Raw genomic sequence first — 57,312 nt, 5'->3', positions numbered from 1 at the left:
GCAACAACACCCCGTGCCCCGGCAAGAGACGCGCTAAGCGATTTTAATCGCTCTGCTTTTATGTGCTCAGGACGCGCTGGCATGCCGGTTGCAAAACTCTCGGCCAAGAAGCCGCCCTTGCAACAGCTAACCTTTGAAGGACATCAGATGAGTCTCGCCACGACCCAGAGCATCGCAGAAATCAGGGCTCGCAACAAAGAGCTGATCGAAGAGGTGCTGAAGGTCTATCCGGAGAAAACCGCGAAACGGCGTGCCAAGCACCTCAACGTTCACCAAGCCGGCAAGTCAGACTGCGGAGTGAAGTCCAACATCAAATCCATACCTGGCGTGATGACGATCAGAGGCTGCGCCTATGCAGGGTCAAAGGGGGTAGTCTGGGGACCGATCAAGGACATGGTCCACATCAGCCATGGCCCGGTCGGCTGCGGACAGTATTCGTGGGGCTCGCGACGCAACTATTACGTTGGCACGACGGGCATCGATAGCTTCGTGACCCTGCAGTTCACCTCCGACTTCCAAGAAAAGGATATCGTTTTCGGTGGCGACAAAAAGCTGGTCAAAATTCTTGACGAAATCCAGGAGCTGTTTCCACTCAACAACGGCATCACGATCCAATCGGAATGCCCGATCGGACTAATCGGTGACGACATCGAGGCCGTGTCAAGAGCGAAATCCAAGGAATACGGCGGCAAGACCATCGTGCCGGTCCGTTGTGAGGGCTTTCGCGGCGTGTCGCAGTCACTAGGCCATCACATTGCCAACGACGCGGTGCGCGATTGGATTTTCGACCGGCTCGAGTCCGACGGCAAACCAAAGTTTGAGCCGACGCCGTACGATGTTGCGATCATCGGAGACTACAATATCGGCGGCGACGCCTGGTCATCACGTATTCTGCTAGAGGAGATGGGCCTGCGGGTGATCGCGCAGTGGTCCGGTGACGGTTCACTGGCCGAGCTCGAGGCAACGCCGAGGGCAAAGCTCAACATTCTGCATTGCTACCGTTCCATGAACTACATCTCACGCCACATGGAAGAGAAGTTCGGTATCCCGTGGTGCGAGTACAACTTCTTCGGACCTTCAAAGATCGCAGAATCGCTTCGCAAGATTGCGGGCTATTTCGACGACAAGATTAAGGAAGGCGCCGAGCGGGTGATTGAAAAGTACCAGGCGCTGGTGAACGCCGTTATCGCAAAATATCGCCCGCGCCTGGAGGGCAAGACGGTGATGCTATACGTCGGCGGGCTCCGTCCGCGTCATGTGATTGGCGCATACGAAGACCTCGGGATGGAAGTCATCGGCACCGGATACGAGTTCGGTCATAACGACGACTATCAGCGCACAGCTCAGCACTACGTAAAGGACAGCACGCTCATCTACGATGACGTCAATGGCTATGAGTTCGAGCGCTTCGTCGAAAAGCTCCAGCCTGACCTTGTCGGCTCGGGCATCAAGGAAAAATATGTTTTCCAAAAGATGGGTGTGCCGTTCCGGCAGATGCACTCCTGGGACTATTCGGGCCCATATCACGGCTATGACGGCTTTGCGATCTTTGCGCGCGACATGGACATGGCTGTCAACTCGCCGGTCTGGAAGAAAACGAAGGCCCCCTGGAAGGAAGCTTCGAGGGCCAAGCTCCTCGCTGCAGAATAAAGCAACTCATCTCGCTCTCTGGGAAAGCCGGGGCGATACCAATCTCGATAGTGAAGGATTTCAACAATGGCGCAGAGTGCCGAACACGTGCTCGATCATCTCGAACTGTTCCGCGGTCCAGAATACCAGCAGATGCTGGCCAAGAAGAAGATATTCGAGAATTCTCGCGATCCCGCCGAGGTCGAACGTATCAAGGAATGGACGAAAACGGCCGAATATCGCGAAAAGAACTTTGCGCGGGAGGCGCTGGCGGTAAACCCGGCCAAGGCCTGCCAGCCGCTTGGCGCCGTGTTCGCCTCTGTTGGCTTTGAAGGCACGCTGCCCTTCGTCCACGGCTCGCAAGGCTGCGTGGCCTATTACCGCAGCCATCTGTCACGGCACTTCAAGGAGCCTAGCTCCTGCGTCTCTTCGTCGATGACGGAAGACGCTGCCGTATTCGGCGGCCTGAACAACATGATCGACGGGCTCGCGAACAGCTACAACATGTACAAACCCAAGATGATTGCGGTCTCTACGACCTGCATGGCCGAGGTGATCGGCGATGACCTCAACGCCTTCATCAAGACGTCAAAAGAAAAAGGTTCTGTTCCGGCGGACTTCGACGTGCCGTTCGCCCACACGCCGGCGTTCGTCGGCAGCCACGTCACCGGTTATGACAATGCGCTCAAGGGCATTCTGGAGCATTTTTGGGACGGCAAGGCCGGAACAGCGCCGAAGCTGGAGCGCAAGCCGAACGGGGCGATCAACATCATTGGTGGGTTCGATGGCTATACCGTCGGAAACCTCCGCGAGATCAAGCGCATCTTGGCGTTGATGGGCATTCACCACACAATCCTCGCCGATAATTCTGAAGTCTTCGATACTCCGACAGACGGCGAATTCCGGATGTATGACGGTGGCACGACGCTGGAAGATGCGGCCAACGCGGTTCACGCCAAGGCGACAATCTCCATGCAGCAGTGGTGCACCGAAAAAACGCTGCCATTCGTGGCTGAGCATGGCCAGGACGTTGTATCCTTCAACTACCCGGTGGGCTTATCCGCAACGGATGACGTTATCATGGCGCTGTCACGCATCAGCGGCAAGGAGATCCCCGAGCAACTCGCGCGAGAACGTGGCCGCCTGGTCGACGCCATCGCTGACTCCAGCGCGCATATCCATGGCAAGAAGTTCGCGATCTATGGCGATCCGGATCTTTGCTATGGGTTGGCTGCGTTTCTGCTCGAACTGGGCGCCGAACCGACCCATGTGCTGTCCACCAACGGCAACAAGGCGTGGCTCGAAAAAATGCAGGCGCTGCTCGCAAGCTCGCCATTTGGGCAGGGCTGCCAAGCATACCCGGGCCGAGACCTCTGGCACATGCGCTCACTCCTGTTCACCGAGCCGGTCGATTTTCTGATTGGCAACACCTATGGCAAGTACCTGGAGCGTGATACTGGAACGCCACTGATCCGCATCGGCTTTCCGGTTTTTGATCGGCATCACCATCACCGCTCCCCCCTATGGGGCTATCAGGGCGGCCTGAATGTGCTGGTGAAGATCCTGGACAAGATCTTCGACGAGATCGACAAGAAGACCAACGTTGTCGGCAAAACTGACTACAGCTTCGACATCATTCGTTGATGAGCGACTGTGCGCGCGCCATCGCCCTAGCTCCGATGGCACAAGCACACGACGGTTGACCTTGTAACTAGTGCGCGCTGAGAGGAAAAAAGGATGAGTTCACTAGCGGCCACGGTCCAGAATATTTTCGACGAGCCGGGCTGCGCCGAGAATGGCAGTAAGTCGGAGGCTGAACGCAAGAAGGGCTGCACCAAACAGCTCCAGCCGGGTAGCGCTGCCGGCGGCTGTGCTTTCGATGGCGCCAAGATTGCGCTGCAGCCGTTCACCGACGTCGCTCACTTGGTGCATGGTCCGATCGCGTGCGAAGGTAATTCCTGGGACAATCGCGGCGCGGCGTCGTCCGGCTCGAATCTGTGGCGCACGGCATTTACAACCGATTTGAGCGAAACCGATATTGTATTCGGAGGCGAGAAGCGGCTCTGCAAAGCGATCAAGGAGATCATCGACAAGTGCGACCCGCCCGCCATCTTCGTCTATCAAACCTGCATCCCGGCGATGATCGGCGACGACATCAACGCAGTCTGTAAGGCAGCATCTGAAAGGTTCGCAAAGCCGGTGATCCCGATCAACTCCCCGGGCTTCGTCGGCTCGAAGAACCTCGGTAACAAGCTTGCTGGCGAGGCCTTGCTCGACTATGTGATCGGGACGCAAGAACCGGACTACACCACGCCGTACGATATCAACCTGATCGGGGAATACAACCTTTCGGGAGAGCTCTGGCAGGTGAAGCCATTGCTAGACGAGCTTGGAGTACGGATTCTCTCCTGCATCTCCGGCGATGGCAAATATCGCGAAGTCGCTTCATCTCATCGCGCGCGGGCGGCGATGTTGGTATGCTCAAAGTCCATGATCAATGTCGCACGCAAGATGGAGCAACGCTACAGGATCCCGTTCTTCGAGGGGTCGTTCTACGGTATTCAAGACTCGAGCGAATCGCTGCGCCAGCTTGCCCGCCTATTGGTTGAACGCGGCGCGCCGACAGATCTGCTCGGGCGCACCGAAGCGGTGATCGCGCGCGAGGAAGCTTGGGCCTGGGCTGCAATCGAGCCGTACAAGCCACGATTCGAAGGCAAGAAGGCCTTGTTGATTACCGGCGGCGTCAAGTCATGGTCGGTCGTTGCGGCACTCCAGGAAGCCGGGCTTGAGGTAGTCGGAACCAGTGTGAAGAAATCAACCAGGAAAGACAAAGAGCGCATCAAGGAGCTCATGGGGCAGGATGCCCACATGATCGAGGACATGACGCCGCGCGAAATGTACAAGATGCTGAAGGACGCAAACGCGGACATCATGCTATCGGGCGGCAAGTCGCAGTTCGTCGCGCTGAAAGCGGCGATGCCCTGGCTCGATATCAACCAGGAGCGTTGCCACGCCTATATGGGCTATGTCGGAATGGTCAAGCTGGTGGAGGAGATCGATAAGTCGCTCTCCAGTCCGATGTGGGAGCAGCTACGTCGACCGGCACCATGGGAGGCATTGGCCAAGGCGATGGAGCAGATGCAATCGCCGTTGGCCGCGATCGCCCGCGATCCGGCGCTCGCCGAAACCGCGCGCCGCGCGAGGAAGATCTGCGTGTGTAACAAGGTCGATCTGGGCACGATCGAGGATGCAATCTACGCGCACGGCCTCAGGAGCGTCGCAGCGGTCAGAGAGCATACCAATGCGGTCGGTGGCTGCTGCCAAAGACGCATCGAAGGTATCTTGGTGTCCGAGCCATCTGCCATTCGACAGGCCGCAGAATAGGGAGGCGTCATGGCCATCGTCACGGCGCCGACAAAAGCCTGCGCTGTCAACCCGCTGAAGATGAGTCAGCCGATCGGCGGCGCATTCGCCTTCATGGGGCTGCGCGGGGCGATGCCGCTCCTGCACGGTTCCCAGGGGTGCACATCCTTCGGGCTCACGCTCTTTGTCCGGCATTTCAAAGAGGCAGTACCGCTGCAGACCACCGCGATGAGTGAGGTCGCGACCGTACTCGGCGGCTATGAGAATCTCGAGCAGGCGATACTGAACATCTACAACCGTGCCAAGCCAAAGATCATCGGAATCTGCTCGACCGGTGTCACTGAGACCAACGGCGACGATGTGGATGCCTACCTCAAGCTAATCCGGAGCAAGCATCCGCAACTCGCAAAGTTGCCACTGGTGTATGTCTCGACGCCTGATTTCAAGGGCGCGTTCCAGGACGGCTGGGAGAGAGCTGTGGCGCGCATTGTGGAGGTGCTGGTGGAAGGGCCCAACACCAATGGCCTGCGGGATCAATCGAAGGTGAATGTTCTGCCGGGATGTCACCTCACGCCCGGCGACCTTGATGAACTCCGTGTCATACTGGAGGATTTCGGGTTGTGCCCATCCTTCCTCCCTGACCTGGCGGGATCGCTCGATGGGCATATCCCCGATGAGTTTACGCCAACGACCATCGGCGGCATCGGCGTCGACGAAATTGCGAGCATGGGCCGCGCCGGATGGACGATTGCAATCGGCGCGCAGATGCAGCGAGCGGCAGAGGTCATGCAGGTCAAGACCGGCGTTCCTTTTCGTGTCTTCGAGCGGCTGTGTGGTCTCTGTCCGAACGACGAATTTATGATGTTCTTGAGCGAGATCAGCGGCCGCCCCATACCATTGAAATATCGGCGCCAGCGCGGTCAGCTCGCCGATGCAATGCTGGACGCGCACTTCCATATTGGCGGTCGCAAACTTGCAATCGGCGCTGAGCCAGACCTCCTGTTTGATCTGTCCGGCATGCTGCACGACATGGGCGCGCAGGTGACCGCGGCCGTGACGACCACTCAGTCGGGGGTGATCGAGCGGATCAAGACCAAGGAGGTACTCATTGGCGATCTGGAGGATCTGGAAGGGCTTGCTGAAACAAGGCATTGCGACCTGCTGATCACGCATTCGCATGGCAGGCAAGCGGCGGCTCGGCTGAAAGTCCCGTTCTATCGTACCGGTTTTCCGATGTTCGATCGACTTGGCGCGGGCCACCAACTATCCGTGGGCTATCGTGGTACCCGCAATCTGATCTTCGATATCGCCAATCTCGTGATTGCGCACCGCGAGGAGAACGATCGGCCTACGCCCGATAGATGGCGGACTGCGCCCGGATCGCCACGATGCTCGGGGTATCGCAGCTCCACCGGCGCAGCTGAGAGGTCGACTGCATGAAGGTCGCGTTTGCCACTCAAGACCTGAGACGCGTCGATGCCCATTTTGGTTGGGCAAAGAATATCGCAATCTACGATGTCACGCCTGGCGGGCACGTGTTTCTCAAAGCGATTGAGTTTGAGGACGATCTTAAGGAAGACGGCAACGACGACAAGTTGGCGCCGAAGATCGAGGCGATCAAGGATTGCGCAATCCTTTACGTCGCCGCCATTGGCGGTGCCGGGGCTGCGCGAGTGGTGGCCAACAAGATCCATCCTATCAAGGTGAATAAGCCAGAAAGCATTCTGGTGTTGCTCGAAAAACTCGAGCGCGTACTGAAGGGCACGCCACCTCCCTGGCTGCGCAAGGCCATGGCAAAGGACCGACGGCGTACGTTCGAGTTCGACGAATGAGGTGATATGACCACAAAAATAGAGCAGCAGGGCAGTGCCGTGGACGCGCCGTTCCTCATGGAGTTGATCAAGATTTGGCGCGCTCAGGATACCAACGGAGCCTGGGAGGCGAAGAGCGATCTCGACCTGCTCGAACCCTATATTCTGGACAAGGAGAAGCGGCGCGCATTGCCGATTATCGGTGATCCTGATCCCGATACACTGTGGCGGCTTGAGCTATTCTTCGATGCGGTCGCGCTCTCGATCGAGAGGGTGACCGGCGTGATGATCCAGCCGATTCTGAAGCTGCATCGTGAAGGCTTCGGCCGCGTGGTGCTGATCGGAGGCCGGCTGATCGCCGTAAACAAGCAGCTGCGCGATGTGCATCGCTTCGGCTTCGATAATTTCGTAAAGCTCGCGCAGGAGGGCGACAAATATGTCAGCGACGGAATCGACCTGATTCGGAAATTTCCGGACGTGGCGAACTATTGAGGACACTCATGGGCGATCGTGAAACACTGAAGACAGAACTAAAGAAGCTGTCTGCCAAGGCGATACAAGCCAAGATGGATCTGCACGACCTTTCGGAAGAATTGCCAGTCAACTGGACCTCGATCATGGTGGTGGCGCAGAAGGCGCACAATGCCTATGCCGAACTTGAGCGCAAGACCCTTGATTTGAAAGCGCTGGAAGATACTTAAAAGGGGGCCCGACCCATGTCATTTGCAACGCGCGATGGACGCGACTGGACGCCAGAATATCTGATCTCGATCAATAGCAAGAAGTGCATCGGCTGTGGCCGCTGTTTCAAGGTGTGCGGTCGAGATGTCATGACCTTGAAAGGAATGAACGAGGAGGGGGAACTTGTCGACCTCGACAATGACGAGGACGATGAAATCGAAAAGAAGATCATGGTTCTGAACGATTCGGGCGCTTGCATCGGCTGCGGTGCATGTGCCAGGGTTTGTCCGGCCAACTGCCAGACCCACATTTCAGCCGCAGCGGAAGCTGCGTGAGCGAAGGCGGCGCTCTCTCTCTCTCTCTCTCTCTCTCTCTCTCTCTCTCTCTCGCAGCAGCAGGCGAGATATAGGAAGACTCGTTGGTGATCGGGTAAACCCGCAACGGAGACTCGGGCGGCGGGCTCGAATGGCCCCGATCTTTCACTGAACAGCAAGACGGAACGATCTGCTTAGTCCCGAGGCAAGCCATACCGACTGAGTGGCGCCCCGCTCGCTAATCGCTCTCCTATCGCAGGGTCCACGTTATCGCGAAAGCGCCCTGGCCTTTACGCTGGGCGGGTGATCAAACTGCCTTCGTGGTCTTCATAGATTGCGAATTGCTGGTTTCCGAAGTAGGGACGTTCCTGCGGAGCCAATGGTGCCCATCTTATCCTGTGGCGTGCCCGGTTGCGGGATGGGCAGGAGCGTAAATCGGCCGCGGTGCGCCGGGCGTGGACATTGTCTGCCCGATCATTGCCGATCGCGTTGAAGTGCATGTGATGGCGGCACCTGTGTCCTCCGCAATTCTCCACTGGGGACCGGATGGCGCTGCCGGAATTGGATGGACGGTGCAATTGCGTATGCGAGTTTGCGGACGCCTCGAGCACGCGGCAAAAGCACCGAGCGGAAGTTCTGCTCCACAAGCGCTGGCCAAGCTAATGAATCGGGAGAAGGCGGAGATAGCCTCCGCCTTGCGGAAACAGTTGCAGGCATGGAGCCAGGTGAGTCGTCATCCGAAACAACGGCGCCATGCTCTCTGGTTTCCGTGGCAGCGGGTCGACAGGCCTACGAAGTATCTTTCGAAAGCTGAAGGCAGTGATATCGATACTGAGGGATGCTTCGAGACGGATTCCTCGGACGATAACCCCTCATTTTACTTGGAGCGCGCTCATATGGGGCTGAGCGTGGAGCACAGTGGCTGCAATAGCAGCACCGGGCCTGAAATGACGGACATTTCGCCGTTCCACGCGCGGGCGCAACGGTCTTAGCCTAAAGGAGGCACACGCTCGCCGCGTGCGCCCCTCACTGGCTGGAAGCGAGCGTTCAACCTTTCTGCGAAGGCACTTGCGATGCCGCGGTGGGATACCCCATCCGAGGGCATCGTAACCGGGCCTTCCACAGCGTGGCGATCAACGAGCAGCAACGACCAGCCACCGCGTTTACCTGAGAAAAGTTGGAGCGCGAAAGCTGCAGCTGCGCAGCTAGCATGGAAAGGTCAACAAGGCTCAATGCTCGTGCGAATTGGTCTGAATTATGCGCCCGGGCCAATGAGGTGTGCGGCAATGGCGAAGCTTGCGTTGGATTGTCAGAAACGCGAGCCGTTCCGGCACTTGTACGGTTCTTGCAGGATTGTTTGCACAGCGACAGTGAAGAACGTCTTGCAATAAACGAGCGATGAATGCAGCCAGATGCCATCTATGCGATTTGCGGCTTTAACCACATTCCGAGCCGCCAGGCTATGGGATTTCATCTTATGGTCGTCGATGACGACGGCACTCACCGGCCGTGGTCCATCATTGTGGTGCGCTGGGGCAAAAAGGTGCTTGGCTATGTCAATAAATGCCCGCACAACAGGGTCAATTTGGACTGGGAGCGGAACGAATTCCTCGATCCATTCGGTATCCGGCTGATGTGCGGCAAGCACGGTTCGACCTTCGAACTCGGCACCGGGCGGTGCGTCGAAGGTCCATGTCAAGGTAGAGCGCTCACACCGATCGCGTTGGCAGTTCTGGATGGTGATATCTGTGTCCTCGGCGTGCGTCTTGTCGAAGACGATGCATCGCCCAACAACTGAAGACCGCGCTCAGACCGGCCGGTTCTCGTTGCGGTTTTTCACGGGCTCTATCCTCTTTAGCCCGTCGTCGTACGAGATCTCCTCATAGGACAGATCGAGATCCCTTGCGGCATCGAGGAGGCAATCAAGCTTGCCGCCCGGATCGAGCTTCTTGATGTCGTCCTTGTTGAGCCCGACCAGATCCATCATCTCCTTCCAAACGGTGGATTCATCGCACGGTAGGACGAGGAAATTGATATCACCGAGCTTGATTTGGTATTTCGCTAGCAAATCTATGTTGTTGCAGAACATGAAGTAGCTGCCGTTTGGGCTTAAGGCACCGTCAAGGACGGTCGCGACGTCAGCAAGATACGCGAAGGAGTGCAGGTAGCCGGCCAGCACCGGAATAGTCCGTTCTCCGTCCTGCGCGATTGTCAACACCTGCTCGATCGAATAGTCCGGCGGCCGTTTCTCGTCCGCGACTTGAGTCTGGAATTTTAGTGCGACGTCGCCGCGAAAGCCGAACCGGCCTGGCTTGGTCGTCCCGCCTTTGAGTACGGCATTGAGCAGGCGGCCCTCCTTCTCAAGTCTGCCGAGTGCGGTGTTCTCGATTACAGTCATTAATGTCGTCCTCGATCTAAGCTCTTCACCGACGCCTTGGCCGGTGCCGGATGCGATGCAAATTGCTTGCCGTCGCATGTGTAGCGGCCTTCGGCGTAGCTTAGAAAGAAAACGCGTCAGTGGGCTGCGATCGCCGAAAGTAACCTCGTCAGGAACCCGACACCGGTTCCAAAGCCAACAGGCGCGATCCGAAAAAGTGAGCAGCATCAAGCGTCTGCACGCTGGCACGTGACTTGCCCTTGGCAGCTAAATCCAAGCTGATGAGGATAAGCCGTGATCAATCTGACGGATAGCGCAGTGAATGCAATCAAGAGCGCGATTTCATCGTCGACCCACCCGACCGGCGGTCTGCGCGTTATGATCGAACCAGGCGGCTGCAATGGATTCAAATACAAGATGGATCTGGCCGAGGAACCGAAGCCTGACGACACCGTGATCGAACGCGACGGGCTGAAGGTGTTCGTCGATAACAAGAGCCGCGAGCATCTGGTCGGCACGACCATCGATTTCGTGATGGCACTGGAGAGCTCTGGCTTTACCTTTCATAACCCGAACGCCACCGCGAACTGCTCCTGCGGAAAATCGTTCAGCTGATGAAAAAATCGTTCAGCTGATGAGGAGGAGACATCGAAGCATGCAGGCCGAAGAACAACTGAGGCAATTATCGTGCACTGCGACAGACCGAGCGCGTCGTATTCGCGGCGCTCTCGAAGAGATCCGACCCAATCTGCCACGCGACGGTGGCGACTGTCAGAGGATCGGCATCGATGGCAGGATTATGGTCAGGCTAACCGGTGCCTGTATGTTCTCTAAGCTTTCGAGCGTGACGCTGGAAGGCATTCAGGCGCGGCTGGTCGATAAACTAATCCCCGTTGCTGCTGCAGCCGAGGCAGTGGATTGAGCGAAAATCGAGTGCCGATTTACCTCGATAACAATGCAACGACGCGGACCGATCCATCCGTCGTGCAAGCCATGTTGCCGTTCTTCACCGAGCAATTCGGCAATGCCTCGTCCACGCACGCCTTTGGCAGCGAGGTCGCAGTCGCTCTGAGGCAGGCCCGGCGTAGCTTGCGGGGCCTGCTAGGGAACGCATGCGATCATGAAATCGTTTTCACCTCGGGAGGGACCGAGGCCAATAATGCCGCGGTCCTCTCTGCGCTTGCGACGCAGGAGGACCGCGACGAGATCGTCACGACCTCGGTAGAGCACTCCGCCGTTCTTGCGCTAACCGAGCAATTGGCGACCAAAGGAGTCAAGACGCACATCGTACCCGTAGATTCCCGCGGCCGGCTCGACATCGAGGCGTTTCGCTGCGCGCTCGGGCCACGCACAGCGATTGCTTCGGTTATGTGGGCCAACAACGAGACCGGAACGATGTTTCCTGTGGAGTTTCTGGCCGGGTTGACCCGTGAGGCGGGCGCGCTGTTTCACACCGATGCGGTCCAGGCCATCGGTAAGGTGCGCGTCAACCTAAAGGACAGTGCGATCGACATGCTGTCGCTATCCGCCCACAAACTGCACGGTCCCAAGGGGATCGGCGCGCTATATTTGTGCAAAGGGACAAAATTCCGGCCGCTGATCTGCGGCGGATCACAAGAACGAGGGCGCCGCGGCGGGACTGAGAATATTCCCGGCATCGTCGGCCTGGGAAAGGCTGCCGAGCTTGCGGCGGAGCGGCTCGAACCGGAGCGCCTTCGCATTGGCGCGTTGCGCGACCGCCTCGAGCAGGGAATTTTGCACAATGGCGAGTGCGTTTCGCTCGGCGATATCAGCAATCGGTTAGCGAACACGGCCAACATTGCCTTCGACCATCTCGAAGGCGAAGCCATCGCCCACCATCTCAATCGGGCGGGCATCGCCGTGTCGCTCGGATCAGCCTGCAACTCCGGCTCAATGCAGCCATCGCATGTTCTGCGTGCCATGCAGGTGCCGGCGTGGCGGATGCGCGGCGCGGTACGCTTTTCTCTGTCGCGTGAAACCTCCCTCGCGGAGGTCGATGAGGTCGTGTGCGCAGTTTCCGACATCGTGGCTCGCCTGCGCGCCACCTCCTGCGTCACAGTCGGGGAGTTGACCTCGTGAAAATCATGATCCGCCGGTCTCCGGACGCGGGCCTGTCGATCTACGTGCCAAAAAAGGATCTCGAAGAGCCAATCGTGGAATCCGAGTACGAGACGCTATGGGGCGGCTGGATCAAAGTAGCCAATGGCTGGGTGCTCGATTTGCCCGAGATGGCGAGCGACACACGGTTACCGATCACAATCAACGCTAAAAAACGAGGCGAGAAAGGGGACGATCCGTGAAGGCGCCCCCGCAGATCGACTTTGTCCATGCGGCCGATGCAAAGGCCACTCTCGTGGACATCGCTGCCGGCCTGAGGGCCGCCAGCATTATTCCCTATCTCGGTCCTCGCCTCGCCGAACTGTGCAGATCCGATGTGCCGACCACACCAGAGGCATTGGCCGGCTTCTTCGCCAGCAAGGTTCCGCTGCCGCGGCGGGCTAGGGGCAATGCGTGGGCGTCGGCGCAGCATATCGAGATCAGCAAACATCGGTCCGCCGTGACCGCATTGATGACACAGGCTTTCGCTCGGCCAGTCGAGCCGACGCGGTTGCACCATCATCTTGCGTCCCTGTCGCTGCCCGTCATAGTAGACGCGTGGTATGATGACGCCATGCGCGCGGCGCTGGGTAAGCGCGATGGATGGGGCGAAGTGCAGGGTATCACCCGCGCAGGTATTGGCGAGAATCGCTGGTATCGCTTTTACGATCCGGTTGGCCAAGAGGTCGACAGTGTCGTGGCCGGCAGCTGGGCGACGGTGCTGTACAAGCCGCATGGCAGCGTGCAGCCGGCCAACAATTTCCTTGTCTCCGACGCTGATTATGTCGAGGCGTTGACCGAAATCGACATTCAGACGCCAATTCCGGACATCATCAAGGAAAGGCGAACCGGACAGACCTTTCTCTTCATCGGCTGTCGCTTCAACGACCAGCTGTTGCGTAGCTATGCGCGGCAGATCATCAAGCGCTCGGCCGACACCCACTATGCGATCGTTGATCCGGACGCGCTCTCTCGCAATGAGCTCCGCTTTCTACTCGAGCAAGGCCTGACGCCGCTTGCGATTGGGCTCCCTCGCGCGGTTGAGATACTGCTGACCCATTAGTGGCCTTCTGAAGCCCGCATCCCCCAGCTCGTATCGGCATAGCGAGAAAATCCGTTCAGATGGAGTCGGGTTCCGGCGAGCTTGGCGCGAGAATGAATGCGCAAGTCATGGAGCTCTGCGTGAGAATGACGACGTACCTGTCGCATCGTCAACACGCGCATCATTACTGTTCTTACATGCGCCAGCGCCGATCGTTTCCGCTAACTCGTTGGCGTATGGCTGCAATTTCATCGTCTCCGCCATGGCATGCAAGTTGCTACTCAGCTGCTTGAGGCTCGCTCACGGATGGTCCTGGGAGGCCGATGATGCCTGCAGGGAAAATGAAAATGAACGCGGTCGTCGGACGCGGAAAATATGTCAAAGCTGCAGTGGATAACGGCAAGATGATGCAGCCCGCCGCCGAGCATAAGGGCTGCTGCGCTTCGGCCACGACCGGGCAGGCGAGCTGCGGCTCGCGGGCCGGCCAAGCCGATCTGCCGACCGAAATCTGGGAAAAGGTCAAGAACCATCCCTGTTACAGCGAAGAAGCGCATCATCATTACGCCCGCATGCATGTCGCGGTCGCGCCAGCCTGCAACATCCAGTGCAATTACTGCAACCGAAAATACGACTGCGCCAATGAATCGCGTCCGGGTGTGGTGAGCGAGAAGCTTACCCCTGAGCAGGCGGCAAGAAAAGTGCTCGCGGTCGCGACCACCATTCCGCAGATGACGGTGCTTGGCATCGCTGGTCCCGGCGATCCCTTGGCCAATCCAGCAAAGACGTTCAAAACGTTCGAGCTGGTCGCCAAGGTGGCTCCCGACATCAAGCTATGTCTGTCAACCAATGGACTGGCTCTGCCGGACTATATTGATACCATCGCCAGGTCCAAAATTGAGCACGTCACCATCACCATCAACATGGTCGATCCCGAAATCGGCGCCAAGATCTATCCGTGGATCTTCTTCAACCACAAGCGCTACACCGGCATCGACGCGGCAAGGATACTCACCGATCGCCAGCTGCAAGGCCTCGAGATGCTTAGCGAACGAGGTATCCTGTGCAAGGTCAACTCGGTGATGATCCCAAACATCAACGACGACCACCTGGTCGAGGTCAACAAGGCGGTGAAGTCGCGCGGTGCCTTCCTTCATAATATCATGCCGCTGATCTCCGCGCCCGAGCACGGCACAGTATTTGGCCTCAACGGTCAGCGCGGACCGACGGCGCAGGAATTGAAGACGCTGCAAGATGCTTGTGAAGGGGAGATAAACATGATGCGGCATTGCCGCCAGTGCCGCGCCGATGCGGTCGGTCTACTCGGGGAGGATCGCAGCGCAGAGTTCACCACCGATCAGGTCATGAAAATGGACGTCCAATATGACTTAGAGATGCGCAAGGCTTATCAGGACAGGGTAGAGGATGAGCGTGCCGCCAAAGTCGCGGCCGGCCAAAGGGAGCTTGCGGAATTGGCCGGAGAGATGAGCGCGATCACTCTTCTGGTGGCCGTCGCAACCAAGGGCTCGGGGTTGATCAACGAACACTTTGGGCATGCAAAGGAATTTCAGGTGTACGAACTTTCTACAACCGGCGCCAAATTCGTCGGCCACCGGCGCGTGGACGTTTACTGCCAGGGCGGTTATGGCGAGGAGGACAGGCTTTCCGCCATTATGCGTGGCATCCATGACTGCCATGCGGTCTTCGTGGCCAAGATCGGCGGCTGCCCGAAAAGCAATCTGATCAAGGCGGGGATCGAGCCGGTCGATCGATTCGCCCATGAGTTCATTGATAAGTCGGCGATCGCCTGGTTCAGATCCTATCTGGACCAGGTGAAACGCGGGGAGATTCAGCACGCGCCGCGCGGCGACGCCGCGATCCGGCAAGGAGCTCTGATCTCTGCGGCGTAAGGGGGAATATGTGCCATTCAAGATCATCGCCTCGCAGTGTACGAGCTGCTCAGCCTGCGAACCCTTATGCCCGAACGTTGCCATCTCGGCGAAGGGGGGGACTTTGTGATTGAAGCGGCGAAATGCACCGAATGTGTTGGCTATTTCGACGAGCCGCAATGTGTCGCCGCCTGTCCGGTCGACAATACCTGCGTGGTTGATACGTCCTTACCTCGCTACCAAGCGCCAGCCTAAAGCGTGAGCCCCCATGAACGGCATGCCAAGAGCTGGTGCTGAAAACGTCGCACGCTTCGTGCTGCGCGTTGGGGGCGTCGCAGGCGCCGACGTTCGGTCCCCTTCACGGACGACGACTGCTCTGGATTGCCTTGCGATAGTGCTGTTGCTGGTCGGCCGCACGGCCCTGGAGCATTTCATTCTGCGCGGCGGTCTAAAGGCGCTTCTCGATGGCGAGAGCGGCCTCCCAGGCAGCGCTGCGATCGTCGATATGACTGACGATGCCGCGCGAGCACGAAGTGATGCAGGATCTCGCCTGCGGTGGGCCACGCGGCGTCCCTGCATCTCTACGAGGAAGCGATGCATGAGGAGCGGTACATGAACAGCATTGTTCGCGACAGCGACGTCGTCGAGCTCAGCGACCCGCCTGTCTTCAGCTTTGGCCAAAAGCTGCGAGCCAATCGCACCATCCGCAATGATGGCACCTATCGCGGCAAGGAGATTGGCGACGTCTTAGTCAAGAAGGGAGAGGTGGGTTACGTCGTCTCGATCGGCACGTTCCTGCAGCAATTCTACATCTATGGCGTCGAGTTTCTGGAAAGCGGTTACCGCGTTGGCATGAAGCGCAAGGAACTAGAGCCGGTGGACGCCTGCGAGGAGATCGATGATCTGCCATTGCCGGAGGAGTCATGACTGAGCCCGGCTTTCCGAAGTATCGGCGGGGCCAGCGGGTCAAAACCGTAGTCGACCTCGTCAACGACCGCTCATTTCCCAATACGGAGCCCGAGGGAGTCTTGCTCGCCGCCGGAGCGACCGGCGAGATCATCAACGTCGCTATCCATACCGACGCGAACGTGCCGATCTATATTGTCGATTTTGGTGAGCAGCTGCTCATCGGCTGTCTTGAAGAAGAAATCACAGTGCTTTGAAGGGAGGCTTTCGCTATGAATGCCGCGCTGATGAGGAAGGTAAACGCCGGGCTGGTGCCTCACCCCAACGAGCTCGATCGCAAACGGATCGAGCGCGGCTTGAGCTCGCGCAAGCGTTATCTCTACGTCTCGCCGAACGTGACGCAGGTGAGGGGCGGCTACCTCGTCGAGAGCCCCTGTTGCTCGCACAACATCGACAAGGATGGCGCTCTCATCGATGTCGCGCTGATTCTTTATGATCCCGTGAGCGGGATCTGGAAGCTGTTTTGCAAGAATCACGCGCGAGGAATCTGGGAGTTTTACAGCCTTTACCATCGCTTGACTTCTGCAATCGACGACTTGAACGCGGATCCGGAGCGTCTGTTCTGGCAATGACGAACCACCTTCGACGAGTCATAGAGGAGCCACGATGGCGCTCACCGAGGAGGAATTGATCGAAATCGAGCGGCTGCTTGCAGCCGATGGCACCGAGATGGGTCCGTTTGTCGAGCTGCGGCGCCGCTTTCCGCAGCTTGCTTGGGTGCGCTGTGATGCGTCGGATGTAGCGGATCAGCCGTTCCGGCAGTTTCCTCGTTTCGACCTTCATCTCCTCGATGGATCGGATCACTGCGTGCAGATTACGGCCGATCCGATGCGAGCCACCGGCATCGTACTGGCCAAAAGGAATGTTGGGCGGTGAGCACTGAACTAGAAGAGTATCGGCTTGATGGCGCGCACACTGTGGAGAGAAATGAATTTTTCGTTCCACTGTCCGATTCTGATATCACCTTCGCCGAGCTCTCTGCTGTGGAAACGCTGCTGTGTTCGCCGCAAATCTCCAACGGGCAGATCACTGAGGCGCTTGAGCACGCTTTCGCAGCCTATCTTGGCCGCAAATATGCTGTTGCGGTCTCGAGTGGTACCATCGGGCTCCTGCTTGCGCTGAAGGCGCTTGGCATCGGCCCGGGGCAGGAAGTTATCGCCTCGCCCTACTCCTTTCGTGAGACCGCGCATGCAATCAGTCTCGCAGGCGCACGAGCGGTATTTGCCGATATCGACTATTGGTCCGGAGCATTGATCCCAGCGAAGGCCGAAGAGCGCATCACGGCCAACACGCGGGCGATTGTCGCCGGCAATCCCAGCGGTCATCCCGCGCCATGGTCGGAACTGCGCGCGGTCACGCAGCGCCATCAGCTGCTGCTTTTGGAGGATTCCACCGAGGCGATCGGATCGAGCTACAAGGCTGAGCTCGTCGGCCGGTTTGGCGACCTCGCGGTGTTCGACTTTGCCCAGCCGGCGGCCCTAACCTGTGGCGAAGGCGCAGTGGTGGTGACCGATGATATCGACATCGCGGTCGGCTTGCGTCGCCATCGCGTCCATCGTCTGGACGAGCGCTCCTCCGTTGTTGTCGGGAGCACGGCACCTTACCAGGCCGGCATGAGCGATCTCGCGGCTGCCTTGGGCCTGGCGCAGCTGAAGCGTCTCGATGAAATCCTGGAGCGGCGTCGGTTGGTCGAGCAGCTTTACAACGTACATATGCAATCATTTGAGGGCATCAAGCCGCCTTATGTTGGCCTCCATGTGACCGAGGTGAGCTGGTTGCTTTATCTCGTTCATCTGGGGACACGCTCCACGCGATCGGGGCGCGCCGCCATTATCGATGATCTACGCGACGCACAGGTTGAATCCGCCGCCTATAGCCAACCGCTGCATTTGCAACGGCACTACTTTGACTTCGGCTATCGGCGTGGCGATTTCCTGGTTACGGAAAAAATGGCCGATCGCGCTCTGGCGCTTCCGTTTCACACCCATTTCGCGAACAAGCAGATCGAGTTTATCGTCGAGACCATGAAAGATGCGTCGATCAACGTGGGTGCGGGTGCAGCGATCTACTGAGATGATCGTCATCCACGACACGGAAGCACGAGGATTGAATGGCGATGATCGTAGTTTTTGTCATCGGGAGAGATGGGCAAGGGGATCGAGGATACGTCGTTTGTGGCAGCGTTGTCGGGCGCAGCTCGTGATCCACACAAATGCGGGAGCGCGCCGGATGCCGCTCGAGGAATGTACTCGTCTGGGAAGGCCGCAAGAGAAATGCTCCAAGCGAACGCGAAGAAGACCTGCTCGATAGTAGCAAAGGCGCCGCGTCCAAGGCGCGGCTTGAGCCCCACGCGCCAAGGTGCCAGAAACCAAGCCCATCACAGTCGACAGTCTCGGTTTCCGCTCGGAATCGTCAAAGTTACCAAAACAGGGGATCGGTATGAACTCGCAACAAGTCATAATCCACGTCCGTTTCGGTCCGAACGGGAGGGTGATCCAAATCAGCGAGCGTCCGGCGAAGCTCACGCCGAACCAATGGTTTGATGTCCTCAACGCCCGTGCCAGCTCGGCTTATCGGCCGCTCGCTCGTGGCCGTGGGATTTTTCGGCTGAGCCGGACTGCGATCGATGCTTTCAAGCGGGAAACTGCGGGGCCGGGATGAGCGAACGGATAATCCGCAACCTGATGAGCGATCAGATCGAGGTTTTCGCCGTCTGTCCGGCCGATGCCATCGAGCGGAGTGGCGCCATGGGCTTTAGCCTGTCGCAGATCGATGATAGTGGCGAGAGCCGGCCGTTTCCAATTATTGTGGTGCGCACCTTCGGCAACGACTATTTTAGTTACGTCAACCGTTGTCCGCATGAGAGCGTCTGGCTCAACATCGGCTCCGGTGCGTTTTTCTCGGCGGACCGCGCCTTTCTCAGATGCGGCCGCCACGGTGCAAGATTCGAGATCGACACTGGGATGTGCATCGATGGCCCCTGCGATGGACAATCGCTTGAGCCGGTAGCGCTCGCCGTGATCGAAGGTGACGTCTGCCTATGCGGCGTCAAGCTGCTGGAGGACGATCGGTTCGCCGACCCGTTCGGGGGCAGCGACGAAACCATGGATATCACGATCCATCCGGACTAACGAGCCTATCGCTTTGCTGTTGCTCAAGCTGCCTGGGGCGCTTTGCCGTCGGATGAGGCCGTCGTACTCGTGAGCGTTAGCGCGGATGCGTGTCACGGCTTTTGACTTGTGAGACAAAACAGGCAGCCCGCCGGATTGCGGCCTTGCACCCTGCGACCTCCGCCGCACCAAGAAGCTGCTCTTGCGCTAGCTCGCCAAAATCGAGCCGGCTGGCAGGAGATGCTTCCTGCTGCCGGCGGTATGTTCGAGCGGGAAATGCCCCCGGCGGCTGGAAGTTCGCCGAGGGCATCGTCTGGGGGGACCCAGACTGACAGGACCGTTTAGGCAGGAGGAATGACGATCCTGTGTCAGAAGTCTTTGGCGGCCGGCGCAGCTGGCGTTATTGCCTGCGTTGCAACTGCAATGCCAAACCTCAGCTCGTGCGACGTCCTTAGCGAATGGCGCCACCATCGTCAGCTAGGGACCAGTTAGGAGCAGATGCATTAATGAGCACGTGCTCGTTGTTCCGCATTTGCCGCTGCAAGCGCGTCTTGACATGTATCGTCCGAAGCGTGGGCCCAATCTGGGACCGCTGGGTTGCCGGTTTGCCGTTGCTGCCAATCGGGATTGCGGCCGGCTTGGTCTGCAGTCCCAAAAGGTGGCTCGGCGATCATCCCTGCCTCGTTGGGGCCTTCGCGACAGCCGCTGTCTATTGAGGCAAACGATAGATCGGCAGCAGCGGAACGCAGCGTCCAGCTTCAGGGCGAAAAAGATGCTGTGGGCTCGCGCCGGACGGTGCGGCTAGCCGACCACGCCATGGCAGAACGGAGCGCTCGATCCACCGCGCGATCGTCGAGGATCAAGGCTCCTCGATAGGCGGCACGAAGATCATGAAGATCGCTGCTCATTCCAAGATATGATAGCGCAAGAGCTGGGAAAAATAACCAAGAGTCTAGCTCATTCTGCGTACAAGCTGCCGAAGGTTGAAGCGGGAGGTCAAACGCTATGCGAGGTTTGTCGTGTCCGAAACAGAAGCGAACGACATTGTCGCAACCTCGGCAATAATTGTGAGTCGCGCCAGGCAGAGCAAGGGATCATTGCAGAAACGAACGTTACGCGTCTGGTGTGCAACTTGCTTTTGAGAAGTTGGATGGTGAGCAAGTGATGCGTATCGCGATGATGAAGGTTGGAATTGATCAAGGAGGCTGCTTCGGACGCGAAGATATCTATCGCTGATCTTCAGCGACCACAGTAACTATGGCGCCCGCTCATTTCGCCTGCGTTCGCAAGCGCGAGTGGGAATCAGTAGCATTAATCGGTCGATGCGGCATTCAATCATAATAGATTGTGGGGGCGATGTGATCACACCTTGTCTCCTTTCAGATGAAGCCGATTGATCACAGGGTAGGCGCATGAACTCAGAAACCGAATTCGAACTTCCTCAACTTTATAGGCATCATGTCTTTGCTTGCCACACGCAGCGTCCGCCAACTCATCCGCACGGCAGTTGTGGCGCCTCCGGCGCGCAAACCCTGTGGGATCGAATGGGCAAGGCGATCGAAGCGCAAGGCCTCAACGATGTTGGCTTCACGATGGCAGGCTGCCTTGGCTTTTGTAACTGTGGTCCCTTGATGGTCGTCTATCCCGACGGAGTCTGGTATCGCGCGACCACGCCTGAGGACGTTGACGAAATCGTAAACTCCCACCTCAAGCAGGGCAAACGTGTCGACCGCCTTGTGATGGTGCTAAAGCGAAGCTAGAGGCTTCGCTTAGCGGCCATTTGCCCGGGCTAGTAAGCATGGACGGCTTGTCCATCCATGAGCTGGCCGCTCGGAGCTCGGATCGCCTGAGGTTGAGCGGGGGCGTCACGCTCCCGGTCTGCCTTGGCGCGGCGTGCCGCCTTTGTTCTCCGGCCCAATAAGCAAATGGCGCCTTTGCAATGCGCGACGAAAGAAGAATATGATCATATGCTGGGTCGATCTGTTTGTGTACCGTCACTCCATGCCGCGCGATCCGTAGCTCACAGCGAGAGCAATGCTGCGAATGGCTCCCCGCGTCTCGCGAGATGACGCGTCGTTGGCGCGTCATCTCACTCCCCGCTTGCACTGCGGTGAGGTTAGGGGACGCGCTCGATAAGCTCGCCGCGTCCGGGTTGATCAAACGGATTCCGCTTTCTGGTCCCGTTCTAGCGTCAGAATTTGTAAGTGACGCCGCCGCTGAGGAGCCATGGGTCGATATTGGCGCGCCCGGTGACGGCAATCGCATTGTTTACGGTCGCGGAGTACTCCGGCCGCAGCCACAGCTTCTTCACGTCAAAGTTGAGGCCCCAGTGACGATCAAGCATGTAATCGAAGCCGAATTGGACCGCCGCGCCGAATTGGTTGCTGATGCGCAAATCCGTTACGGCAAGACCGCCGAGCGACGTATTGGCTGCCGATTGGTTGAAGAATGCGGTGTAGTTGACGCCCGCGCCGATATAGGGCTTGAGCGGGCCGAAATCGGTGAAGTGATATTGCAGGGTCAGTGTTGGCGGCAACAGCCAGGCTTTGCCGATATCGAGCCCAGTGAGCGCGCCATTGCCGCTGATGTGATGGCTGGTCACGCCGAGAATGAGTTCGGCGGCAACGTTTTTTGTGAAGAAATAGGTGATGTCGAGCTCGGGTATGGCTTGCTCGCTGATCGAAAGCCCAGAACTTGGTGAGGACAGCAGGGGCGCCCCGGCAACGCTGACCGAGCTGCCTGCGGTATCCGGCAAAACGCCGAGCACGCGCAGGCGAATCATCCATGGATTGAAGGGTTCGATCGGAGGCGCTTTGTAGTAGACCGGCGCCGGACCCAGATCCGCGGCCAGTACCGAGATGCTGGCCAACGAGGTCGCGAGCGCGAGGAGCGATGCCGTCGTCAGAACTGTCCTTGTTCTCATCTTATTCTCCATTCCAAATTCCGCGCGAAGAGCCGCGCGAGATCTCTGTCACACAGCGGGAATGGCGAAGGATTTGATACCGATCAAAATGGGAGCGGCCATAGCGCAATTATGCCGCTAAGTTGCATAAGGATCACGGCCGGGAAGCGTGGTGGTCTGTTCTGATCGTTATTCAATTCAAGAATCCGTCTAAGCCGAATCTCTTCAAAAAACTGTCTCTCGGCTTGGTACTCTGAACCAATCCGGGCCACGGAGGTTATGCGTGATAAAGGCGGCAACTGCGGCGGCCTCTCACACACTGCATAGGCGAGAAGTGCGGCATTCGAGCGCAATATGGGCGATGCCGCCTTGCGGAGCAGCTACTCGCTCGGGTCGTCTCAGCGAAGGTCCTGTCGACTACTACCCGTGAAGGAAGCCGGAAGTGGGAAACGTCATTCTTTGCTTCGTCTGATGGTTTGGGGGGGCGCTCCGCCGTTTCCTCACCTCTGCGGACAACGCGTGCGGTTTGCTTCGTGCAAGCATTCCTCGACATCATTTTGCGTCTTGCCACCAAGCAGTGACAGCACGGGCTCATGATCGAGTCCGGCACATCGTGCCCCGTCTACGTCGATCAGCGGTCGTCGTATCAGGAGCGGATCGCCTACCATCAATGCGAGTGCGATTGCCGCGTCGATAGTATCGGGATTGACTTCGCCTGACTTGATACGGGGTGCGGCTCGGTTGAACCAGGATTCGACGGGCATATTGCCGAAGAAGAACGCGCAATTCCTCCGCATCCCATGGCTCCTTCAAGATGTCTTCGGCGATCACGTCGTGACCGGCGGACTTCAGCGCTTGAATCTGACGCGCGTTAGTGGCGCAGCCGGGCTTCTGCTAAAAGATCATTGTCGCCACGACATACCCATGTAGACGCGCTTAGCTGAACGATTCGCGCGGCGCTGCTGCTTCCGGGAGCCCATTCGAATTTATTGCCGATCATCTCCAATGTCAGCGCACCAAGCGCCGTACCGTATGTGCAACACTCGCCGCTGGTCCGCCAGGTTTCGAGCTCGACCGACATATTCACTCTCCTCAAATCGCCCGGCTTGCGAGAAGAGCGGCAAGTTCCGTTCCACACCTGAAGGCATCGGAACAGGTCCCGCCAAATCGGCATTTCGCGTTGATGGTTGTGGTCGTTGTTAGTTTTCTGACAGCCGCGCAGATCCAAAACAGCCAGGATCACTCACCGGCTGGTTGGTTTTTAGAAACGTAATCAGAAGCTTAAGGAGCGCGGTCAGCGTTGGCACGGCGGTTGCTAATAAGCGGCAGCAACACTGAGTGAGGGCTGAGTGCACGCCGACGCGTAAGGCGAGCGATGCGCTCCTTCCCTTGATCCCGTGTGCCCCCGTTTCTGAGAGAGAAACAAGCTCGCGCGCAAGAAGCGCGCAACTTTTGGCAAATCGGTTGATGGAGAGCAAAATGTCTTCACTGAGACAAATCGCGTTCTACGGGAAGGGCGGCATCGGCAAGTCGACCACTTCGCAGAACACGCTGGCGGCGCTGGCCGAGATGGGTCAGAAAATCCTGATTGTAGGGTGCGATCCGAAAGCTGACTCGACCCGCCTGATTCTGCACGCCAAGGCGCAAGACACGATTTTGAGCCTTGCAGCGAACGCCGGCAGCGTGGAGGACCTCGAGCTCGAGGACGTTATGAAGGTCGGCTACAAGGACATTCGCTGCGTGGAGTCCGGTGGTCCTGAGCCGGGTGTCGGCTGCGCCGGACGCGGCGTCATCACCTCGATCAATTTCCTGGAGGAGAACGGCGCCTACGAGAACATCGACTATGTCTCATACGACGTGCTCGGCGACGTCGTTTGCGGTGGCTTTGCGATGCCAATCCGCGAGAACAAGGCGCAGGAAATTTATATCGTGATGTCCGGTGAAATGATGGCGATGTATGCCGCAAACAACATTTCCAAGGGCATCCTGAAATACGCGAACTCTGGCGGCGTGCGGCTGGGCGGTCTGATCTGCAACGAGCGGCAGACCGACAAGGAGCTGGAACTGGCGGAAGCGTTGGCCAAGAAGCTAGGCACTCAGCTGATCTACTTCGTGCCGCGCGACAACGTGGTGCAGCATGCCGAGTTACGCCGCATGACGGTGCTCGAATATGCACCCGAGTCCAAGCAGGCGGATCACTATCGCAATCTTGCGACCAAGGTTCACAATAATGGCGGCAAAGGCATCATCCCGACCCCGATCTCCATGGACGAGCTCGAGGACATGCTGATGGAGCATGGCATTATGAAGCCCGTGGACGAATCCATCATCGGCAAGACCGCCGCCGAACTCGCGGCCTCGTAAAGGTCGCGAGTCGCGGCCTCGTGAAGGCGCGCGACGGATGCCGGTCTCCCTCACCGCCCATCCCGGGAGGCCGGCATTCTGACGATCGACCCTGACCAAAACCAGGTGCGGCGGAGCAAACCTGACCACTGTGGAAACCCGCAAAATTATGTCCGAAGCGCACTTCCTTCCGTTCATCGCTGCTTGTGCCGTTGATTCCAACGGCCTGATGCACAGGGGAATTGCAACCTACCGCCTGCTCACCGGTGTGCCTCCTGCAGATGCCGATATTGCCATTGACAGCAATCTCGATCGCCATGTCCTGGCGTCTATCCTGGCGGCTGCCACAATGGATGGTGGCTCCCTTCCCGAGAAGGCCGGCCTGTCCGGCCTTGAACTGGCGGCCTTGCTGGAGCAGTACTTTCCCTCGCTTGAGATCAAGCTCGTGGAGCAGATCTCGGCTTTCAAGTGCGAAGAGGACGACGAGATCGCAATGCTGCGTGATCTCTTGCTCAAGCAACGCTCGACGGAAGGGGATATCGGCCGCTGGCTGGCTGCGATGATCGCGCGCCGCGCCATTGGGCCAGACCATCTGTGGGAAGCTCTCGGCTTGCGCAATCGTGGCGAACTCTCTCGGCTGCTGAGCCGCCATTTCGCGCCGCTCGCCGCGCGCAATGTCAACAATATGCGCTGGAAGCGCTTCTTCTACCGCACCCTTTGCGAGAATGAAGGCCTCGTGATGTGCACAACACCCGTGTGCAAGCAATGTGGCGACTTCAACCTCTGCTTCGGCGAAGAAAGCGGTGAGAGCCGGATGGCCGAGCGTCGGCGCGATGTTCTGCCGCAGGCGGCTCGGCCGGTCCTTGCCGGCGTCTGGCAATCTGAACTGCCACAAAGGTCCGCGATCGCACCGTCATCCGAGAAAGCCTCGCCGGAATTGGTAAGCCGCACGGGAGGTTGAGGGCGCGGCTGACGCCGTTTCGATGCGAGCGAGTGACCATGTGTCCAAGGCGGCGGCGGTCCCCAGTGCTCCGCGACAATTCTCACATCCTGGCGCGCCGCAATTACATTAACGTTCGAACTCGGCGCAGCAACAGGCAAGGCGTCCGGTTCATGAGCGTGTCGCATTTGCGACAATCCATTTGCGGAAGAACGCCGAAGACGGAAGCGTTAGCTTCGTCGATGGCTTCCTCGGACGACGGGCTGGCATGCTGGTTGCTGAAGCGTAGGTAGATCAAACTATGAGGAGCTCTCGCGTGATTGCCGCCAGCACCGCCGCCAAATCGTCTTGGTCCGACCAGGTGTGCACCAAGCCCACCGTGCTCAACGACACGACATTACGCGACGGCGAGCAGGCACCTGGCGTTGCGCTCACCACAGAGGAAAAGCTGGCGATCGCGCAGGCTCTGGCGCGGGCCGGAATCACGGAGATCGAGGCGGGAACGCCGGCGATGGGCAACGAGGAGATCGCCGCCGTCCGCGCCATTGTCGAAGCAAATCCTCCGCTGACCACCATAGGCTGGTGCCGGATGCGGGAATCGGATGTCGACGCGGCGATCGAAGCAAAGGTGTCCATGATCAATATGTCGATCCCGACCTCCGATCTCCAGATCGTGGCCAACCTAGGTGGTCATCGTGACCTGGCGCTGGAACGGGTCAAGCGAGTGGTAAGCTATGCCTGTGAGCGCGGACTTAAGGTCACCGTCGGTGGTGAGGACTCATCCCGCGCCGACATCGAGTTTCTCATCAGACTGATGGCAACTGCAAACGCCGTGGGCGCATGTCGCTTTCGTATTGTAGATACGCTTAGCGTGCTCGATCCCGACGCAACCTACGCGCTGATCAGGAATTTGCGTGCGACCACTGATCTCGAACTCGAATTTCACGGTCACGATGATCTCGGACTCGCAGCCGCCAACACGCTCTCCACCATCAAGGCTGGCGCGAGCCACGCCTCAGTGACCGTCATCGGGCTGGGCGAGCGGGCCGGAAATGCACCGCTCGAGGAAATCACGGTCGCACTCAAGCAGCTCTACGGGCGCGAGACCGGCAACATACTTCGGCAGCTCGAGAACGTTGCCGCGGTGGTAGCAGCCGCGGCCGCACGTGCGATTCCGATGAACAAGGCGATCGTCGGAGAGCATGTATTTACGCACGAGTCCGGCATTCATGTCGTTGGCCTTTTGAAGGATCAACGCACCCATCAATTGCTTGATCCCGTTTTGCTTGGCCGCTGCAACCGCTTTGTGATCGGCAAGCATTCCGGACGTGCGGCGATCACCGCGTTACTCGATGAACTGCAGCTCGTCGCCAGCGCCGACCAAGCCCAGACAGGTCCTGTCGCAAGTCCGCAAATATGCCATCGAGCACAAGCTGCCGGTCGAGCGCGAAACCGTGGCGGCGATCTGGCGCGACGTGTGCGGATGCCTGACATCCCACCCCGCGTGAAAAGCCATGTCCAGAGCGTTTGCGTCGACCTTCGCACACCGGCGCGCCGCCAGGACGGTGTCCGATGTCGCTGATGGCGAACGGCGTCCAGCTTTCGCACGTCAGATCCCCTGGCGCGATCTCACCTCTAGATCTTACTTGCCGTTCCACCATACATGCTGTCATCTCCTACCCAATGGCGAGCCGTCCCCGGACTGCCAATCGGCGCCTTCTCGCGCGGCTGATTTCCAGTCCGGCGACCGTCCTGACGAGCGTCAAACTCGATCGTGGTGTGGCCATTGATCCCGGATCTTCATCGGGACTGACCTCGTCACCGGCGGACCTGCCGATCCGGGCAGCGAAGTTGAGGGCACCGCTTTTTGGAGTCAGGCTTTGGCGATGCGCACCAGCTCTGCGGGGCAGGACGGCAGCAGTCAACAGGCGCCACCCCATCCCATTGACCGTCCAGAGCTAATCCGAAGGAGAATTTTCGATGACCAACTCATGCCCGGCAGCCGGTATCCTGGATCGGCTCAGCAAGGCCTCGTCGGCAGAGGATTTTTTTTCGCTGCTTGGCGTCGATTACGACCCTAAAATCGTGAATGTCGCGCGCCTTCACATCTTAAAGCGCATGGGACAATATTTTGCCAAAGAGCAATTTGCTGGTGCCGCGGAGCCGGAAATCAGGGCTCGGTGCAAGGCGATGCTGGAGCAGGCCTATGCCGATTTCGTGGCATCGTCACCGATCGACCAGCGAGTGTTCAAGGTTTTGAAGGATGCCGTCGCAGACCCTAAGAAGGCCGCGGCTTTTGTCCCGTTGAGCGAGCTGAAGTGATCTCGCGATCCACTGCAAGCAAGGTTTGCCCGACGGGGCGCCGTGGCAACCCGATGTGGGGCCTTCGTCTTTATCCGGGTCAACTCTCTGCAGCAATGACCCGAGCGGCGCCTGTCGTATTCCCGACCCATGTCTGGACTGATCGTGTCCACGGTATCAGCGGCTATTTCAAGTGTCTCCCAAACCATTACTTTCGACTGACTTTCAATGTTTTTTGCAACTGGTACGACACTTGCTGTTGTCCTGCCGATCCGTTCATCGCTGCCGACTGATGGTAGTCGTCCGAGATGAGATTGAAGGAATACCCATGATGCTGCTTTTACTGCCTGCCGAGCGCTGCGGGATCATCTCGTGGCCTACGATCGCGCCAGGTCCGTTCGAAATGGTCTTTGACGCGGTCGAAGTTCCGTATCGACGGTGAGATGCTCGTCAATGGATAAGTCGCCCGTTCGCGCTACATCTGGAGAGGGTATGCACAGCGTCGTCCGCATCAAATCCGTCCGCGATTCCGCTCAGATTTGTATCCATCTCATGGCGGATAGGAACATGCGTCAGCAAGAGGGCCAACGTCGGCCCATACGGGTTGTCGGCGCTGGAGGCTCGGCATGGATTGCGTGACAGATGCGTTGCCGGGATCGCCCTCGTCGTCACCGTCAATGTGGAGCCGCTGGGCCGAAATTGAGGCGCAGGTATTGCGCAGCGAACGGACTCGCCAACTCAGGCATGGAAGCGACCGGTTCACCGCGGCGCCCTGGCCGCCGCGGTGGCGCTCGTCGAACCCGGCGCGGAAGGCTTCAGTGTGGAAGACCTCTCCAAATCCGGCCGGACCGGTAAGTCTATCGCGACGACGCGTTGTGCGGCCGGTCGGACCAAGCAGACGGGGCAGAGCGGCCGGCCACTGCTGACCAAAGGTGATCTTCAGTTAACGAAGCTAAAAAGCGAACCTGTGGCGCGGGCGCGCCTATCTTTGAGGGGAATTTAGAGTATGAGCAATGTCACCAGAACGGCCATGCCGGCGGCGGCCGGCCGCGCAGCAGCCAAAAAAGAACTGCCGGAGCACTTTAAGGCGTACAAGCACGTCTGGGTCTTTGTCGAGCTGGAGCGCGGCCGGGTGCATCCGGTTTCCTGGGAGCTCATGGGTGCGGGGCGCAGGCTTGCCGACAGGCTAAAGGTGAATCTTGCCGCTGTCGTTATCGGTCCGGAGGGGCCGCAGACACGTAACGCCGCGCTTGAAGCCTTTTGCTATGGCGCCGATCTGGCCTATCTCGTGAGCGACAATGTTTTGTCGGATTACCGCAACGAATCCTATACCAAAGCGCTAACCGACCTCGTCAACACCTACAAGCCCGAGATCCTGCTGTTGGGGGCGACGACGCTCGGTCGCGATCTCGCAGGTTCCGTGGCGACGACCCTGTCGACGGGGCTCACTGCCGACTGCACCGCGCTGGACGTCGACGCCGATGGTTCGCTTGCGGCGACGCGTCCGACCTTTGGCGGCACACTGCTCTGCACGATCTATACCTTGAATTATCGTCCGCAGATGGCAACCGTCCGCCCGCGGGTCATGCCGATGCCTGAGCGCGTCGTACGCGATGCCGCTCGTATCATCGTCCATCCGCTCGGCCTTGTCGAAGACGATATTGTCACAAAAGTTTTGTCGTTCCTACCCGACCGCGATGCAGAAACGTCCAATCTGGCCTATGCCGATGTCGTGGTTGCGGGCGGCCTGGGACTGGGATCGCCTGAGAACTTTCGGTTGGTGCGCGAGCTCGCAACTCTGCTTGGCGCTGAATATGGTTGCTCGCGTCCTCTGGTGCAAAAAGGGTGGGTTACGTCTGACCGGCAAATCGGCCAGACGGGCAAAACCATCCGGCCAAAGCTCTATATTGCCGCCGGCATTTCCGGCGCGATCCAGCACCGGGTTGGCGTGGAGGGCGCGGATCTGATCGTCGCCGTCAATACTGACAAGAACGCTCCGATCTTCGACTTCGCCCATCTCGCGATCGTCAGTGACGCCATGCAATTGCTACCGGCGCTGACGACCGCATTTCGCGCCCGGCTTTTGCCGAATTCGCGCGCCCGGATCGCGGTCTAGAGGAGGTGATGATGATTGAAGAGAGATTCGATGCGATCGTGGTCGGAGCCGGTATGGCCGGCAACGCGGCGGCATTGACCATGGCCAAACGCGGCATGAAGGTGCTGCAGCTCGAGCGGGGCGAATATCCCGGATCGAAGAATGTGCAGGGCGCCATCCTCTATGCCGACATGATGGAAAAGCTGATCCCCGAGTTTCGAGAGGAGGCGCCGCTTGAACGTCACTTGATCGAGCAGCGGTTCTGGATGATGGACGATCGCTCCCATGTCGGCATGCATTACCGCTCGGACGACTTCAACGAGGAACGGCCGAACCGCTACACGATTATACGCGCGCAGTTTGACAAATGGTTCTCTTCCAAGGTGCGGGAGGCTGGCGCGACCGTGCTGTGCGAGACGACAGTCACCGAGCTCGCACGGGACGACCGTGAAAGGATCGTCGGTGTTCGTACAGATCGCCGAGACGGAGAAATACATGCCGACGTCGTCGTGCTGGCCGAAGGGGTCAATGGCCTGCTCGGGACGCGCGCGGGCCTGCGCGCGCGCCCGACACCCGATAACGTTGCGCTCGCGGTGAAGGAAATGCACTTCTTGCCTCGCGAGACTATCGAGGCGCGCTTCAATCTCAAGGGCGATGAAGGCGTCGTGATCGAGGCGGCCGGTACCATTTCCCGCGGCATGACCGGAATGGGTTTCATCTACGCCAATAAAGAGTGCATTTCGCTCGGCATCGGTTGTCTCGTCGCCGACTTCCAGCGCACGGGCCAGACGCCCTACGGCCTGCTAGACCAATTCAAGAGACATCCCTCCGTGGCGCCCCTGATAGCAGGGTCCGAAGTCAAGGAATATTCGGCGCATCTCATTCCTGAAGGCGGTTACAAGTCGATCCCGCAGCTTTATGGGGAAGGCTGGGTCGTCGTGGGCGATGCGGCGCAACTCAACAATGCCATTCATCGTGAGGGCTCCAATCTCGCGATGACTTCCGGCCGCATCGCCGCCGAAGCGATAGGTCTGGTGAAATCGCGCGGCGAGCCGATGAGTGCAACAAATCTGTCGATCTACAAGAAGATGCTGGACGATTCCTTCGTCATCAAAGATCTAAAGAAGTACAAGGATTTGCCGCCCCTGATGCATACCCACTCACAAAACTTCTTTCTGACCTATCCGCAGCTCATCTCCAAGGCGATGCAAAACTTTGTGCGCGTCGATGGTACGCCCAAGGCTGAGAAGGAGAAGGCGACCCTGAAATCCTTTGTGAAGGCGCGGTCATGGACAGGTCTGTTCGGCGATGCTTGTCGTCTTGCCCGAGCCTGGCGCTGACCGCAACAGTGTGAAGTCCAACAATGGAAGGCCAAAGCATGAATGTCGAACCCCCAGTGCGCGTCGAAGACAAGCTGTATTACAACCGCTATGTTGTCGACGTCGGTCATCCTCACGTCAAGGTCCGTGCGCACACGAGGCCATCTCCGCAGCTACTTGCACTTTTGAAAGCCTGCCCCGCGCGATGCTACGAGCTCAACGACGACGGCCAGGTCGAGGTAACAGTTGACGGCTGCATCGAGTGCGGTACCTGCCGCGTGATCGCCGAGCCCACCGGCGACATTCAATGGAGCCATCCGCGCGGCGGATATGGAGTGCTGTTCAAGTTTGGGTGATGGTGGAACGAAGGGCCCTGGTGCGACCGACGTTAGGCGACAGGATCTTACCGTATCTGTGGCGCATTCCGCGTCACTTGCTCGGCGCCTGGAATACTTCATGGGGACGCTGCGCAAGACATGACTTGCGGATGTCACGCTCGTTCGGGAGCGGCGAAGGACTGGTTGCGGCGCCACTGAGTGGCGCCACAACCCCGTCGATCGGATGACAGAGGAAGGATCAGTCCGTCGCCCGAGAGGGGTTGGACCCAGCGGCCTCGATTGCGATCGCCACTGACTGCATGATCGCCGCAAAGCGCACGGCGGTCTGGATCGCTTCGGAACTGACGCCCGCCGCTCGCAGCGTCTTCTCATGGGCATCGATGCAGGCACCGCAGCCGTTTATGGCGGAGACCGCAAGCGACCACAGCTCGAAATCGGACTTGTCCACGCCGGGATTGGCGATCACGTTCATACGCAGCCGTGGCGGAATCATCTTGTATTCCGGGCTGGAAACGAGGTGAGCGAAGCGGTAGTAGACGTTGTTCATTGCCATCACGCAGGCTGCGGCTTTCGCTGCGGAGATCGCCACAGATGTCATCACGGCGGACGCAGCCGATTCCATCGCGGCAATCAGGGCTGCATTGCGGGTGGCAATCGCGCTCGCCAGCAGCAGCCCGTATTTTCGTTGCGGCGAGAGCGTCTCATCGGCCACCAAGGAGGTCAGGTTAAGCCTGACATCCTTCGCGAAATCGGGAATCCTGTGGCTCAATTGTTCGATCGACGACATGCTGCCTCAAGAAAACTTCAGGGTTTCGCCGCCGATTTCGCGGTTGCAGGGACAGAGCTCGTCGGTTTGAAGCGCGTCCAGAACGCGCAGCGTGTCCTTGGGACTGCGCCCGACACTGAGATTGGTCGCATAGACGTGCTGGATCGTGTTTTCGGGGTCAACAATAAAGGTGTAACGATAGGCAACCCCTTCGGGTGAACGCACGCCAAGGCCATCGACGAGCGTTCCCTTTGTGTCGGCAAACTGCCAGATTGGTAGATTGTGCAGGTCGACATGTGAGCGCCGCCAGGCGAGCTTGCAGAACTCGTTGTCAGTCGAACCACCCAGTACAACCGCGTCGCGGTCGGCGAATTCCTTGGAAAGCCGGGCAAACTCAGCGATCTCTGTCGGGCAGACGAAGGTAAAATCCTTGGGATAGAAGAAGATGATCTTCCACTTTTCTGGAAAGCTCGTTTCGGTCAGCGTCTCGAATGCACTCTGTCCTTCTTCTTCCTGCGCTTGAAAGCCGGGCTTCACGCCTGTGATTTCGAATGGCGGCAACCGACTGCCAATTCCGAGCATGCTGTCCTCACAATTTGCTTTTTGTAGATCGCGACCTCACTGGTGAAGCAAACGATATGCCATCCGTTCTCAGGATTGGAATTGTCGCAACGAAACCAGCCCAGCGGCTTGGGTACAGGCATGCTCGCGCGCTAGGGGCCTCGATCGACACTAAGTTGAGGGTCGTCTGGAGCACATACAAAACCTTATGAGAACACTCGACCTTTGCGCGACCGCCCGAGGTGTTCGGCTGCAAGCGTCTGGTCAAAGCCCGTTCTGCGTCCCTCAGAGCAAAATGTTTCATCGAGACATCGATGTGTCAAATGAGTCACGGCTCTCGGCCTGCCGGGCTTTAACGGGAGTACTGAACCTCACGAAGCCGCGTGGTTTTGCGAAATCTGGCGCAAACGAGAGCGGATGTATCTCTGCGACGATCAGATTGAGCTGAGTAGGCCCCAAATCGTCGCCGCTGCCAAATACGGTGTTTAGTGATCATGGGGGACAGCGTCTCGCGCATTGAGGCGCTTGAGCGGCGGTAGATCACCAAGGTGCGAGGATTTGCCGCATCCTGAAACGCGTATGAAAGCCAACCAGGCTCGCCGCTGCGGCGACGGGGGCTTGAAGTTTACGTAGCGTCAGGTTGTACAGTCTGGATCATACATGCGGCGATCGCTCTGAAGCTTCATGATCACAAGGAGATACCTCAACGTCTCAAGATCTTGGGTGCATTGGAGCACGTGGCTGTGCAGGCGCGACCCGGTTTGTAGCGGATGTGCCCGGTCGCACGAAAATATCCAGCGTACCGACGTTGGTGGACCGATGCGGTTGCCTCCTCGATTGAATGTGCGGAACGACTCGTTCAGTATCACGCGCTACAGTGTCGATGTTTCGCGCCCTCATTTTGGCTAGTCTGCAAATGATTACCGCTCCGACTTACGGGGCAGGCCATTCAGCAGCATGCGCTACGCAGCGCCGTCGGAAGCACAACCTACGGCCCGGACGAAAGACAACAAGCTCCGCGGTCTGTTCTCCCGGGTCAAATCAGGACTAAGCAAAGTCTTTGGAGGAAGCCACCGTTAAAAGTGGTCCGGCGGCCCGGAATCGGATGAGGTCTATTCGGAGCTTCGCATCGACTTTGCAAAGCGCAGTCGCCCTTCCGAGGCAGACCTGGAGCTGATTGAAGAGCTCAAGACGGCACTGGCTGGCGCGAGCCGCAAGTCCGAGACCATTGAGGACTACGTGACGGCTCTTCGGATGTTCAGCGAGTTCCTCCGGCCGAAAGGCGTCACTCTGAAAGACCTGCCTGGCAATGTTGATTTGCTGACAGCCTATAAAGATGAATTTATGAAGATGGCAAGCGCCAATAGCAGGACTATGTGGGTGGAGCATTGGAAACACTCCACGTGCTCGACAGTCTCAGAGTCGTTATTAAGCGGTCCGGTATCGTCGTCCCCAAATAACCGCAGCTGGGGCTGAAGGCCCCGCTGCGCGCCACGCGCGTTGAGATATCGCACCACCACTGCTCCAAGAATTCACAAGGCAGCAGCGTGCCAACGCCCGCGGTGAAGGTTCGCCAGTCGGCAAGGCAGTTTTTTGGAACGGCTGTCAGGACTGGTACGCCTCGGGTGATCGCGTCAACTAATTCGAGGCGCAGGCCGCGGCCAGCTGCCTCTTGTTTGGCGAATTTGCTGATCACGAGGAGATCGGTCTTGTTGCGAAGTGCCTGGGAAACGACAACTGGGGCCTCAGCAAGCCCATTTGTATCGAGGTTACAGGACATAGCTCCGCTTCCGAGTGGCTGGGAAATCGAGATCTCTTGTCCCGTCGCAACGTCGATTGCGAGCATGACGTGGGTGCCATTTGCGCGCCTCGAGTGTCGTTGCATAATGCCGCCGATGCGTACGCCTTGCTGCGCGATATCCTGAGCGAAATCGGCCAGTAGCCTATCGATATCGTCTTATGGACGGTAGAGAATTGCCCCCACACTATTCTGATCTCTCTCATCCAGATTATCGATCACGGCCGGGATCCTGTTGATGTGTTTCTCGTATCGGGGCATAGCTGTCGAACGTTCTCATGCGGATGCGGCAGGCGTTGCAATCAACCGCTCGGCAGTCGCGAGCGGAAGGGCGCGCGCGACCTCCGCGAATACGTCCGCTCCAATGCTGAGCCGTAGCGCATCAAAGGAGCGGCGCGTGATGCGCGCCAAAAGCAGCACGCCAGAACGGCCAGTTTCAAGAGCCAGAACCAAGGTGACCTCAGCCTCGTCGAACGGCAGAGAGGCTTTGATGCGTGCCGGAAATACATTGAGGATAGAGCTTGCCCGCGCGGGCTGGCAGGCAATGCTGACGTCGCCGGCTGCGATGCGCAGCCGCACCTGCACGCCAGGTCTAAGCGGCGCTCCAGGTATCAGAAGGCGCGCAGCCTTGAGGCGGAGAATGATCAGCCCGTAGCGTCCGTCATAGCCGCCGACCACTGTATCAAGACAGACTGCCGCTTCGCCGCGCCTGGCAAGCGCCGGATTGCTCTGAACGAGATTGAGCGGCCCTGCCGCAGTCACGACGCCGTCTTTCATCATAACGAGATGATCGGCAAAACGCTCGATATCAGCGATGTCATGGCTGATGTAGATCATCGGCAATGGTAGCTTTTCCCGCATGCGCTCGAGAAATGGCAGGATCTCGCATTTAGCGGAGCGGTCGCGCACAATGAGTGGATCGTCCAGCAAAAGTAGCCGAGGCTGGCCTAACAGCGCGCTGCCAAGGGCAAGTCGCTGTCGCTCGGCCCCGGAAAGATGTGATGGCGAACGCTCGAGCAGTGGCGCCAAGGCGAGCAATTCGACCACACCATCAAAATCGATCAGTGTCGGTTTCGATTTTGACGCGTTGTATAGAAGGCTACGCCGTACAGACAGATGAGAAAAAAGAACTGGTAGCTGGAATACATATGCGACGCGACGCAAATGAGACGGTCGAAACGTGGTCTCATCCTGCCAAATCTCTCCATCGATCGCACAGAATCCGTTTGGCAGACGCTGCACGCCAGCGATGCAGCGCGCGAGTGTGGTCTTGCCGCACCCGGGCGGACCAAAAATCGCTGTGACGCCTTTGGCTGGTAGGCTGAATTGCGCATCTAGCGGAATGCTTGCGAGAGAGCCGTTGAAGGCAACCTCAATATAGCCCGGTTTTGCTTCTCTCATGAACCTGCGCCTGTGCTGTATCTTCCCATCCAAGTCACGAGCACAATCGCTGCAATGGAGATGATGGCCATGTCTCCGACAATTCAGTCCGTTCCGCTCCAGCACGGCGTCTCTGCTCGCGTGAGGGCATAGGGTGGGACGGCGAACTGCAGATCGGTGTTAAGACCGGAGGCTTGTTGAGCATCTTCGCGCCACGAGGATCGTGGCAATCAAACGCTGCCCGGTGCGCCTGCCAATGAGACGCAAAGCGCCTTTTCAGCAGCGCGAGGTTCTCAGCCTGCTTGGCCGGGCCGAGGGGTTCTGCTGAATGTTCAAATGGCGTGGCTTGAGAGGTGTTGCGGTAAAGATGTCGGCTCACACCAGAGCTGAATACTGGCTCGGGGCCGGAAATCCGCATCAAGGATCCCGCAGCTTTGGAAGCCGATTTGAAGTTTGCGCTTGTCGCCATAGTCATGGCCTCTGCATTCTCGGGTGCGAGCAGCATCAAAGCCAGATCGATCAGGATAAATCGGATAAGCCTCATTGAAGCTCCGGCTCCGCCGCGACAGCTTCCTTCGCGGCAACTGGTTGATCCTTACGCAGCAATCCGCGTGCCGTTTCAAGGAATATCTGTGCGGCTAATGGCAAGCAGAGGCTTTGTATCGGTCTCCACCAGCGCGTATTGCGCTGCGGCTAGGGGACGCGCCCGACGACTAGGCGCGTCCCAAGTTACCGGCGTCGTAAATCGCCGCATCTCATTGTAGGGATTTGGACGCTCGCGTCACCTACAGCACATGCATGAGCTGCGAGATGGAATCCGAGGATGATACCATCGCCCTTCGCCTTGGAGATTGTGCTTTGGCGAATATGCGGCCGTAAAACTCGTCAATGATGCACAAGTCCATGCCATCCAATGCTGCAGCATGGACCGCGGCATCGCCCGATTTCGTTGCGGCAGGCTATCTTTCTCGCTAGTCACGACGTGGCGTATCGCTATCGCGAAGGTCTATTTGTCTAAGGAGGGCTTTGGGGTTGCAGTGGTGCGCGTGGGCAGTATCGGGTAATCGATCTTTGGCATCTGCCCGGTGAGCGAATTCAGAAAGGCGACAATCTTGTCAATTTCTTCATCGCTGAGCTTTGCGCCAAGCTGAACTTCACTCATCATGCCAACCGCTTGCTTAAGACTCCAGACCTGACCAGTATGGAAGTAGGGGGGGCGCAATGCGACATTGCGCAATGGCGCCGAGCGGAAAACATACTCATCACTAAGATTCTTGGTGACGGCAAAACGACCCTTGTCCTCCCTCGGAAGCAGGCTTTCGGCTGGCTTTTCAACGACGCCGAACGGGAAGTAATCCTGTCCACCGACATTGATTCCGTTGTGGCAAGAGGAGCATCCCTTTTCGATGAATAGCTTTAGCCCGGCTTTCTGCTGATCACTGAGAGCATGTCCATCGCCCTCGAGGTACTGATCGAAGGGGGCGGCGGGAGTAATCAATGTCGCTTCGAAAGCCTCGATGGCCTTGGTGAAATTTTCAAACGTAACGGGCGCGGCATCATTGGGAAAGGCCTTACTGAACATAACGACATAATCGGTCATTGAATTCAATGTGCTGAGCACGTGATCGGGCGTCGCATTCATTTCGACGCTGGCCTGGACAGGGCCTGCGGCCTGCGCCTTGAGATCCGCCGCGCGTCCATCCCAGAACTGCGCTACGTTGAAGACCGCGTTATAGACCGTTGGCGCACGACGCGAACCCAGCTGCCAGCGATGACCAATCGACGTCGGGCCGGCATCTACCCCGCCCGTCCCAAGGTTATGACACGTGTTGCAGCTAATAACCTCGCTCGCCGATAGCCTTGGATCGAAAAACAAGGATTTGCCAAGTGTGACCTTTTCATGGGTAATAGGATTGTCCTTCACCGCTGGAACGACTGAGGGAATCGGCTTGAAAATCCGCTTGGCGGCGCTCATCAAATCCTCGTTGGCGCCTGCTGCTGGCGAAATTGAAATGGTTGCGGCCAAAACACTTAACGTGCCGGCCATGGAAAGCCCGCGTCCCGTTGATGTCCTCATGTGAAGTCTCGCTTTTGTCTTAGATCATTGAATCGCGAATGTAGCGCGCCCGCCGCGTGCGTCCGCAGAAAGACCTGCGGCAGTCATCGACGAATGATGTCTCCGGGTTCCGGCTAGGCTGCATCCGGGCCGACGCGCTGTCGATGTTAGCAGCAAGCGGCGTGCCAGCGGGTTCAAGGTCGAAGCCGCCGAGCGGGTTTCAAGCAATTGCCCACCGTGAATAGCAGCAGGCGGCTTGAAGCTGTGGAATCGACTGTAAGGTGACAGTTGCGACAATCGCCATCCAGTCGCGGTGTCCTGGCCTGTCGGTCCAACCTTTGTGCTTCTCGGAAACCCATCGTACCGAAAACTCTTTGACTCTGTCGCTGATCTTATCAATGCGTGCCCTTTGCGCCTTCAACCCCAACACTAGGCTAAGCGTCATCGACCAACGTCGGGGACGTTCGTACCCGGGGCAGCCGGTCAGGGTGCAGTTGTCAGAGTTCGTCCTACTGCTCCCAATGTGGGTATGTCCGTCTTAGAACGTATTCCTGACTTACCGGACGCTCAAAGCGCTTGAATCGACCGTAACGTCAGGTTGTAGGCATTGCGAAACAGAACGCGATATTGGGAGTCAGCCTAGTCAGCATCGCCACACAGGCGCTAATCGGCCGATGTCTGTTGTATCTCGGTCTTCGCAATCAACGTGTTGCGCGTGGCGCGACGATGATACGGGGGCCGTAATCTTTGCGTTCAACAGCGAGACAGTGGCTGCTGAGGCGGCCCAATCCGGTAAACAGATCACCCTCGCGGGGCAAATAGCAATAGTGAAGGATATGCGGCTTAAGAGAGGTTTGATGAATCAAGACCGACGAATGGGCTGGACTAGCAATGCGTATCGCTGTGCAGCCGCCCTCGCGGCAATCGCGATCGCAGCGACGTGGTGCACAGACCACGCCCGCGCGCGAGATCGGCGGGCCGAGGAAGTCTTGATGTCGTGCAGACCAGACATGATCCGCTTCTGTGACCGCTTTACAAGGCGTAGCGATATGGACGTGGCCATATTTTGTCTTAGGGACAATTTCAAAAACTTGCGCGGCGAATGCCGCCGCATGATGCCAACCGCGGCGGAGCGCAACGGCGGACCGAGACGACGACTCAACAGGCTTCCGGTCGTCCTTCATCGAGAGTGAGGCGTCCGAGCGGCAGTTGCAGAAATCGAGCGACAGTGAGGTGTTCAGACCGACGGGCGCCGGATTTTGGCCAGCTTGGTGGCCGAAAGGCGATCGGGCTGGAGGCATCAGCCCGCCGAGCCGTAGTTCATCCATCTGGGGGACTTAGCTCCGTGAATCGATTGGCCTCGTTCAGCGATCGATAGTGCGCCCACGCGTGTTACAAGGTCGTAATGCGCCCTGAACTTCGATTTCGTACTACAGCAGTTGCGCTTTATTCAGCGCTGCAGCCATTCGGCGACTTTGAGGCCGTCGTGAGGTTGCCATCGGTTCGCTGTAACTGGTCCGAACGACAATCTGCGTCAACTGTGGTGGTTATGGCCGGGCATCTGCAGGAATCCGTACCGCCCTCTAATCTATGGCGTTGTGGTCGGCGAGCAAGTATTTTTGGGCAGGTGGCTAAATCGGCTATGACTGGCAAAAGATTGCCGGAATGTTTGCGTTGGAGGTTTGTTCCATCACGGTCTTCCTAAGTGTTCTCAGCTTGGGATTAGCTTGGTCTCGACTGCCGGGCTCAAGATACAGTACAAATTGAGCTAGGAAACCTCTTTTGTTAGCCGCCGATCGACTTCCCGAAGGAACCGCTTGATGCCATTGCGGCGTTCTCGATGGGCGCCTCAGGGGAGTCGCTTTGCCCGATCGTGGTGCTCTTGGCCGAATACACTTTAGAGCTCAAGGTCAAAGGAAACGCCGTCGACAAGAGCCGTTCAAAGGCAGAAAGCTGTTCAAGCAGACGCTTCTCAACGGCCTTGCGCTCCGCGCCAGACAAGCCCGTTTTAAGTAATCGACGGCAGCGCCAGATTTCGGTCCGCAGCCATCTAATCTCACTTAACGTATCATCAATTGAAGTCATCACAGTGTAGTTCACTTCGTCCCTGGAGTATTCAAGCATGGCGATCGTCATCGAGCGGCCATTCCTTGGCTCCGCATTCCTGCCCCATAGTTGATCCGAGGACTTGCGACCTTCCGCCCGTTCTTCTGCGGAGGCGGCGAGCAGTTCGATGTATGCAACTCTTATCAATCAATATCACCCTACACCGCGCCTGTGACGAGAAATCGCGGCAGATCCTCGCGTTTTCACGGCGCTGCGATCGTGTGCCTTGCACAATTCCTGCGCTCCACAGGAGTGATTGGTGCGCGAACACAAAGGAAAACCGGAGAGCAGTTAAATCCATGTCCGACACGCAGACGGCTCAAGCAGGAGCTGGTAACGCACAACGCATGTCCCCACGGTCGATGGCAGCGGGATATGCAAGCGTTTGACGGCTTTGTTGCCTGTTCGGGCGCTGGGCGCGACCTGACTTAGGCCAGCCGCTCGCGACTCGGAACATGGCGATTTCGATCTCTAGCGGCCGAAGCGGTGTAAAGCGATGACGGGTTCATTGCGATCGTCTCCTCTGTGATGGTGGTCAGTCCCGCGCTGCTACCGGGCATTCGCAATCGCATACCAGATAAATAATTTATGGGCGAGCTGGACCTCATCAACAACATGGGAAAGCCAAGGGGACGACGTTTGAGGAAGGCGAGCCAGCCTGACTGCGATCCCCCGGCACACGCGACTCAATCAAAGAAACGCACGCAACCGGGGTTGGATCTTGGTTATCCGAGACAAAATGTCGGCTTGACGCAGTGTCGCGCCAAATGAGCATTCCGCAGACAATCATTGCTATCGACATCCGCTGTGCCACAGTCGGGTTCAGAGGACCGATTTAATAGCTTGAATCTCACGCTGCGACAGGTTGTCGGCTTGCTGATGCGTGAAAGATAAAGGCCCGCTTGGCAGGCTTTGACGGCGCATCGCAAATGGAGATAGAGGCGGACGGCCTGCTGATTGCCAGTTTTCTCGCTTGCGGGCGATGGCCAGGAAAGCCATTTCAATCGTCGGCACCGGGCGCCGGGCCAGCCATTGTCAAGTACACTGACCAGTTGAAGTCGCGAGCTCGCCTGGATGATGGTATGATGCAGGCAGCAGAATATGGCTGACAATCGCGGTTTTAGCCGTCCAGCGAAAGCGCGCTGGGTGAATAGCCCGCGCTCGCAAGCAAATACTCGAACGGAATAGACGGTCCATATCCAGCCAGAGGCGATGACCGGCAGCGCTGATGGCCGCACAGAGCGCTGCGGTGAAAGCCCGGAAGGTCTTATGTTCTTTCAAACTAGCCTCACGAGGGCGCGACGCGAAATCGATCGCGCCAGCGACATCGTTGAATTCTCAACAGTGGTGGTTACGCGCGACAAGCAACTGCGCAACGTGGACCATTCGGTGTTCCAGCAAAAGGCGGTGGTTGAGTTTCAATTTGGATTTCTGCCGAGTTTCGAGGAAAGCATCCGCGAGAGCGTGGGGCTACGCCAATCGTTCTCGTTCACGAAATCTTAAAACCGAGGCGATCTGGGACGATCTCCTCCCGCAAAGCGACCGAAATATTGTTCGTTTCTCACCACCCGGATTTCGGGCAGCTTCCCCACCCAGATTCGATTGTTCGGTTGATGCTTATCTCAATTGGCGTGTGGGCGAACTCGGGAAGGTGGCGCAACCGATTGATCTCGTGGAGCATGACTGGGGGAGATGTCATGCGCGTTGCAATGAACTTTCCAGTTCTAACACGATCCTGGAGGATCAATATTTTGGGCGCGTTCGACCCCGACTACGTCTGGCACGACCTAGCGCTGGATTGGCAGACGCCCCAGGTCGGCGAGCAAACGGTTGCCCAGATGGTAAATACGCCGACTGAGGCGCCTGGTGGTACGAGAGTTTGGGCATGACCGCGGCGATCGCATGGAAGATCGCGGCTGCTGCGAATGCAGACATGGGCACGGCAATCCTAGCGCTGTGACAAGGTGCTGACGCGATCCACTCGTTCTTGGCAAAGCCGAACTAACTAGGTTCAGACTTAATTGGTCCACTAGGTGACAATGGCGGCGAGGTACACGGATGCCAAGAAGTTTCTCGCAAATTTGTCGTAGCGAGTTGCAACGCTATGGAAATCCTTGAGCCAGCAAAAGCGGCCCTCGATAATATTGTGCCCTCCGTAGGCAGCATTTGCTGAAGCTGACGGTTTGGACTGGCGGGTTTAACGCCGTGAGTGATAGGGCACCCGGCGATAGTGACTACTACTAAATCCAGTAGGTTTGTTGTTCCCCGGCATGAGCTAGTGATTGAGGCCCTTTTGACAGACACGCCTCGCGCATCAAAGCGCGCGCCGGGACAGGAGAAACTCGATGCAGTTGGCCGCACCGTGCCGCACCTCTCTTGCGCTGATCCTGTTTGCCTGCGGGGTAATGGGAAGCGCACGGGCCGCAGATGCGCCGCCGCCTGCCAAGTCATGACGCCGGTCGGCCAGAAGGGTGGCGCCGGCCAACCGTCGAGTATGCCGCCGGCAGCCGAGCAGCATCGCTTGCCGCCGGACTCCAGCACCAAGCACACGCTTGAGCTCCCTGGGCGGACGCTTTCTTTCGTCGCGACCGCCGGCTCTATCCGCCTGTTCGACGGCAAGGGCGAGCCGCAGGCCGACATCGTCTATACCTCCTATCAGCTTGACGGCACCGATCGCGGCACGCGGCCGGTAACATTCTTCTTCAACGGTGGACCGGGCTCATCATCGGCCTGGTTGCAGCTCGGCAATGCTGGACCCTGGCGGCTGCCGATCAATGCTGACGAGGTCACGCCATCAACGCTTCCGGCGGTGAGGCCAAACGCGGAAACTTGGCTGGATTTTACCGATCTGGTGTTTCTCGACCCCGTAGGCACCGGCTATAGCCGGTTCGTGGGGACCGGCGAGGATGCGCGCAAGCTGCTCTATTCCGTTGAGGGCGACGTCAACGCGCTAGCGCTGGTGGTCCGCCGCTGGCTCGAAAAGCATGACCGGCTATTGTCGCCGAAGTACATTGCGGGTGAAAGCTATGGCGGCATTCGCGGGCCAAAGGTGGTCCACCAGTTGCAGATGCGACAGGGCATAGGCATCAACGGCCTGATCATGGTCTCGCCACTGTTCGACTACAGCCAGTTTGCCCGCACGAGCCTGCTGCAATACGTCGCAAGGCTGCCAAGCTATGTCGCGACCCTGCGTGAAGCCGCAGGTCCGGTAAACCGAGCCGGTCTCGCCGACGTGGAAGCTTATGCACGCGGCGAGTTTCTGGTCGATCTCCTTAAAGGCCAGGCGGACAAGGAAGCGACCACGCGTCTGGCCGACAAGGCCGCAGCGCTGACCGGCATCGACCAAGCGGTCAGTCGTAGGCTTGCGGGCCGCTTCAAACTCGCCGAGTTCCGCCGCGAGTTCGACCGTAAGAACGGCAAGTTAATCGGCAATTATGACGCCTCGGTGCGTGGCCTTGATCCATATCCAGAGTCCGATTTCCACCTTTCCAGCGATCCCTCGAGCGATACGCTGTTGGCGCCTTTGACCAGCGCCACCGTCGATCTCATTACGCGTAAGCTTAACTGGCGGCCGGACGGCTCCTATGAGCTGGTCAACGGCACGGTCGGTCAGGCTTGGAACTTCGGACCCAGCCCGCCGGAGTCACTTTTGGAGTTGCGCCAGATCCTGGCAGCGGACCGGAAGATGAAATTGCTAGTCGCGCACGGCTTTTTTGACCTCGTCACGCCGTATTTCGGATCACAGATCGTGCTCGATCAATTGCCGCCATTTGCCTCTAAACCGCGCGTCAAACTTGTCGTCTTTCCGGGCGGCCACATGTTCTATTCACGAGATGCCTCGCGCCAAGCTTTTCGTGCAGAAATTGAAGCGATGATGAAGTAACGCCGACGACGAGCTGATCACAAGCAAGCTGGCGTTCGCACAAGCATTTATAATTTCTCAAGGAGTGCAGATGAAATCCTAGCGCCGCTCCGATCGATCAGACGCCTTCGTCCAACTCGCTTCAATCAGGTGCCGACAGAACGTCATCGAAGCCATCGTTCAGATTGATAGACCAAATCCTGAATTTGTATGCGGCGAATAGAAGAGTCACCTTTACCAGGGGCGGCTATTAAGGAGCCGCCACAGAAGCTCTCGACCGCGCAAAAAGAGATACTTTGGGCAGTGTGATCTTTGCCAGCATCTGCGAGATTACTTTTCTCTTTAGGCTGGTCGCTGGGTTTCTTGAAAATACTTAATTGTGGCGGTTGAGTAGTCGTGCTCGATATGACCTTTCGGCATCCGCCGCGTCGTGGCTTACACCCAGATCAAAGACGATCTTCAGAGGGAAATTCGCCGGCCGGCCTTGCAAAATCCATAGCAACGTTCCCGCCGGCTTTAGCGACAATGCCCTCCATCGAACTCGCCGCACCAGATCGCTTCCATGTCGCGGTCACGGTTCTCATCGCGAACTTCGGCCGAGCTGCCGATTCCCACAGCTCCCACCTGAGGAGATTCGATCTCGATCCGCCCAGGAGCTCTACTCCATAGCCAGGATTGGCCGCGTTACGCAGGATGATGTGGCCGTTCTGGACCCAGGAGGCGCCATTCCCTTGGAGACCTCGTACCCAAGGTTAGCAGGACCTTCGAGCACCGCACGCCTGCGCTACTTGGGCGTTCTCGGAGCCATCCATGCTGTCGGTGCTCTCGACGGCCGCGCGACCGTTTGCATCGAAGGCGGCGACCTACATTCTTGCCGCACCGCGTGAGGCGGCGCGCGATATCCGCCGGAAGGGGACCCGTGATCACATTGTCCAGCCCTATGGCGGGCTTTGCTTATTTACAGCGCTCTGAATTTTGAGCGGTGCGGTCTCGGGCATCATAAGCATGGCACAGAGCCCCGCCGCGCTAGCGACAAGCATGTACCAGGCGGGCGCCAGCGCGTTCCCGGTAACTTGGGTGAGCCAGGCGACGACTGGTTGAGCGGTGCCTCCAAAGATCGCTATCGCAAAAGCGTAAATCGTCGCGAACGCGCCACCGCGAATGTTCTTGGGCAAACCCTCGGCCATACTCACATAGAAGGCGCTATAGGGAATCGTTCCGATGAGGGTGAGCGCGCCGAGGCCTCCGAGAAGTGCAAGGGCACTGCGGGTTTCTGCGATCCACAAGAAAACTGGATAGGTCATCAGAAACGCGGTGATCTGCGGCCATATCATGATGTGCCGGCGTCCGGCCCGATCCGCGAGCCATCCGCCCAGCAGTGCGGCAGCAATTCCTACCGTATTGCTGATGAGGGTGGTCGCAAAGGCGAGTGGCGCAGAAACCTGCAGGGTGTTCAGCGCATAGGTGGTCATATATCCCGTGATGTAGGTGATAATCGTGCAGCTAGCCAAGATGATGAATCCCAAGCTCATGATGCGGCGAGCGGCAGGCGATCTCTTTGCAGGCTGGACAACGGGAGCCGGGACTTCGGGGCGGTGCAACGTTTCGGGTAGGGTGCTTCGCAGCCAAAGCCCGAACGGCAGCGTAGCGGCGCCGAGCAAGAGCGCGATCCGCCATCCGTACGCATTGAGTGCCTCGCTTGTCATGGTGAGAGAGAGTATTTCTCCAATCAACGCTCCGGCAGTTGCAGCGATCTGTTGGCTGGCAGGCTGAAACGAGACAGCAAGACCGCGCCTTTCAGGCGGGGCCGCTTCCATCAAATAGGCGGTCGTCGGGCCAACCTCACCGCCCAGCGCGAAGCCCTGCACCAAACGTGCGAAAATGACCAGCAACGGAGCGGCAACTCCTATCGTCTCGTGCGAGGGTGTAACCGCCAACACAAGAATCGCGGCGCTCATCATTGCAAAGCTGGCGGTCATCGCGGGCCGGCGGCCGACCCGATCCGAGTACGAGCCGAGCACGATGGCCCCGATCGGCCTGGTCACAAAACCCGCGCCAAACGTCGCGAGTGATAGCATGAGGCTGGCGAACGGGTCGCCCGCCGGGAAGAACGCCTGACCGATCTGGATCGCGAAAAAGCTATAGGTCCCGAAGTCGTAGAATTCGAGAATATTGCCGATGGTTGCGCCCAACACGCCGCGGCCGGTCAAGCGTTCGTCTGCCGCAAGGAGGACCGGCTCCAGCTTCTTCCCAGTAAATTGCCTGGCCATCCTCGATCCGTCTCGATCGCGATCGCTGGCCCGAACATTTCAACCAGCTAAGTCGCGCACGCATTCCACGTTCTCTACATGTCGTCTAGCTTGAGGTGGCCGGCCACGCGCCCCGGCGCTCCACATGTCGAGCTCAGGGCGTTGAGTGCAATAAAAATGCCTGTCTGCTGCAGCCCCATTCAAACCTTGAACGGATCGCGGCAATCGTCAGCAGGGATGAATAAAGGAACGCGCTGCAATTTGTCGGGTGGCTCCGTCGTTGTGCTCCCATGCAATGGCGCGTTTGCGACAACACTGGCGGGCACGGAACAGGCAGTGCCTGTTCTTCACACCGAAGGGCCGCCGCGATCCGGCAGCTCCGAACTCCAGTGGGGCTGCGCGGCTCTCGTTTAGGCGCCATCGAGGTCTTTTACTTGGCATCACGTTCGATAAAAGCCGTGACTTCCTCTCCCGCTGCGTCACCGGCTGGCGTCTCTGCTCCAGCAATGGTTCCGGAGCAGTTCCATGATTCCGACGACGCGGCTCGAGCATTTCGAGGCCGTCTCAGGGCCGGCGACCAGCGTTTGGACCGATGCGCCACGAATGACACTTTCTGAGCTATGCTTGGTAGCATTGGCTGGGACCGTGGCACGGCATCCGCACGAAACCGGCAATCACCCCCATCGCCGCAGAAGACCTTTACGGCTGGAGAGCGCGACGCCTTCGCTGTTGGGTCAGCTAAGGCGTCCCGGTTGTACCACCGCGAGCGCCTCTTGAACGAATAACCCGCCGCGCCGCTTCGCCCTTCGAGAACTGCGAGGGGGAGCTGCGCGTCCGGCCTGACCATGGATTTGGTGTCCACGCCAGCGCGCATGCCTGCCCCTGTGCGATCTGATTCATCGACATTTTGGAAGCAATCGCGTTGCGCAAGCGGAGAAAATAATTCCTTTGAGCGCTGCGGGCCTGAGCTGCCGCAATATTCATCCATTTGTAGGCGAGAACGACATCCCGCCGAACACCATGGCCTTTGTCATACATCAGGCCGAGCATCGCCTGGGCAAATGGAATTCCGGCATTTGCGGCCTGAATATATAGGCCGACTGCAGCATTGTAGGCTTTTGGTGCGCCGAAGCCGTTTTCGTACATGAAACCAAGCGTCGCCTGTGCTTGCGCGTCGCCGCGTAAAGCAAGTGGGGTGAGCTGCCGGACCGCCTTCTGATAGTCCCCATGTGCGTAGGCGCTCCTTGCCGATGCAATGGCGTCTGCGCGTGCTGGCGCCAACGCGACAAGCAGAGCCATCATTTGCGCCAGCACAAACCGGATGATGTCGCGTCGAGCCAACAGCGGGATATGAGAATGATCAGCGGACATTGCGGACACGCAGGTCATCTGTAATGCTCGCGCCGACTGCACCGCGAAGCTTCGAACGTAGCTCCTCTGCCAGCTGATGCGCATCGCTGCCGGTCTGGATGATCTGGGGTCGGATGAAGATGATCAACTCCGTCCTCTGCCCCGTTTTGCGCTGGTGTGAAAACACATCGCCAAGACCGGGAATCTCGTCAAGTAGCGGAATGCCGCTGCGATTTCCCTTGTGGTCTTCACTGATCAGTCCGGCCAGCACCACGGTTTGGCCGTTTGTCACAGAGACCGCGCTCTTCACCCTGCGCTGGGACACGGTCGGCGTAAGCTCGGATGAACCGGCCGAGGATACCTGGCTGATCTCCTGTTCGATCTCGAGACTGACGTGTCCACTTGTGGTGATACGCGGCACAACGCGAAGAATAATGCCGGTGTTGCGGTAGTCGATAGTATTAACCACGGTGCCGTTTTGCGATGGATAACTCGTTTTGCTAGTCTGGACCGGAACGACATCGCCGACCTGAAGGGTTGCGGGCTGGTTGTTGGTGACGACGAGTGAAGGATTGGACAACACATTGACGCTGGTCACCCCGTGTAGCGCATCGAGAATAATGGCCGGCTGTGACTCCGATCCGATCAGGAAGTTGAATCCCGGAACTGCGCGATTTAGCAGCGCGTTCGCTGCCTTACTCACCGCACCGCTGGTCGAGTTAAGAATAGAACCCTGGTCGGTCTTCAATCCAAGCTGCTTGCTGGTCAGATAGCTCTGGACCCCGTAACTCAACTCGTTGGTGAGCTTTACCTCCGCGATCGTCGCCTCGATGCCGACCTGCAGCACGGGTTGATCGAGCTGCTTTAAGGTGGAACTGATAATCCGATAGTTTTCGCGACTGGCATAGATCAAGACAGAGTTACTCACGATATCAGGGGTGATCCGTACGTTGGGCATGACCGGCGGTCGACCACCGGTTGGTGTGTCAAGTCCACCGCTGGCATCCGTTCCGTTCGACGAATTCAAGCCTGATGGGAAGGTGCTACTTACGCCGTTGCCGCCCGACGCGGGGGTGGACAGGCTGGGGGACGGCGCGGATGTATCCGCAGACAGCCGTTCGGCAGCCGAAGTCGTGCGAGCGACCTCCTTATCGCCGATGTCGATCGACGTCGAGGCGCTGCCGACGAACATCTGGTTCAGCACCTTGGCCAAGTAGCGGGCGTCACTATAGCGGACACGATAGACACGAACGCCGGTTTGAGCTGAGTCTGCCCGATCGAGCCGATGGATCCAAGTCGCTACGGTCTGGAGCAACGGCGGCTTGCGCGTTACGACCATGATGGCGTTCAACCTGGAGACGACTTGAAGCTTCACAAGGTCATGACTGAGCCCGTTGTCGCCGGAATCCAGGATACTCTCGAGCTCTGCGATCAGAGGCTCTGGCGCGGAATTGTGAATGGGATAAATGCCTACCGATTGGCCTTTCATCCAGTCGACATCAAAGCTCAGGGCAGTTTCGACGGCCGTTCGCCGCTCGGGTCCGGTCCCTTGGATCAGAAGCAGGTTTCGCGTGGGGTCCGCACGTACGCTTCCGGCGCGGGTTGCAAAGCTGTCCATCAACTTGAGGATGGTTTTCGCTGCAACATATTGCAGGGGTACCACTGACACACCATAGCCGGCTTCGGAACGACGAGCATCGGCATCGACGTGGCCTGCTCCAGTGGCATTGCCGAGGGGAGTGACTTTGTATCCGCCCGTATCGCGTACCAGCGCAAGGCCGGAAAGTCGCAGCGCGCTCTCGAGCACGAAAACGATGTCAGATCTGGGCACCGGTCGCGCGGACACCAGGCTGACTGTGGCCTGCTCGCGTGGATCGATGGTATAGCCGAGACCGAGAGTGTCCCCGAGCATCACCTTTAGCACGGTGGCGACAGGCGCGTTCTCGAAGTTCAGATCGTAGCCGGGACCATTTGGGGTCTGCTGCCGCCGCACCTCCGTGGCTTCGAAGACCTCTAAACCCGAGTAGGTGCTGCTTGCCACACCGTCTGAGTTAGGCGACGCTTGGAAAGACGCGATCGGCTGTTCGCTGCGCGGAAGGATGTCGAGCGATCGGACCTTGTCGAGGACGTCCAAATCAGCGGGTGCTGTCGTGGGTGCGCCGTTCGTGACGATGCTACATGAAGCGAACAGAAGCATTGCCGCGACAAGCAGTACGTTGCGCGCGACTCCACCGCACTGACTTCGACTTACTGGAAGACTCACTGGATTGCGATCCACTTAGGCTAGTGATGGATGTGGCTTGGAGCTCCGCGGCAGATTTACTGTCCCGCGCACGAAAGCCAGCAACGTGGGTGCGCCGATGCGCCGCGATTAACCACTTCCATGTCGATAGCCAATCGTTTGAAGCTGAAGCCCATTCCGCGGATGATGGGTAATCTCGCCACCAAGGTTATCTTGTCGGAGCACGCGTTCGATCGCTTATGTCCAGCTGACTCATCCTTTTATCGGTTGCCCGCCCGCGTCTTCTTCGAAGTGAGGTGGAATGGATGACTTGTTTGCCCGTTGCAGTATTTGATACGCTTGAAGTCGCCCCGCCCACATCGACGTTACTGAAGAGCCGGATCGCGACCCTGAAGAGGCGCAATGGCAAGAAGAGCTCAACGTTGCGGCGAGTGCCCAGTTTGCGGTGTAGTTCGTCGCAGTCATTATCTCGTACCGTTTGAGTGGCCAAGCGCCCCAGGCCCACATATCCAAGTGCCGCTATAGGAAGAGTGTCGTTGGCGCTCGCGACCGGCGGGTTGGTGAAACTCAACGTCTCTCCAAACGACGGTCCTCGTGCGGATAGCGTTTCATGTTTGAGCTGGTTTGACCACGCGCCTCACTCGCCGGCCGGGGTCACCGGGATCGTTCTAGGCTCAGCGCCAGCGCCACGGACGTCGTGCTGGAGTAATCGTGGTAACTCGTGAACGTTCATCGATCCGCCGCATCAGCGCCGGATCGTCGCCTGGTTAGCGGCGGGTGGCGGCCCATAGGCGCTTGAGCGGACAAGACGGAGCAACTGGCAGTGCCTGCGACCAGCGGCTTTCCATGATTGCTGCGCCGTACTCGCCGCTGCGGCTCTTGAATGTGCGGGCCACCGGCTCCAGAAGTTGCTGGGTTCGTTGCCCCGGATGCAGCTAATAGCGCTGCGTCAGATTGCCCTCCATCGCATGTCTCTGCAGCCCCATCAGCCGCATCAATCTTTCGTCTCGTGCTCTGGGTCATTCTCCCCTCTGTCGCTTTCGGCGGAGCGGCCCAAGTCAAATTGCCCAATCGGTCAGAGTCTCAGGCTCGCTCCAGCTTTAAGTCTTCAGCAAGGACTGTACCAATCTGCAGGGGCGACATGGCGCCTATCTGATATGTCGCGCTCGCGACGGAGCTCGCGGATTGTAGGCTTCGTTCCCCTTCTTGTTCGGAGTCGAACACTAGCGCATTCGAGCCGACGAAGCGCGCGGCTCCCCGGCGGACGATCTGCCTAAACAACACTGCGAGCCGATGTCGGCGTCTCTCACAATTTGGCATGTGACTTGCCAGAGATGTTTGACGAGTCGCCTCAGGTCCTATGCCGACCCAGGGCGCGAGCGGATCATGTTATGTGCGGCACGTCGTCAATGCAATTCATCGAGCATCTCCGGCGGATGTGTTCGGCACACCTGGAGGGCGACGCTCAAACCGGTGATCGGCCGACGAGAACTTGGGAGATGTTTGACTTATCGGCAGAGTCATTTGCCGACGAAGCCGCCCGCTTTTCTGGTCTCGAGCGTATTACGCTGCAGGAAATGATGGCGGCCGCTCCTGCAATCGATCAGTTTTCGCCAGCCTTTCTTCGCGAAGTGGTCGCGTTTCCTCACCGCCTTTCGGACGGCACACCTGTCTTTGCCATGGCGGATCCCACCGACCAGCCCTCGCGTAGAGCCGCGGAGCTGGTATTCGGGGTGCCGACCTCATTTAAGGTAGCTTCGATAGAGGACATTACTATCCTTCTCGATCAGAAGCTCGGGGCTGCTGAAGAGAGGGGGCAGTCCGCCGTTCAGCAGCTGCGCGACGACGACATCGAAAGTCTGCGCGACCTGGCAAGCGGCGCGCCCGTCGTGCGCGCGGTCAATGATCTGATCGAAAAAGCCCTCGAGATGCGCGCTAGTGACATTCATGTCGAGCCGTTCTCAATGGGCCTTACAGTTCGGCTGCGAATCGATGGGCTGCTTCGTGCCATTCAGCCGCCAGCGGGTGTGCTGCCCCAGGCAGTCATCTCTCGCATCAAGATCATTGCTGGATTGAACATCGCGGAGCGACGTCTGCCGCAAGATGGAGCTGCGCGAATTCGGGTCGGCCGCGAGATCGACGTGCGGGTCGCTATCATGCCGACGCAGTATGGCGAGTCCGCGGTTCTGCGTCTTCTGCCGAAGGACCGCTCCCAGCTTGCAGTAGACCGTCTTGGCCTTTCCGAGCGCGATGAGGCTGTTCTGCGCAGGCTGATCACGGCTCCGCACGGCATGATCGTGGTCACAGGGCCGACTGGCAGCGGCAAAACGACAACTCTCGCAACCATAATGTCCATGCTTAATGTGCCAGAACGGAAAATCCTGACGGTCGAGGACCCCGTGGAATACGACATCCCCGGAATCAATCAGTCGCAAATCAAGCCTGCCATCGGGCTTACTTTCGCGAGTGCACTCCGCTCCTTTGTTCGTCAGGATCCCGACGTGATCATGGTCGGTGAAGTCCGGGATCCGGAAACGGCGAATGTTGCCGTCCATGCCGCGCTCACGGGACATCTTGTGCTCACGACGCTGCACGCCGAAACGGCCGTGGCGGCCGTGCCGCGACTGCTTGATCTCGGTGTGGAAGGCTATCTTTTGCGATCGACTTTGCGTGGCGTTATCGCACAGCGGCTGGTGCGACAACTCTGCGAGCACTGCAAGGCGCCGGTACCGTTCGGCGAGGATGAACAGAGCCAGGACACAAGAGTGAGCCGCCTCGGACTATCTGCAGGGGAAATCATGTGGCAGCCGCGGGGCTGCGCACGCTGCAGCCACAGCGGTTATCGCGGTCGGATCGGAGTATTTGAACTCCTCGAACTCAGCAGCGGTTTGCGTGAGCTGATCGCCGATAATGCCGATGGGCTGGCAATCGATCAGGCGGCGATCGGCGGGGGGATGACGACGATGCTGGACGATGGGATTGCTAAATGCCGAGCTGCAATCACAGCGCCGGTTGAAATTCTTCGTGTTGTTGCTGCACGCTGAATCAGGATTATGCCAAGTTTCCGCTATCGAGCATTGACTCAGTTCGGAGAGATCGTTGCCGGCTCGTTGGTGGCATCGACGCAAGCAGAGGCCGAGCGCCGGATTTCATCTCTGCATCTGCTACCGATTGAAGCCGTAGAGGAGGCCCGTTCCGCGTCGGTATTTCGCCGCGGATTCTGGCCTAACCGTCCTTCATACGCCGAGGTCACGAGTTTCACGCGCGACCTTGCGCTGCTTCTGAAGGCAGGAGCGCGCCTTGATGACGCTCTTGATCTGCTGTCAGGCGATTGCGATGTTGGCCGGCTGCGGCCGGTGATTGCACGATTGAGGTTGGCCGTGCTTGGCGGCGAAAGTTTTACCGATGCAGTTTCCGCGCAACCTGATCTGTTTCCGTCAATGTATGGCGCACTCATGAAGGTCGGTGAAGCCTCTGGTACGCTCAGCCAAGTCCTTGAGATTCTGGCCGCGGAGCGTGATCGGGCTGAGGCAACTCGGCGGAAGCTCAGTGATGCCATGCATTATCCGATTTTCGTGTTGCTTGCAGCGGGCTGCGTTATGCTGTTCTTCATTCTGGCTGTGTTGCCACAGTTTTCATCAGTGCTGCGCGATTTCGGCGGCCGCGCTGACCCGGCACTTGGCTTCTTCATGGAAGCCTCTGATCTGATGCGAGCTAACCGCGCTTTGCTGCTGATCTCAGGCGCGTTCGTCCTGGCCGGGGGCTGGTGGCTCATGCGGCAGACGAAGGTGCGTGCTTCGATCGTTGCTGCGCTTGCAACGCTGCCTGGAATTGGCAGAATCTTCGTCTTCCACCGCACGAGCCTGTTCTGTCGGAACTTGGGACTGTTGTTGGGGTGTGGCGTTAATCTCACCGCAACGCAGCGCATTCTCGTCGACGTGATGTCCGTAACCTCGTCTCCTGCCCCGTGGATCGAAGCGGCTGATCGCGTTCGGTACGGCGGCAAGCTGTCGCAAGCGCTTGCAGAGTCCAACGTGCTCCCGCCCATGGCGGTTCGCATGCTACGGCTGGGCGAGGAGACCGGCGAATTGCCGGTGCTGGCCGGCCGCATCGCGGAATTCTATGAGGCGAAACTCCAGCGCAGCCTTGATCGTGTCTTGGGAATGGTCGGGCCAGCCGCAATACTGACAATCAGTATTGTCGTCGGAGGCCTGATCGTTTCGGTCATGACGGCGCTGCTTTCCGTCACGCAGCTCGTCGACTGACGAAGCGCAGAGGAGATCAGCATGACAACAGAATGCCAGCCGGTCGCGGAACGTCGTGCATACCAATCGAGACTTATATGGCGTATTCCAGTGGAGGTCTCCGAAGGCGAGCGCGGATTTACATTGGCCGAGATGCTGGTTGTGATCACCATCATCGGCCTGATCATGGGGCTGATCGGACCAAGGGTCCTCAATTATCTCGGGGAGTCCAAGGTCAAGGCAGCCAAGATCCAGTTGCAGAGCTTCGCGAGCGCACTGGACCTCTTTTATCTGGATGCGGGTCGTTATCCCACGGCATCAGAAGGGTTACGCGCCTTGGCGAGCCAGCCCGCCGGCATTACGGCCTGGAATGGCCCGTACCTGAGAGGTGGCGCGATCCCCGTCGATCCCTGGAATACGCCTTATGTTTATCGCTCCCCCGGCGAGCGCGGCCCATACGAGATCATATCCTTTGGCGCCGACGGTCAGGAGGGAGGTAGCGGTACGGCTGCCGACATTATGCTCGGTGCGCAGACGAGTGCACGCAATGAGTGATGGTCAACGCGGCTTCACATTGCTGGAGGTGGTTTGCATGCTCGCGATCACCGGAATGATCGTAGCCGTGCTATTGCCGTTCGTGCCGCGGCAGACCTCCAAGGCAAGGCTGCAGGCCTATGCTCTTGCGGCCGCCTCGATCCTGAAAGCTGACCGGGCGATGTCGGTCGGCGGTGGCGTCAGGGTGGATACTCTGGTTGATCCGCGAGGCCGGGCGATTCGTTCGGGGGCCAGCTCCGCTGCTGTCCAGGTGCCGGACGACGTCGAATTCGAGGCGATATTGCCACGCAGCTGCAACCAACGTCCGGTCTTATCGACGATCAGTTTCTTTCCCGACGGCCTGTCCTGCGGTGGTACGATTGCACTCTGGCGGGCTGACCTGCGTCTCGAGATCAGGATCGACTGGCTGACTGGGAGGATTGAGGTTGTCTCTCGTTCCCTCATCAATGGCTGAAGAGAGTGACGCTGGCTTCACTCTGATAGAGATGCTAGTCGCGCTCGCGGTGCTCAGCCTGTCACTTGGGTTAATTGGCACGGTCGTATCAACCAATATGCGTGCCGTTCGTAAGATCGAGGAGAGGGTCGCAGTCATCCAAGAGGCGAGCGCGGCTCTTGTCACCGCGGTTCCAGGCCGTGATCGGTTGCTACCCGGTACATTGCGCGGTGCGTCCGCCTCTGGCGAGTGGACTGTTCTGGTTGCGCCGATCGGGACGGGTTGGGACGTCGCCGCCGGTCAGGCGGGCTGGATTCCTCGCATGGTCGAGCTGCGTCTCCGTTCGGCATCGGGCGCCGTCGTCGATGTGCGCACAGTGCGACTGGCGCGGACTGCAGGCTGATGTGTGCGGCATCAGAATATCGTGAGGAGCGGGCCGGTTTCACCCTGATCGAGGCCCTGGCTGCGCTTGCTGTCGCGGGGCTCGTGATGTCGGTGCTCGCGACGATGACGTCGCAATGGTTTCCGGCGTGGAATCGCGGCGTCAATCGTGTTCAACGTGCGGAGATGCTCGGTTTGGCCCTGCGCCGAATAGCCAACGATCTTTCTGCAGCGGAGTTTGTCCCGTCAAATCGCGACCAGACGCGGCCGCTGTTTGAAGGGGGAGAGCTGGGGGTGACGTTTGTTCGCAAGGCGATTGGACCGAATGTCGAGCCTGGCCTTGACATCGTCCAGATTGGCGAAAGTTCTAACGGACCCGATGTTGCGCTCGTGCGCTCGCGAACCCCTTTCACACCTTTGCCCGTCGGCGTTTCACTTTCCGAAACTCTGCATTTCGCCGATCGAGTGGTGCTGCTTACTCCTCCCTTCCGACTGTCCTTTGCCTATGCGGATGCGAGCCTCGCTTGGTGGTCGGATTGGCATGAGGCGGGTCGGCTTCCTACTGCCGTTCGCTTGACTATTCTCGATCGTAGTCGGGGCGGATTAGCCATAATGTCGAGGGTGGCCCGGATTCATGTCGATGCTCCGGTTGCGGGATGTATTGAAGGCGAGAGGGACTGCGTTAGCTCGAGGTCGGACGAGCCACAGCAGGGTCCGAAGGCCGCTTTCGGTGGCGCGCGGAGCGATTAATGTTGCAATCGAAAGGGCAATCGTCACGCAAGGCTGGCCCTCGGGATGGCTTCATCCTGGTGGCGGTGCTGTGGTTTCTAGCAGCCTTGGCCGCGCTCATCGTGGTATTCTCACAGTACCTTTCGAACTCGGCGCGAGTCTTGCGGATTGATGATGACGCCTTGCAAGCAGAAGCGTTGGTCGCTGCCGGCGTTGAGCTAGCGGCTTATCAGTTGCTCATGGCTAAAAATGAGGAGCGGCCAAGGCGCGGTGGATTCAGCATCCGGATCGGCGGGGACGTTGTGGCGGTCTCGTTCCTAACCGAGGCCGCCCGAGTCGATCTCAATGCCGCGCCGAAGGAGATGATCGCCAATCTCTTCAATATCCTTGGCGCAGACGCCGAAGCGGCGCAGGATTACGCCGATAGGGTGGTATCGTGGCGTACCAAGCCGGTGGATAAGGCGGCTGCGCGATCGGAAGAGGCGCTTTATGCAGCGGCGGGACGTAAATATGGTCCGAGGCTGGCCCCCTTCGTCCATGTCGACGAGCTACCGCTGGTGCTGGGGCCGCCGTCCTGGTTGCTTGACCGAGTGATGCCGTTTGTCACCGTCTTCAGCGGCTCGCCTGGGATAGACATCTTGGCCGCCCCGGCGGAGGTGGTCGCTTCAGTTCCGGGAATGACGCCGCTAATCCTGAAGGATTTCCTCGCGTCACGAGACTCGTTATCCGCCGACCCGGCTGCTATTGGGCAGGCGCTGGTACCCGCAAGTGCCAGGGTCATCGCGGGCAAGAGCAACGCGTGGAGGTTGCGTGTGTCATTAGAGGCAGCCGATGGTCGGCGGCGGTCGTCGGTGGTCGTAATTGAATTGGGCGAAGGGAAATTGCCTTATCGAGTTCTGTCGCACGAGGACGAGGGCGCGCAAACACACGACGCGCGCGGCGCGCGCCGTGGGGCATGAAGATGGCAAGTGACATCGAAACGGCGCTTAACGCGTGGTGTGCCGCGGTGGCTAGCGCTCTTGAAGCGATCGCGAACCGTGTCCACCGGCGCCGGCGGGTAAGCGC

General features: G+C 58.5%; 54 protein-coding genes and 4 pseudogenes (1 of these 58 cut by a window edge). 41 read left to right on the top strand and 17 right to left on the bottom strand.

Translation table 11 applies throughout. The annotated features are described in order from the left end of the window. Positions 1 to 147 precede the first annotated feature (147 nt). The 10 genes from nifD to ACVWW6_RS02690 all read left to right on the top strand — a co-directional run bounded on the left by nifD (position 148) and on the right by ACVWW6_RS02690 (position 9,596). Positions 148 to 1,650, top strand: coding sequence for a nitrogenase molybdenum-iron protein alpha chain (gene nifD, locus ACVWW6_RS02735; protein ID WP_097669312.1), 1,503 nt, complete (start codon positions 148 to 150; stop codon positions 1,648 to 1,650). A gap of 66 nt (positions 1,651 to 1,716) precedes the next feature. Further along, entirely contained in the window at positions 1,717 to 3,273 is a 1,557-nt protein-coding gene (gene nifK, locus ACVWW6_RS02730; protein ID WP_097669294.1) for a nitrogenase molybdenum-iron protein subunit beta, read from the top strand. 93 nt (positions 3,274 to 3,366) lie between these two features. Further along, the gene (gene nifE, locus ACVWW6_RS02725) at positions 3,367 to 5,013 is read left to right on the top strand and encodes a nitrogenase iron-molybdenum cofactor biosynthesis protein NifE (protein ID WP_456680092.1); all 1,647 of its coding nucleotides are present in this window, start codon (positions 3,367 to 3,369) and stop codon (positions 5,011 to 5,013) included. 9 nt (positions 5,014 to 5,022) lie between these two features. Then, a complete protein-coding gene (nifN, locus tag ACVWW6_RS02720; RefSeq protein ID WP_097669292.1) occupies positions 5,023 to 6,432 on the top strand; it encodes a nitrogenase iron-molybdenum cofactor biosynthesis protein NifN in 1,410 nt (469 codons plus the stop codon). Continuing rightward, the gene (nifX, locus tag ACVWW6_RS02715) at positions 6,429 to 6,824 is read left to right on the top strand and encodes a nitrogen fixation protein NifX (RefSeq protein ID WP_456680091.1); all 396 of its coding nucleotides are present in this window, start codon (positions 6,429 to 6,431) and stop codon (positions 6,822 to 6,824) included. Before nifN ends, nifX begins: the two co-directional genes overlap by 4 nt. 6 nt (positions 6,825 to 6,830) lie before the next feature. Continuing rightward, on the top strand, positions 6,831 to 7,295 hold the full coding sequence (locus ACVWW6_RS02710; protein ID WP_097669290.1) for a NifX-associated nitrogen fixation protein: 465 nt from the start codon (positions 6,831 to 6,833) through the stop codon (positions 7,293 to 7,295). 8 nt (positions 7,296 to 7,303) lie between these two features. After that, complete coding sequence (locus tag ACVWW6_RS02705; protein ID WP_097669289.1) at positions 7,304 to 7,504, top strand: CCE_0567 family metalloprotein; 201 nt, start codon at positions 7,304 to 7,306, stop codon at positions 7,502 to 7,504. A gap of 15 nt (positions 7,505 to 7,519) precedes the next feature. Further along, entirely contained in the window at positions 7,520 to 7,819 is a 300-nt protein-coding gene (fdxB, locus tag ACVWW6_RS02700) for a ferredoxin III, nif-specific (protein WP_161533243.1), read from the top strand. Positions 7,820 to 8,253: 434 nt separating this feature from the next. Continuing rightward, on the top strand, positions 8,254 to 8,790 hold the full coding sequence (locus tag ACVWW6_RS02695; RefSeq protein ID WP_161533244.1) for a hypothetical protein: 537 nt from the start codon (positions 8,254 to 8,256) through the stop codon (positions 8,788 to 8,790). 410 nt (positions 8,791 to 9,200) lie between these two features. Then, positions 9,201 to 9,596, top strand: coding sequence for a Rieske (2Fe-2S) protein (locus ACVWW6_RS02690; RefSeq protein ID WP_097669287.1), 396 nt, complete (start codon positions 9,201 to 9,203; stop codon positions 9,594 to 9,596). A 9-nt stretch (positions 9,597 to 9,605) separates the two neighbouring features. On the opposite strand, the gene ACVWW6_RS02685 is transcribed toward ACVWW6_RS02690, so the two are convergent. Then, entirely contained in the window at positions 9,606 to 10,196 is a 591-nt protein-coding gene (locus ACVWW6_RS02685; RefSeq protein WP_161533245.1) for a hypothetical protein, read from the bottom strand. Positions 10,197 to 10,469: 273 nt separating this feature from the next. Here ACVWW6_RS02685 and ACVWW6_RS02680 point away from each other — a divergent pair, with 273 nt between their 5' ends. The 14 genes and pseudogenes from ACVWW6_RS02680 (at position 10,470) to ACVWW6_RS02615 (ending at position 21,057) form a co-directional block, all read left to right on the top strand. Beyond that, complete coding sequence (locus ACVWW6_RS02680; RefSeq protein WP_097669285.1) at positions 10,470 to 10,790, top strand: HesB/IscA family protein; 321 nt, start codon at positions 10,470 to 10,472, stop codon at positions 10,788 to 10,790. Between the two features lie 40 nt (positions 10,791 to 10,830). Then, positions 10,831 to 11,097: a NifU family protein gene (locus ACVWW6_RS02675; RefSeq protein ID WP_097669284.1), complete on the top strand. Its 267-nt coding sequence runs from the start codon at positions 10,831 to 10,833 to the stop codon at positions 11,095 to 11,097. Beyond that, positions 11,094 to 12,275, top strand: a complete 1,182-nt coding sequence (gene nifS, locus ACVWW6_RS02670) for a cysteine desulfurase NifS (RefSeq protein WP_097669283.1) — start codon at positions 11,094 to 11,096, stop codon at positions 12,273 to 12,275. Before ACVWW6_RS02675 ends, nifS begins: the two co-directional genes overlap by 4 nt. Beyond that, positions 12,272 to 12,496 carry a putative nitrogen fixation protein NifT gene (gene nifT, locus ACVWW6_RS02665; RefSeq protein WP_097669282.1) on the top strand — a complete coding sequence of 75 codons (225 nt, stop codon included), beginning with the start codon at positions 12,272 to 12,274 and terminating at the stop codon, positions 12,494 to 12,496. Before nifS ends, nifT begins: the two co-directional genes overlap by 4 nt. Further along, entirely contained in the window at positions 12,493 to 13,356 is an 864-nt protein-coding gene (locus ACVWW6_RS02660) for an SIR2 family NAD-dependent protein deacylase (RefSeq protein WP_456680090.1), read from the top strand. The genes nifT and ACVWW6_RS02660 overlap by 4 nt, the downstream gene beginning before the upstream one ends. 326 nt (positions 13,357 to 13,682) lie before the next feature. After that, entirely contained in the window at positions 13,683 to 15,242 is a 1,560-nt protein-coding gene (gene nifB / locus ACVWW6_RS02655) for a nitrogenase cofactor biosynthesis protein NifB (protein WP_271554227.1), read from the top strand. Positions 15,243 to 15,252: 10 nt separating this feature from the next. Further along, positions 15,253 to 15,476: pseudogene (locus tag ACVWW6_RS02650) on the top strand (4Fe-4S binding protein). A gap of 357 nt (positions 15,477 to 15,833) precedes the next feature. Beyond that, positions 15,834 to 16,148, top strand: coding sequence for a nitrogen fixation protein NifZ (locus ACVWW6_RS02645; protein ID WP_097669310.1), 315 nt, complete (start codon positions 15,834 to 15,836; stop codon positions 16,146 to 16,148). Then, entirely contained in the window at positions 16,145 to 16,384 is a 240-nt protein-coding gene (locus ACVWW6_RS02640) for a nitrogen fixation protein NifZ (RefSeq protein ID WP_161533248.1), read from the top strand. The genes ACVWW6_RS02645 and ACVWW6_RS02640 overlap by 4 nt, the downstream gene beginning before the upstream one ends. A 15-nt stretch (positions 16,385 to 16,399) precedes the next feature. Beyond that, the gene (locus tag ACVWW6_RS02635) at positions 16,400 to 16,759 is read left to right on the top strand and encodes a DUF3024 domain-containing protein (RefSeq protein WP_097669278.1); all 360 of its coding nucleotides are present in this window, start codon (positions 16,400 to 16,402) and stop codon (positions 16,757 to 16,759) included. Between the two features lie 34 nt (positions 16,760 to 16,793). Further along, entirely contained in the window at positions 16,794 to 17,063 is a 270-nt protein-coding gene (locus ACVWW6_RS02630) for a hypothetical protein (RefSeq protein WP_271554231.1), read from the top strand. A 41-nt stretch (positions 17,064 to 17,104) separates the two neighbouring features. Beyond that, positions 17,105 to 18,259 (top strand): DegT/DnrJ/EryC1/StrS family aminotransferase, encoded by a 1,155-nt coding sequence (locus ACVWW6_RS02625; RefSeq protein ID WP_456683113.1) that lies wholly within the window; start codon positions 17,105 to 17,107, stop codon positions 18,257 to 18,259. A 612-nt stretch (positions 18,260 to 18,871) separates the two neighbouring features. Then, complete coding sequence (locus ACVWW6_RS02620; RefSeq protein ID WP_456680089.1) at positions 18,872 to 19,318, top strand: Rieske (2Fe-2S) protein; 447 nt, start codon at positions 18,872 to 18,874, stop codon at positions 19,316 to 19,318. A 1,391-nt stretch (positions 19,319 to 20,709) separates the two neighbouring features. Next, positions 20,710 to 21,057, top strand: coding sequence for a (2Fe-2S) ferredoxin domain-containing protein (locus tag ACVWW6_RS02615; RefSeq protein ID WP_161533249.1), 348 nt, complete (start codon positions 20,710 to 20,712; stop codon positions 21,055 to 21,057). 431 nt (positions 21,058 to 21,488) lie between these two features. Here ACVWW6_RS02615 and ACVWW6_RS02610 read toward each other — a convergent pair whose 3' ends face one another. The 3 genes and pseudogenes from ACVWW6_RS02610 to ACVWW6_RS02600 form a co-directional block, all read right to left on the bottom strand. After that, complete coding sequence (locus tag ACVWW6_RS02610) at positions 21,489 to 22,232, bottom strand: OmpW/AlkL family protein (RefSeq protein WP_161533250.1); 744 nt, start codon at positions 22,230 to 22,232, stop codon at positions 21,489 to 21,491. Positions 22,233 to 22,699: 467 nt separating this feature from the next. After that, positions 22,700 to 23,060 (bottom strand): annotated as a pseudogene (locus ACVWW6_RS02605) (ArsC/Spx/MgsR family protein). A gap of 10 nt (positions 23,061 to 23,070) precedes the next feature. After that, positions 23,071 to 23,280 carry a hypothetical protein gene (locus ACVWW6_RS02600; protein ID WP_202633241.1) on the bottom strand — a complete coding sequence of 70 codons (210 nt, stop codon included), beginning with the start codon at positions 23,278 to 23,280 and terminating at the stop codon, positions 23,071 to 23,073. Positions 23,281 to 23,678: 398 nt separating this feature from the next. Between ACVWW6_RS02600 and nifH the strand changes: the two genes are divergently transcribed. The 7 genes and pseudogenes from nifH to ACVWW6_RS02565 all read left to right on the top strand — a co-directional run bounded on the left by nifH (position 23,679) and on the right by ACVWW6_RS02565 (position 31,553). Further along, on the top strand, positions 23,679 to 24,563 hold the full coding sequence (gene nifH / locus ACVWW6_RS02595) for a nitrogenase iron protein (protein ID WP_097669307.1): 885 nt from the start codon (positions 23,679 to 23,681) through the stop codon (positions 24,561 to 24,563). A gap of 148 nt (positions 24,564 to 24,711) precedes the next feature. Next, positions 24,712 to 25,503, top strand: a complete 792-nt coding sequence (locus ACVWW6_RS02590) for a nitrogen fixation protein NifQ (protein WP_271612494.1) — start codon at positions 24,712 to 24,714, stop codon at positions 25,501 to 25,503. A gap of 280 nt (positions 25,504 to 25,783) precedes the next feature. Then, positions 25,784 to 26,990 (top strand): annotated as a pseudogene (nifV, locus tag ACVWW6_RS02585) (homocitrate synthase). 472 nt (positions 26,991 to 27,462) lie between these two features. Continuing rightward, positions 27,463 to 27,804, top strand: coding sequence for a nitrogenase stabilizing/protective protein NifW (gene nifW / locus ACVWW6_RS02580; protein WP_097669272.1), 342 nt, complete (start codon positions 27,463 to 27,465; stop codon positions 27,802 to 27,804). A 985-nt stretch (positions 27,805 to 28,789) separates the two neighbouring features. Beyond that, positions 28,790 to 29,899: an electron transfer flavoprotein subunit alpha/FixB family protein gene (locus ACVWW6_RS02575; RefSeq protein ID WP_097669271.1), complete on the top strand. Its 1,110-nt coding sequence runs from the start codon at positions 28,790 to 28,792 to the stop codon at positions 29,897 to 29,899. 11 nt (positions 29,900 to 29,910) lie between these two features. Beyond that, positions 29,911 to 31,218, top strand: a complete 1,308-nt coding sequence (locus ACVWW6_RS02570) for an FAD-dependent oxidoreductase (RefSeq protein WP_097669306.1) — start codon at positions 29,911 to 29,913, stop codon at positions 31,216 to 31,218. Between the two features lie 38 nt (positions 31,219 to 31,256). Beyond that, entirely contained in the window at positions 31,257 to 31,553 is a 297-nt protein-coding gene (locus ACVWW6_RS02565) for a ferredoxin family protein (protein ID WP_161533252.1), read from the top strand. Positions 31,554 to 31,773: 220 nt separating this feature from the next. Here the strand turns inward: ACVWW6_RS02565 and ACVWW6_RS02560 are convergent, their stop codons facing one another. The 9 genes from ACVWW6_RS02560 to ACVWW6_RS02520 all read right to left on the bottom strand — a co-directional run bounded on the left by ACVWW6_RS02560 (position 31,774) and on the right by ACVWW6_RS02520 (position 41,201). Continuing rightward, entirely contained in the window at positions 31,774 to 32,322 is a 549-nt protein-coding gene (locus ACVWW6_RS02560) for a carboxymuconolactone decarboxylase family protein (RefSeq protein WP_161533253.1), read from the bottom strand. A gap of 6 nt (positions 32,323 to 32,328) precedes the next feature. Continuing rightward, positions 32,329 to 32,883, bottom strand: a complete 555-nt coding sequence (locus tag ACVWW6_RS02555) for a peroxiredoxin (protein ID WP_097669268.1) — start codon at positions 32,881 to 32,883, stop codon at positions 32,329 to 32,331. 1,351 nt (positions 32,884 to 34,234) lie between these two features. Then, complete coding sequence (locus ACVWW6_RS02550; protein ID WP_333924441.1) at positions 34,235 to 34,813, bottom strand: DUF2478 domain-containing protein; 579 nt, start codon at positions 34,811 to 34,813, stop codon at positions 34,235 to 34,237. Positions 34,814 to 34,936: 123 nt separating this feature from the next. Beyond that, positions 34,937 to 36,061: a molybdenum ABC transporter ATP-binding protein gene (gene modC, locus ACVWW6_RS02545; RefSeq protein ID WP_271612495.1), complete on the bottom strand. Its 1,125-nt coding sequence runs from the start codon at positions 36,059 to 36,061 to the stop codon at positions 34,937 to 34,939. A gap of 34 nt (positions 36,062 to 36,095) precedes the next feature. Continuing rightward, entirely contained in the window at positions 36,096 to 36,584 is a 489-nt protein-coding gene (locus ACVWW6_RS02540; protein ID WP_143279336.1) for a hypothetical protein, read from the bottom strand. Between the two features lie 462 nt (positions 36,585 to 37,046). Then, a complete protein-coding gene (locus ACVWW6_RS02535) occupies positions 37,047 to 38,117 on the bottom strand; it encodes a cytochrome-c peroxidase (RefSeq protein ID WP_246740482.1) in 1,071 nt (356 codons plus the stop codon). A gap of 680 nt (positions 38,118 to 38,797) precedes the next feature. Continuing rightward, on the bottom strand, positions 38,798 to 39,424 hold the full coding sequence (locus ACVWW6_RS02530; protein WP_161533256.1) for a hypothetical protein: 627 nt from the start codon (positions 39,422 to 39,424) through the stop codon (positions 38,798 to 38,800). A gap of 457 nt (positions 39,425 to 39,881) precedes the next feature. Continuing rightward, on the bottom strand, positions 39,882 to 40,232 hold the full coding sequence (locus tag ACVWW6_RS02525) for a hypothetical protein (RefSeq protein ID WP_456680088.1): 351 nt from the start codon (positions 40,230 to 40,232) through the stop codon (positions 39,882 to 39,884). Positions 40,233 to 41,024: 792 nt separating this feature from the next. Continuing rightward, positions 41,025 to 41,201 carry a hypothetical protein gene (locus tag ACVWW6_RS02520; RefSeq protein WP_161533257.1) on the bottom strand — a complete coding sequence of 59 codons (177 nt, stop codon included), beginning with the start codon at positions 41,199 to 41,201 and terminating at the stop codon, positions 41,025 to 41,027. Positions 41,202 to 41,414: 213 nt separating this feature from the next. Here ACVWW6_RS02520 and ACVWW6_RS02515 point away from each other — a divergent pair, with 213 nt between their 5' ends. Next, a complete protein-coding gene (locus ACVWW6_RS02515) occupies positions 41,415 to 41,705 on the top strand; it encodes a hypothetical protein (protein WP_161533258.1) in 291 nt (96 codons plus the stop codon). A gap of 526 nt (positions 41,706 to 42,231) precedes the next feature. On the opposite strand, the pseudogene ACVWW6_RS02510 reads toward ACVWW6_RS02515, so the two are convergent. Further along, positions 42,232 to 42,381: pseudogene (locus ACVWW6_RS02510) on the bottom strand (hypothetical protein); the annotation flags it as partial. A 114-nt stretch (positions 42,382 to 42,495) separates the two neighbouring features. On the opposite strand from ACVWW6_RS02510, the gene ACVWW6_RS02505 reads away from it, so the two are divergent. Further along, on the top strand, positions 42,496 to 44,085 hold the full coding sequence (locus ACVWW6_RS02505; protein ID WP_371740498.1) for a S10 family peptidase: 1,590 nt from the start codon (positions 42,496 to 42,498) through the stop codon (positions 44,083 to 44,085). A gap of 917 nt (positions 44,086 to 45,002) precedes the next feature. Here the strand turns inward: ACVWW6_RS02505 and ACVWW6_RS02500 are convergent. From ACVWW6_RS02500 to gspD, 3 genes are all read right to left on the bottom strand, one after another. Continuing rightward, a complete protein-coding gene (locus tag ACVWW6_RS02500) occupies positions 45,003 to 46,334 on the bottom strand; it encodes an MFS transporter (RefSeq protein ID WP_456680087.1) in 1,332 nt (443 codons plus the stop codon). A 717-nt stretch (positions 46,335 to 47,051) separates the two neighbouring features. After that, on the bottom strand, positions 47,052 to 47,702 hold the full coding sequence (locus ACVWW6_RS02495; RefSeq protein WP_161533259.1) for a tetratricopeptide repeat protein: 651 nt from the start codon (positions 47,700 to 47,702) through the stop codon (positions 47,052 to 47,054). Next, on the bottom strand, positions 47,674 to 49,797 hold the full coding sequence (gene gspD / locus ACVWW6_RS02490) for a type II secretion system secretin GspD (protein ID WP_371740499.1): 2,124 nt from the start codon (positions 49,795 to 49,797) through the stop codon (positions 47,674 to 47,676). The genes ACVWW6_RS02495 and gspD overlap by 29 nt, the downstream gene beginning before the upstream one ends. A 1,499-nt stretch (positions 49,798 to 51,296) precedes the next feature. On the opposite strand from gspD, the gene ACVWW6_RS02485 reads away from it, so the two are divergent. The 8 genes in view from ACVWW6_RS02485 to ACVWW6_RS02450 are tightly spaced (at most 21 nt apart) and all read left to right on the top strand, a layout consistent with a single transcriptional unit that may run on beyond the window. Then, positions 51,297 to 52,949: a GspE/PulE family protein gene (locus ACVWW6_RS02485; protein ID WP_161533261.1), complete on the top strand. Its 1,653-nt coding sequence runs from the start codon at positions 51,297 to 51,299 to the stop codon at positions 52,947 to 52,949. A 9-nt stretch (positions 52,950 to 52,958) separates the two neighbouring features. After that, on the top strand, positions 52,959 to 54,170 hold the full coding sequence (locus ACVWW6_RS02480; protein ID WP_161533262.1) for a type II secretion system F family protein: 1,212 nt from the start codon (positions 52,959 to 52,961) through the stop codon (positions 54,168 to 54,170). 21 nt (positions 54,171 to 54,191) lie between these two features. Further along, the gene (gene gspG, locus ACVWW6_RS02475; protein WP_161533263.1) at positions 54,192 to 54,704 is read left to right on the top strand and encodes a type II secretion system major pseudopilin GspG; all 513 of its coding nucleotides are present in this window, start codon (positions 54,192 to 54,194) and stop codon (positions 54,702 to 54,704) included. After that, positions 54,697 to 55,158, top strand: coding sequence for a prepilin-type N-terminal cleavage/methylation domain-containing protein (locus ACVWW6_RS02470; RefSeq protein ID WP_456680086.1), 462 nt, complete (start codon positions 54,697 to 54,699; stop codon positions 55,156 to 55,158). Before gspG ends, ACVWW6_RS02470 begins: the two co-directional genes overlap by 8 nt. Further along, entirely contained in the window at positions 55,130 to 55,540 is a 411-nt protein-coding gene (locus ACVWW6_RS02465; protein WP_271566373.1) for a PulJ/GspJ family protein, read from the top strand. Before ACVWW6_RS02470 ends, ACVWW6_RS02465 begins: the two co-directional genes overlap by 29 nt. Then, positions 55,540 to 56,268 carry a PulJ/GspJ family protein gene (locus ACVWW6_RS02460; protein ID WP_161533266.1) on the top strand — a complete coding sequence of 243 codons (729 nt, stop codon included), beginning with the start codon at positions 55,540 to 55,542 and terminating at the stop codon, positions 56,266 to 56,268. Before ACVWW6_RS02465 ends, ACVWW6_RS02460 begins: the two co-directional genes overlap by 1 nt. After that, positions 56,268 to 57,206: a type II secretion system minor pseudopilin gene (locus ACVWW6_RS02455; RefSeq protein WP_161533267.1), complete on the top strand. Its 939-nt coding sequence runs from the start codon at positions 56,268 to 56,270 to the stop codon at positions 57,204 to 57,206. The genes ACVWW6_RS02460 and ACVWW6_RS02455 overlap by 1 nt, the downstream gene beginning before the upstream one ends. Before the next feature lie 2 nt (positions 57,207 to 57,208). Beyond that, positions 57,209 to 57,312 carry the beginning of a PilN domain-containing protein gene (locus ACVWW6_RS02450; protein WP_246740484.1) on the top strand. 958 nt of this gene lie beyond the right edge of the window, so the window shows 104 of its 1,062 coding nt (coding positions 1-104); its start codon is at positions 57,209 to 57,211; its stop codon lies off the right edge, out of view.

It is taken from the genome of Bradyrhizobium sp. USDA 3311, assembly GCF_054062495.1.
This window is presented reverse-complemented; position numbering and strand designations above follow the sequence as displayed.

Coding starts and splice junctions, on each gene's coding strand:
- nifD (WP_097669312.1), top strand. CDS start 148: ATGAGTCTCGCCACGACCCAGAGCATCGCAGAAATCAGGGCTCGCAAC.
- nifK (WP_097669294.1), top strand. CDS start 1,717: ATGGCGCAGAGTGCCGAACACGTGCTCGATCATCTCGAACTGTTCCGC.
- nifE (WP_456680092.1), top strand. CDS start 3,367: ATGAGTTCACTAGCGGCCACGGTCCAGAATATTTTCGACGAGCCGGGC.
- nifN (WP_097669292.1), top strand. CDS start 5,023: ATGGCCATCGTCACGGCGCCGACAAAAGCCTGCGCTGTCAACCCGCTG.
- nifX (WP_456680091.1), top strand. CDS start 6,429: ATGAAGGTCGCGTTTGCCACTCAAGACCTGAGACGCGTCGATGCCCAT.
- ACVWW6_RS02710 (WP_097669290.1), top strand. CDS start 6,831: ATGACCACAAAAATAGAGCAGCAGGGCAGTGCCGTGGACGCGCCGTTC.
- ACVWW6_RS02705 (WP_097669289.1), top strand. CDS start 7,304: ATGGGCGATCGTGAAACACTGAAGACAGAACTAAAGAAGCTGTCTGCC.
- fdxB (WP_161533243.1), top strand. CDS start 7,520: ATGTCATTTGCAACGCGCGATGGACGCGACTGGACGCCAGAATATCTG.
- ACVWW6_RS02690 (WP_097669287.1), top strand. CDS start 9,201: ATGCAGCCAGATGCCATCTATGCGATTTGCGGCTTTAACCACATTCCG.
- ACVWW6_RS02685 (WP_161533245.1), bottom strand. CDS start 10,196: ATGACTGTAATCGAGAACACCGCACTCGGCAGACTTGAGAAGGAGGGC.
- ACVWW6_RS02675 (WP_097669284.1), top strand. CDS start 10,831: ATGCAGGCCGAAGAACAACTGAGGCAATTATCGTGCACTGCGACAGAC.
- nifB (WP_271554227.1), top strand. CDS start 13,683: ATGAACGCGGTCGTCGGACGCGGAAAATATGTCAAAGCTGCAGTGGAT.
- ACVWW6_RS02645 (WP_097669310.1), top strand. CDS start 15,834: ATGAACAGCATTGTTCGCGACAGCGACGTCGTCGAGCTCAGCGACCCG.
- ACVWW6_RS02640 (WP_161533248.1), top strand. CDS start 16,145: ATGACTGAGCCCGGCTTTCCGAAGTATCGGCGGGGCCAGCGGGTCAAA.
- ACVWW6_RS02635 (WP_097669278.1), top strand. CDS start 16,400: ATGAATGCCGCGCTGATGAGGAAGGTAAACGCCGGGCTGGTGCCTCAC.
- ACVWW6_RS02630 (WP_271554231.1), top strand. CDS start 16,794: ATGGCGCTCACCGAGGAGGAATTGATCGAAATCGAGCGGCTGCTTGCA.
- ACVWW6_RS02620 (WP_456680089.1), top strand. CDS start 18,872: ATGAGCGATCAGATCGAGGTTTTCGCCGTCTGTCCGGCCGATGCCATC.
- ACVWW6_RS02615 (WP_161533249.1), top strand. CDS start 20,710: ATGAACTCAGAAACCGAATTCGAACTTCCTCAACTTTATAGGCATCAT.
- ACVWW6_RS02610 (WP_161533250.1), bottom strand. CDS start 22,232: ATGGAGAATAAGATGAGAACAAGGACAGTTCTGACGACGGCATCGCTC.
- ACVWW6_RS02600 (WP_202633241.1), bottom strand. CDS start 23,280: ATGTCGGTCGAGCTCGAAACCTGGCGGACCAGCGGCGAGTGTTGCACA.
- nifH (WP_097669307.1), top strand. CDS start 23,679: ATGTCTTCACTGAGACAAATCGCGTTCTACGGGAAGGGCGGCATCGGC.
- ACVWW6_RS02590 (WP_271612494.1), top strand. CDS start 24,712: ATGTCCGAAGCGCACTTCCTTCCGTTCATCGCTGCTTGTGCCGTTGAT.
- nifW (WP_097669272.1), top strand. CDS start 27,463: ATGACCAACTCATGCCCGGCAGCCGGTATCCTGGATCGGCTCAGCAAG.
- ACVWW6_RS02575 (WP_097669271.1), top strand. CDS start 28,790: ATGAGCAATGTCACCAGAACGGCCATGCCGGCGGCGGCCGGCCGCGCA.
- ACVWW6_RS02570 (WP_097669306.1), top strand. CDS start 29,911: ATGATTGAAGAGAGATTCGATGCGATCGTGGTCGGAGCCGGTATGGCC.
- ACVWW6_RS02565 (WP_161533252.1), top strand. CDS start 31,257: ATGAATGTCGAACCCCCAGTGCGCGTCGAAGACAAGCTGTATTACAAC.
- ACVWW6_RS02560 (WP_161533253.1), bottom strand. CDS start 32,322: ATGTCGTCGATCGAACAATTGAGCCACAGGATTCCCGATTTCGCGAAG.
- ACVWW6_RS02555 (WP_097669268.1), bottom strand. CDS start 32,883: ATGCTCGGAATTGGCAGTCGGTTGCCGCCATTCGAAATCACAGGCGTG.
- modC (WP_271612495.1), bottom strand. CDS start 36,061: ATGAGAGAAGCAAAACCGGGCTATATTGAGGTTGCCTTCAACGGCTCT.
- ACVWW6_RS02540 (WP_143279336.1), bottom strand. CDS start 36,584: ATGAGGCTTATCCGATTTATCCTGATCGATCTGGCTTTGATGCTGCTC.
- ACVWW6_RS02535 (WP_246740482.1), bottom strand. CDS start 38,117: ATGAGGACATCAACGGGACGCGGGCTTTCCATGGCCGGCACGTTAAGT.
- ACVWW6_RS02530 (WP_161533256.1), bottom strand. CDS start 39,424: ATGGATGAACTACGGCTCGGCGGGCTGATGCCTCCAGCCCGATCGCCT.
- ACVWW6_RS02525 (WP_456680088.1), bottom strand. CDS start 40,232: ATGACGATCGCCATGCTTGAATACTCCAGGGACGAAGTGAACTACACT.
- ACVWW6_RS02520 (WP_161533257.1), bottom strand. CDS start 41,201: ATGGCTTTCCTGGCCATCGCCCGCAAGCGAGAAAACTGGCAATCAGCA.
- ACVWW6_RS02515 (WP_161533258.1), top strand. CDS start 41,415: ATGACCGGCAGCGCTGATGGCCGCACAGAGCGCTGCGGTGAAAGCCCG.
- ACVWW6_RS02500 (WP_456680087.1), bottom strand. CDS start 46,334: ATGGCCAGGCAATTTACTGGGAAGAAGCTGGAGCCGGTCCTCCTTGCG.
- ACVWW6_RS02495 (WP_161533259.1), bottom strand. CDS start 47,702: ATGACCTGCGTGTCCGCAATGTCCGCTGATCATTCTCATATCCCGCTG.
- ACVWW6_RS02485 (WP_161533261.1), top strand. CDS start 51,297: ATGTGCGGCACGTCGTCAATGCAATTCATCGAGCATCTCCGGCGGATG.
- ACVWW6_RS02480 (WP_161533262.1), top strand. CDS start 52,959: ATGCCAAGTTTCCGCTATCGAGCATTGACTCAGTTCGGAGAGATCGTT.
- gspG (WP_161533263.1), top strand. CDS start 54,192: ATGACAACAGAATGCCAGCCGGTCGCGGAACGTCGTGCATACCAATCG.
- ACVWW6_RS02470 (WP_456680086.1), top strand. CDS start 54,697: ATGAGTGATGGTCAACGCGGCTTCACATTGCTGGAGGTGGTTTGCATG.
- ACVWW6_RS02460 (WP_161533266.1), top strand. CDS start 55,540: ATGTGTGCGGCATCAGAATATCGTGAGGAGCGGGCCGGTTTCACCCTG.
- ACVWW6_RS02455 (WP_161533267.1), top strand. CDS start 56,268: ATGTTGCAATCGAAAGGGCAATCGTCACGCAAGGCTGGCCCTCGGGAT.